Below are 57,671 nucleotides of genomic sequence, written 5' to 3'. Positions count from 1 at the left end.
GAGGAATGGAACCAAGCAGTAAGGTATTACGATTTGAGAAAATTATACCACCAGTGGATATTGCAAGAGATTTGATGATAGAGTCTGGCGAAGAAGTATTTTTTGTAGTGCGCATAAGAAATGCAGATGCGCAACCAATGGCAATCGAAAGAACATATATCCCAGTTAAAATTTATCCGGAGTTGGATGAGAAGCAAATAATGGGCTCGCTTTATGCCTTAATCGAAGCAAAGTTCCATCAAAAAATAGGGAATGCGGTACAACAGATGGAGGCAGCCATCGTATCGAAAGAGGATAGTAAGTTTCTACAAATTAATCAAACAGCACCAGTTTTAATTATCAAACGTACAAGTTATTTATCAGATGGTAAGCCCTTTGAGCTTGTGCGCAGTACGTATCGAGCTGATCGTTATAAATTCATAAGTGAAATTAAAAGGTGATTTTATGCATGCATATTTTTCTGAAATCGAAAAGCTTATCCAGGTTGTGAAGGAAAAGGAGGCATCACATATAAGTGATGTGGCTCAAATCATTGTCCAACGTCTCCAAAAAGGTGGGATAATTCAATTATTTGGTTGTGGTCATTCACAGCTATTGGCACAGGAGGCATTTTATCGAGCAGGTGGTTTAGTACCCGTCCGTCCTATATTTATTGAACCATTAGCTTTACATGCTGGAGCATTAGCTTCTTCAATCAATGAGAAAGATTCAACTATTATTGAACAGCATAAGGAACAGTTTGACTTTCGTGAAAATGATGTTTGCATCGTCATTTCAACCTCAGGGAGAAATGCAGCACCTATTGACGCCGCTTTATTAGCAAAGGATTCAGGGATATTTGTGCTATCCCTCCAATCGCTCCACTATAAGGAACAGACTACACGTCATCACAGTGGGCTGCGGCTAGAAGATGTGGTAGATTTTGTAATTAATACACATATACCGATTGGTGATGGTGTACTAACTATACATGACATACAGTATGCGCCAGCATCTACTGTTATTGGTTCATTACTATTAAATGCTTTGTTCAGTGAAATCATAGAAACACTAGCAAAGTCCTCAATAGAGTTACCGATTTTTGTCAGCAATAATGTTGATTCGGATTGGTCACATAATGAGAAAATGATTGCCAAATATCATCATCGGATTAATTTCACGTGAAAGAGTGGAGGTATGTAAATGAAGAAAATGTATAAAATTACATCTACTGAAGGTATCCATGCCAGACCGGCTGCATTACTCGTAACTGCAGTGACACCATTTCAAAGTGATATTAAATTAACATACGAAGAAAAATCCGTTAATTTAAAGTCTATTATGGGCGTGATGTCATTAGGTGTTAAACCAGGAAGTGTAGTGGAAATTTCAGCGGATGGGCCAGATGTAGCAACATTATTTCAAACTATTACTGAAGTCATGTTGTCTAAAGCAATAGGAGAAGAATGGCAAGAGGGATAAAAGATTCTTGCAGTGGTTATGATTATGCCACTGTAAAAGAATCTTATGACTAATTATCTGAATATTAGGAATTTTAGGGGTGGTTAAATGGACATTCACATCGTCTCGCCTAATGATTATGGGCAGATTCATCGATTGAGAGACTATTGCTTTCCAAATAAGTACTCAGGGGCTCGTCGAGAGGATTTTCATTATTGGATTGAGCAAAGCACGACCTTAGGTGCTTATGATGACAAAAAAATTGTTGGGCAGCTATTAATATTACCGCTAAATATTACAGTGCATGGAGTTTCATTTAAAATGGGAGGCATCGGCTTTGTTGCAACGTATCCTGAGCATCGACAACAGGGTATTATCAAAAGGCTTATGACAGAAGCGCTGCAAAAAATGAGAGACAATGGACAAACGATTTCAGTATTAGCGCCATTTTCTGTGTCCTTCTATCGTTATTTTGGTTGGGAATTATTTTTTGAGAAGCTCCATTATACAATCCCTCAAACTATGTTTCCCTCTTTAGGGAAACAAGTAGACGACATGAAAAGGATGAGCTTTGAGTGGTTAGATCCTGTGCTCTTTCAGATGATTAAGGATTTTCATAATGCACAGGCAATCATTCGAAATGGTGGCATGGTAAGGGATGAAGGATGGTGGAAAAGACTTGAAAGAAGGAGTCCAGATAGTCACTTTGCTGCCTATTTTCAAGGCAGTAACATAGAAGGCTATATTCGTTATACGATTCGAAATGGGGCATTTACTATCCAAGACTTTGTTGTAGCAAATCTCTTAGCTGAACAAGCTATGTGGCGTTATATGACATCTCATGCAGCAAGTGTCAGTAGCATAACTGGAGTTACTAGTAATCATTATCCTTTTGGCTTTTATTTCAAGGAGCCACAATTCAAAAGGGAAGTCATACAGGATGTGATGATTAGAGTAGTAGATGTTTATGCATTTATGCAGCAGTATCCGTGGAAGGATATTCAAGAAACATTAACGATTCGTATTGAAGATCCATTTTGTCTCTGGAATGAGCATATTTATCAAATAAATAAAAATGGTCAGGTCGTAATAATTGAGACAAGTTCAATCTCTGACAAGCATATGTTAACACTACCAATTAATCTTTTTTCTGCGATGATGGCAGGTTATCTTTCTGTCAAAGAAACAGTTGTCTATGCTAATCAACCTACGGTAGAAAAGGTGATCGAACAGTGGGAATGGGCAATCCCTACTGAAAAGCCAGCATTTTATGAGTATTTCTAGGTATTGAATAATAAGAAAATTTAAAAATTTTTTGGCTTTTTTTCTGGACTATACCAGTTGATTATAATCATTAATTTCACGACAAAATTGATATAGCCCAATTTTGTAAATAACTTGATATAAATAAATTTAATGTAAAATTTATATTGTGGTATATACCAATAGGTGCTATTCTCAAAATAAGTAAGCGATTACACAATCGAAGAAAATAAAAGGAGTGTATCGAATGAAAAACATCATGTTAGTGTGTGTAGCAGGTATGAGTACTAGTTTATTAGTGTCGAAGATGCAAAAAGCAGCGCAAGAGCAAAATATTGACGCCGATATTTACGCCATTGCTGAAGGAGAGGTGGAAAAGATTTTAGCGACAAAGAAGGCTGATGTTCTTTTATTAGGCCCACAGGTTCGTTATTTGAAAGGTTCATTTGAAACAAAATATAAGGATAAAGGCTTTCCAATCGATGTGATCAATATGGCGGATTACGGCATGATGAACGGTGAAAATGTCCTGAAACAGGCTCTACAACTAATTGGATAAAAGAAGGGGCAATGGGGAATGGAAGATACAGCATTAATGGCATCCATTATGGGACTGATTGTGCATAGTGGAAATACGAAAAGTGAGTGTATGGAAGCTATTCAGCTAGCAAAAAAGGGGCAAATTGAGGCAGCAAAAGAAAAAATCAAATTAGCGAATGAGTCATTAATTGAAGCGCATCATGCTCAAACGGGGTTACTGTCTCAAGAAGCAAGGGGAGAAAAGGTAGAGGTTTCGATGTTATTAATTCATGCCCAGGATCATTTAATGAATGCTATTACTTTTCGAGATTTAGCACAGGAAATGATTGAGCTATATGAACGAATCCAAGGGGAGTAACATCAAATTTTGATGTTATCAATAAAAAGCAAAGGGAGTGTATGTGAGTGTTCCGTTTTTTAGAAGAAAAGTTTGTACCGGTTGCTGCTAGGGTTGGGAATCAGCGTCATTTAGTTGCCATTCGTGACGGATTTATTACGATTATGCCTTTAACGATTGTGGGATCTTTGGCTGTACTTATTAACAATTTGCCTATTAAATTTTATCAAAATACACTCGATGCCATTTGGAAACATGAGACATGGACTCAATTCGGCGGTAATATTTGGAGTGCTACATTTAATATCATTTCACTGCTACTTGCCTTTACTGTTGCTTATCATCTTGCTAAAAGTTATCAAAAAGATGGTCTGTCTGCTGGAGTAATTAGTTTATCAAGCTACATGACGTTTGGGACTTTCGGGGAAGGCGGATTAACCGGCTTAACAACAGGCACGGGTGGTATATTTATTGCTCTGATTGTAGCACTACTTTCTACAGAATTGTTTTGTAGATTGTCTGGTAATCCTAAACTACTAATTAAAATGCCAACTGGTGTACCACCAGCTGTTTCCAAATCATTTGCTGCGTTACTTCCTGCCATTATTACGATTGGAATATTTGCTTTAGTACGTACAATTATTTCAGCAGGTTTTGATATACCAGATATTGTCGGGTCCTTCTACTCTGCGATTCAAGAGCCATTTATGGGTCTAACAAATACATGGCTTGCTGCTTTAATTTTGGCATTTATACCTACATTTTTATGGACACTTGGCGTACATGGAGCAAATATCATCGAACCATTCATGCAAACGATTAATTTACCAGCTATTAATGAAAATGTTGCAGCAATCTCTGCTGGTAAAGTTGCGCCTTACATTGTCAATAAACCATTCTTTGATGCTTTTATTAATATGGGAGGCTCTGGTACAACAATAGCACTTATTATTGCGATTTTCATATTTGCGAGAAAGAATAAGCAATATAATACAGTTGGGAAATTATCCGCAGCACCTGGGATTTTCAATATCAATGAGCCATTACTTTTTGGGTTACCAATTGTATTAAATCCGGTTTTATTTGTTCCGTTCATTTTGACACCAATGATAAACGTAACAATTGCATTCTTTGCAACGAAATGGGGCTGGGTGCCAGCCGCTACCGTTTCACCGCCTTGGACAACACCGCCGATTATTAATGGCTTTTTAGCAACTCAATCTTGGCGTGGTGCTGTTTTGAGTATGGTCTTAATTATCATTGCTGTTTGTATTTATCTGCCATTTATCTCGATGGCGAACCGTATGGCAAGGCAGAATGAGCAAAAAGCTGCTTTAGCGGCACAGAGTGAGGAATCTGTAGTGGAATCCAGAGGACAAAAAGTGGAAGTATAAGCATCAATTAACGGAGGGTTTGAAGTGAAAAGATTAGGAATCTCGCTATATCCGCAGCATAGTACGCTAGAGGAGATGAAGCGCTATGTTCAGGTGGCTCATGATAATGGCTTTGATCGTATATTCACATGCCTAATGTCCTTAAAACAGGATGAGGAGCGTCAAAAATTACAACAAATCAACGAATTTGCGCAACGCCTCGGCTTTGACATATCCGCTGATATTGCACCAGGTGTTTTTGATGATTTAGGCTTAACTTATAGGGATATTGGCTATTTAAAAGAACATTATTATTTGGCAGCCTTACGTTTAGATATGGGATTTTCAGGTCAAGAAGAAGCGTTGATGTCACTTGATGGAAGTCATCTAAAAATAGAATTAAACATTAGTAATGGTACGAAGTATGTAGATAATATTATCTCTTATCAGCCCAATAAAGAGAACATTATCGGCTGTCATAATTTTTATCCAAAACGATTTACGGGGCTATCTCGTCAGCATTTTTTACAAACGTCACAACACTTTAAAGCGCACAATGTGAGAACAGCAGCAATGATCTCCTCACAACATGGTCAATATGGACCTTGGGAGCAAACAGAGCACGGGTTACCTACATTAGAGGAACACCGTTATCTCCCAATCACTGTACAGGCGAAAGATTTATGGCATACAGGGTTAATTGACGATTGTATTATTGGCAATATGTTTGCTTCTGAGGAAGAACTACGTGCATTAGGACAATTAAATCGTAATAAGCTTGAGTTAAGGGTTGTCCAGTCTGAAGACACAAGCATTTTAGAGGAGACGATTCTTTATAAAGAGCCTCATTTTAATCGGGGTGATGTGTCTGAATACGTGATTCGGAGCACCCAATCCCGTGTGAAATATAAAAATGGAGATTTTCCTGTGCATGATATACGGCCATTAAAAAGAGGAGATGTCACGATTGATAATAATTTAGATGTTCGTTATAAGGGAGAGCTACAGATTGTGCTAAAGGACATTCCGAATACAGGATCGAGTAATGTCGTAGCTAGAATTGTAGAGGAAGAACTATTTTTATTAACATACATTCAACCATGGGCATCATTTGGATTTACAAAGTAAAGAAGAGTGAGAAAGAGATTGAGTCATCAATCTCTTTTTCTTTATGTGGTTGAGCATAATGTTATATAAGATTTACCTGATTAATCAACTAATTTTATTGTACTATTTTACCATATATAGCAGAATTGGATGAAATGTTTTTATGGATTATTATTTCAAAGGATTTAAGTAGATAATTTTGACTTTTTCTTTATATTTTTATCTTGAACAATAACATGATAAAATGTAAGATAGGTTTTGATTTTATCTTAGTATATAACTAGGTTTACTAATAAAATTTCATAAATGGAGAGTGTCAGGATGTTACATCAATTTTCACGTAACGAGCTCGCAATAGGAACAGAGGGTCTCGAGAAATTAAAAAATACAACGGTTGCCATTCTTGGTGTGGGTGGTGTCGGTTCATTCGCGGCTGAGGCATGTGCACGAAGCGGAATCGGCCGTATTATTCTAGTCGATAAGGACAATGTAGATATCACAAATGTCAACAGACAACTTGTTGCATACTTATCAACAGTTGGTCAATCAAAATCAGCTGTCATGAAAGAGCGTATTGCAGATATTAACCCAGCATGTGAAGTGATTGACATGCACATGTTTTATACGGAAGAAACCTATGAAGAATTTTTTGCACAAGGCATTGATTATGTAATTGATGCAAGTGATACAGTGATGTATAAAATTCATATAATGAAGGAATGTTTAAAGCGTAATATTCCTATTATTTCAAGCATGGGTGCAGCAAATAAGATGGACCCTACTCGCTTCCAAATTGCAGATATTTCAAAAACACATACAGACCCATTGGCTAAAATCATTCGTACTAAGCTACGTAAAGAAGGTATTCATAAGGGTGTTACGGTTGTATTTTCAGATGAAAGTCCAATTGTCGTACGTCCAGATGTTGTCGAACATGTAGGTAAGCCGGATGCAGCAATTCGAAAAGCAAAGATGCCACCTTCATCTAACGCTTTTGTACCGTCAGTAGCAGGTTTAATTGCAGCAAGCTGGGTAGTCAATACCATCCTAAAAGATGTGAAAATTACGCGCGTACAAGGTTAATACCAAATACGGTGCTTTGGTAATAGTCAAAAAACAGCATAAATGTTCATTTTCGTAGAAGTAGCTGCCTTAATTGTATTTAGAGGTAGCTACTTTTTCTATGTTACAATTAGACCGTTGTAAAAAAGGAGGCCTATACAAATGGAAAAAATTTATCAAATGGAGTATAGAGGTTTAAATCTTTTCGACGAGATTAGCACAGTAGAGTTAGCTATAGATGAAGAAAACCAAACTATACATATTTTTGATGTTGGACAGGTTGTCAGCCCCATTTTTAATTTTGATGTATCAGCCTACGAATTGTCAGATGGTTTTTATAAAATGGCTGATGTTCTGCGACACAAAAAAATCTTAACGAATCAACAATCAGGTAGTGATTTAACATTAAGTGAATGGTTAATTATGAACAATGCTTATTTTTATATACCTCAAAAGCGCATTAAAAAATATGTGCATGGAAGTATTATTGAAATTATCGATCGAGCAAACGAACCATGCTTATTTGATGATTATGTACAAAGGGTATAATTTTACCAAAATAGTTCCTCTTATGTACATAAAATGCTATTAATTCACGAAATTGTCTTATTTTTTTCATGTCCACACTACTTCATATGGTTTATTGCTATAATTTGAATCATCCATTAGATAATCGATCAGTTTGTTTGGGATGCTTGGTGCTACTCAGTGAATAGACAGAAAGCTAAACAGCAAATGACATATGGGAGAGTGGGAAAATGGAAATTCAAGTAATTCGTGATCATTTAGATATTGTTAAACTTCAAGAGAAAATGAATGCCATTGTATTTGACTATTTGGATACATCCAACAACTATCCGAAAGCCATGAGAGAATTGAATCCTTTATATATACAAGTCACTACCTATTATAAGGAATATGTTAATCAGCGGGCAGGGGAATTACCGAAAGCAAATACGTATTGGCATTTATTTATCGATTGTTGTGCAAAATTATGCTACTTTTTAGCTGCATCGACTTATTATTCTTCGAATGCTTTGCAAAAAACGCCTGAAAAAGTAGAGCATTTATTAAAAATAGCAGCCTATTCCTTACCGAGTATTGAGCAGGAAGAGAATGAGCAATTATTAGAAGATATCATGGCTCTTTTAACTGAAGTGCTAGAGGATGAAGAAAAAGCAACAAACATACGCAACGAAGTACTGTCACAAAAAGGTGAAGTGAAGCAATGTCTTCAACAATTTAAATTATTTGTGGAACAAGAACTTCCTGCATAAACCTTAGACAATAATAGACTATCTATTTTCTGAAAATAGCCTATACGTCAAGAATCTACGTAACTTATTGGGATTTAAATCAGTTTTTTCTACAATGTTCGATGTGGAAAGAGAGTGATTTACTTGCCTCTTTTAGTAGCGTGGGTTCTTTTTTATTATGACGAAAGTAAAAAGGCATATTTTCTTGAAAGGTATTTATGTTTTTTTGTCGAATTATAGTTAGAAAATTGGTAATATATGTGCTCACGCTGTAAGAACTTAGCTGAAAGAACTTATTGGAAGGGGGCTAAGCAATGATTGTAAATGGAATAGAAATAGATTTGGCGAATTTGGAAAAGCCGCTTTTATTAGTTAGTGAGGAAGATGAACTTTTATTTCTACAGCTTATCCAACCGACAATCGAACAGGAGCTTATTCAATGTCAATTAGCGCTCTCAACAAGGAAATCTATTTCATTGGTCAAAGATATTTGGTTGGCTATGTATAGAGATCGAGAAAAGCTGTACATCAATAGCGGTCATGCCATGCTTTATCCAATACGTTTAATTCTTTTTGAACTAGTCACACAAGCAGAATATTTCCAACGCTTAGCAAAAAAATCACGTGGCGATGAATGTCTTTCCCTTATCTATGCAGTTATTCTTTTGCAATTTGTCTTGCAATGGTTAAAAGATCGATTTAGTGGAAATAAAGAGGTATATGGTGCATTAAAACGGTTATACAGAGTGTCGGATGATGAATTAAGTAATGAGCCCTCCTGTGAAACAAGAGAACAAAAAATTGCACAAGCAATTGCTGTAAAAGCAATTCGCTTTGAGGTGAGAGAAAACAATCAAGAGTTCGCCAGCTTGCTGTATCAGTCGTATAATTTGATTGTTTTTTTGCATAGTAAGGAAAAAGAAGGAGATGTGGAAGAGTCCATTTTGCCATCACTTCGACATTTGGCAGAACCATTAAATTTGTTTTACCAAGAACGATATACAACAAATAACCCGAGCTTTACAGGATGATTGCTAGAGTAGCCTATCCTGTTGTTATATAAAAAGCAAAGTCATTTCAATTACTTAAGATAGTGACTTTGCTTTGTTTTATTATTTCTTATCTTGAAATGATTTTAGTTTGTCGTAGATGCCAGCCATGCGCTTTTCCTCACCAGCAATAACAGGTTTGTAGAATTCAGTTCCTACAAGTTCGTCTGGCAAATATTGCTGGTCTACCCAACCACCAAAAGTACCGATCGGTGTGTTATGAGGATATTGATAGCCAACGTGTCCTAAATCTTTTGCACCCTCGTAATGAGCATCTCGCAAATGATGAGGTATATCACCTGTTTTGCCTTCATGAATAGCCTTAATGGCAGCATCAATAGCCATAATGGCTGAGTTGGATTTTGAGGCAAGGCACATTTCAATGACAGCACTGGCAAGTGGTATACGTGCCTCTGGTAATCCTAGTCGTTCGGCTGCTTGAATAGCAGCTAATATATGAGGTCCGACTTCGGGATTAGCTAGACCAATATCCTCATAGGCCATAACAAGTAGGCGTCTGCTGACAGCCACTAAATCGCCTGTTTCCAATAAATGCGCTAGATAATACAGAGCAGCATTGGTATCACTGCCACGCACAGACTTTTGCAGGGCTGATAGTAAATTATAAAAATGTGATCCTTTTTTATCGCCATACACACCAATTCGACTAATGAGATGTTCAATGACATGGTCGGCAGCAACCGTTTGTCCATCCACCTCATCACTGGCATAGTAAATGGATTCTAGCAAAGTTAACGCTTTTCGTGCATCTCCATTTGCTGCGGCGGCAATTTGTTCAATTTGTGATGGTGTTAAGGCAAAATGATATTTACCTAGTCCGCGTCTTTCATCAGCAAGTGCTTTTTCAACTAGTTCGATTAAATTTTCCTTCGTTAAGCGTTTTAGCTGGTAAATTTCGCCACAGCGTGAACGAATCGCTGGATTAACATCATGATAGGGATTTTCTGTCGTGGCACCAATTAATACAATTGATCCATTTTCTACATGTGGTAACAGTGTATCTTGCTGTAATTTATTGAAACGGTGAATTTCATCTAGGAAAAGTATTACTTTCCCTGAAATTCTTGCTTCTTGTACAATATCTTCCACATCTTTTTTGCCAGCTCGTGTGGCATTAAGTGCGAAGAAAGGGAGCTTGGAACTTCCTGCAATGGCATTGGCAATGGATGTTTTACCGATTCCAGGTTCTCCATATAGCAACATGGAAGGGACGTGTTCATTTTGAATCATTTTATAAAGGGCTGTGTTGGGACCAATGAAATCCTGATGACCAACAATCTCATCAAGGGTTAAAGGTCGCATTCGAAAAGCGAGTGGTTCATTGTGCAAAATAACTTCCCCTTTCTGTCGTTGTCATTTTTTGCTTCATACATTTTTTTACGCTAAAATAAAGCACTCATATGGATTTTGAACGATTATGAATCGCTTTAATTAGTATATCATATCCTTCTAGGTGTATTTCCGAGTTCATCAAGAGGAGATTATGATATACTGTTGGTAGTATTTTGACTAGACTAATTGAGGGTGATAAAATGAAAATTTCAACAAAGGGCCGTTATGGGCTTACAATTATGATTGAATTAGCAAAGCATTATGGGGAAGGGCCAATTCCCTTGCGTAAAATTGCGGCGGAAAAGGAACTTTCAGAGGCATATTTAGAGCAATTAGTATCTCCGCTTCGTAATTCAGGCTTAGTAAAAAGTGTACGTGGTGCTTATGGTGGTTATATGCTAGCAAATCCACCTAGCGAAATTTCAGCAGCCCATGTTATTAGTGTGCTAGAAGGGCCGATTCAACCAGTAGAGGGTATTGAAAATGAAGAAGCCCCGCAACGTGAGTTATGGCTACGTATTCGTGATGCAGTAAAAAACGTGTTAGATACAACGACAATTGAAGATTTAGCACAATATACAGAAGAAAATGTAGTGGAAGGCTACATGTTCTATATTTAAAATAGTTTAAGCTAAAGCGCTACTCCTGCATTCACTTCATCTTTTTAGGAGATTGTGAACTATTCACATCTCAATGGCTATTTTTACGATGAGTGATGTGGGTTTTGTGCTTTTATCTCGATTCAGCAAATGTTTTGTACTAAAATGAACCACTAAGTACGGAAGACTCCCCACTTATAGAGGAGCGAAGAACACTTGTATTATTTTGCAAGCATTAACTGAATCAAGCGAAAGCCTCTGGCGGATGTCACAGAGTTTAAAAAGGAGTTTTCAACATGAATTCATATATCTATCTCGATCATGCGGCCACATCTCCAATGAATGGCCAAGTAATAGAAGCGATGACGACTGCTATGCAAGAGGTATTTGGCAATGCATCGAGTATTCATAAAGCAGGTCGAGAAGCAAGGAAATATCTAGATGATGCACGTGAGCTATTGGCGAAATCAATTGGTGCGCAAGCAGGGGAAATTATTTTCACAAGTGGTGGCACAGAAGCTGACAATATGGCAATTTTAGGGACTGTCTATGCCCGTGCAAATGAAGGAAAACACATCATAACAACGCAAGTAGAGCATCATGCAGTATTACATACGTGTGAAAAACTTGAACGTGATGGCTTTGAGGTGACCTATTTACCTGTTGATCAAAAAGGGCGTGTCGCGATTGAGGATGTCCAAAAAGCCCTTCGTGATGATACCATTTTAGTGACAATTATGTATGGAAATAATGAAGTTGGAACGATACAGCCAATTGCTGAGATTGGCGCGCTATTGCGTGAGCATAGTGCCATATTCCATACAGATGCGGTTCAGGCTTATGGCTTAGAGTCCATTGATGTAAATGAATTACAGGTGGATTTATTGAGTGTATCTGCTCATAAAATCAACGGTCCAAAAGGTGTTGGATTCCTTTATCAAAAAGCAGGAACACCGTTAGCAAGTTATGCTCTTGGGGGCGCACAAGAGAAAAAACGTCGTGCAGGTACTGAAAATATACCTGCCATTATTGCTTTTGCGACTGCAGTGCAAGTTGCAAATGAGTTGCGTGAAGAAAAGCGTTCACTATACAATCACTTTAAGCAAATTATGCTTGCTGTTTTTTCACAGGAAAAGCTAGCATTCCATGTAAATGGTGATGAGGTGGATTCGTTGCCTCATGTCTTAAATATTAGCTTTGCAGGCATGGAGGTAGAATCATTTTTAGTGAACCTTGATATGGCAGGTATCTATGTTTCGAGTGGTTCGGCATGTACTGCAGGATCGATTGATCCTTCTCATGTGTTAGTAGCAATGTTTGGACAAAGTGCAGAGGAGCTACGAAATTCAATCCGATTCAGCTTTGGGCAGGGTTTAACGGAAAAGGATATACAAGATGCAGCAGAAAAAACGGCTCAAATTGTGAAAAAACTAGCTAAAAAATAATTTGCAAAATACTTATGTTATGTTTCGTTAAAATATTGAAACATAAACTGTAATTAGATAAAAGAAAAGGTGACCACAATGAAAGAAACACGTGACCCCTCTCAAATTCGAGTTGTTGTCGGCATGTCAGGTGGGGTAGATTCATCGGTGGCGGCATACTTGTTAAAACAACAAGGGTATGAAGTAATCGGGATCTTTATGAAAAACTGGGATGATACAGACGAAAACGGTGTTTGTACAGCAACGGAAGATTATGACGATGTAATAAAAGTATGTAATCAAATTGGTATCCCATACTATGCTGTCAATTTCGAGAAACAATATTGGGATAAGGTTTTCACATACTTTTTAGAAGAATATAAAGCAGGGCGTACACCAAATCCTGATGTTATGTGCAATAAAGAAATTAAATTTAAAGCATTTTTAGAGCATGCCATGAACCTTGGTGCTGATTATTTAGCGACAGGTCACTATGCACGAATTGATCGTAGTGGTGATGGTGAAGTTAGAATGTTACGTGGCGTTGATGATAATAAAGATCAAACATACTTTTTAAATCAATTATCGCAAGAGCAATTGGCGCATGTAATGTTCCCAATTGGTGATATAGAGAAAAAAGAAGTACGAAAAATTGCAGAAGAAGCTGGCCTTGCTACGGCAAAGAAAAAAGATTCAACAGGCATTTGCTTTATCGGTGAACGTAATTTCAAAGAGTTCTTAAGTCAATATTTACCAGCACAACCTGGGAAAATGGAAACAATGGATGGCGTTGTAATGGGCCAACACGATGGTTTAATGTACTATACACTTGGTCAACGACACGGGCTTGGTATTGGTGGGGACGGCGAGCCTTGGTTTGTGCTAGGAAAAGATTTAGCGCGTAATGTTCTACTTGTCGGACAAGGCTTTGACAATGAATATTCGTATTCAACATCATTAACAGCTGTGAAAATGAACTATACTTCGACAAAAAAATTGCCTGGGAAATTTTCTTGCACAGCAAAATTCCGTTATCGTCAAACCGATACACCAGTAGAAGTTGAAATTTTACCAGATGGGCGTGCACACATTACATTTGCAGAACCTGTGCGTGCAATTACACCTGGCCAAGCTGTAGTGCTATACAACGGAGAAGAATGTATGGGTGGCGGAACGATTGATGAAGTCTTTAAAAGTAATGAAAAACTAACATATGTTGGATAAATTGCGTTAAGACTGCTTTTATGGCCTCTTGGCTTCCTAAAAGCAGTCTTTCGCTACATAGAGGTGAAGAACAAATGAATTATAATGAACAGGGCATCCAAGCATTTCAAGAAAAACGTTATGAGGATGCTGCTCAACTATTTACAAAAGCAATAGAGGCAGAGCCTGAAAATGCTATTGGGTATGTAAATTTCGGCAATTTATTAGCCGTATTAGAGGATACTGAACGTGCAGAGCGTTTCTTCCAAAAGGCAATCACTGTAGATGAATCAGCAGCTACAGCCTATTACGGTCTAGCGAATTTATATTACAATGCTGAACGCTATGCCGAGGCCGTGAAGCTATATGAGCAAGCGCTAAAACATCATATTGAAGGTGCCGATGTCTATTATATGATGGGGAAATGCTTTGAACGGTTGGATAACCCAAAATTGGCATTACCATATTTACAACGTGCGGTAGAAATTGCTCCAGAGGATACACAGATTCGTTTAGCCTATGCGATAGTGTTATGTGCATTAGAAATGTTTGAGGAAGGGAAGAAGGAACTAGATCTCTTAATTGAACAGGATTGGAATAATGCAGATGCACATTATAATTTAGGCGTACTATATGCCGTGTCTACCGAACAAACAGAGGATGCAATGTATCATTTGAAACAAGCCTTTACCTTACAACCTGAATATGACCAAGCACGTTATATTTACGATATGATTGCTCAACGATTTAACTGATAGATAATAAGCAGCGAGTGAATGTTGATTAACATTCTTGCTGCTTTTTTATTGATTTTATCTAGTAAAACAGAAAAAATTGTTTATTTTTTCATAAATTGATTCTCTTTCTCTTTTAATTCTAGTTCAAACTTGGTAATGTATGTCATGCAGGAAAGGAAAAGGTGACAGAATGAATAAAGTTTTTATTGCACTATTACTTGTAACAGCACTTGCTGCAATTGAGGGAACTATTGTTAGTACTGCTATTCCGAGTATTACGGCTGATTTATTAGGTGTAGACTTAATAAGCTGGATTTATTCTGCTTATTTACTAGCTTCAGCCATAGCGGCGATTATTTTTGGTAAATTAGCCGATTTATTTGGTCGTAAACGGATGATTATTACTGGTATCATTATTTTTTTAGTAGGTTCTATGTTATGTGGTTTAGCTCAATCCATGGAGCAATTAATTGTTTTTCGAGCAATTCAAGGTATTGGCGCAGGTTCAATTTTACCGATTACATTAACAATGGTTGGTGAATTGTTTAAGACTGAAAAAGAGCGTGCCAAAGGACAAAGCTATTTAAGTATGGTATGGGGCGTTTCTGGTGTAGTAGGTCCGTTATTTGGAGGCTTTATAGTTGACCAAGTATCTTGGCATTTTATTTTCTTCATTAATGTACCGTTTGGTTTAGCCTCTATTTATTTAATTGCTAAACATTATAAAGAACAACTAGAGGCAGTGAAGCGTAAAATTGACTACCTAGGTGCAGTGTTTTTTACAATTGGCATGGTTGCGTTACTGTTTGTTATTATCGAAAACAGTAAAACACAAACCTGGTTATCAGGTCAATCGCTGCTAATGTATGGTGTTGCTCTTGTATTCTTAAGTATTTTTATCTGGGTGGAGTTACGAGCAGAGGAGCCAATTATTCCGTTAACACTGTTTAAAAATGGACGACTAATGGTCATTAATGCATTAACTTTAAGCGGTATGTCTATTGTCATTGGTGTAACCGTTTATATTCCTATATTTGCTCAAAGTGTTTTAGGCAAAAATGCAACGCAGGCTGGTTTATTATTAACACCAATGTCTATTTTTTGGACGGTGAACTCGATTATGGCAGGTTATTTAATCGGTCGTTTAACAAATAAACGCATTATCCAAATGGGTACGATTTTACTTGTTACGGGTACACTATTGTTGGCAAGACTATCTTCAGGTTCTAGTGATTTCAGCGTTTATTTCGCATCATCATTAATTGGGCTAGGGATGGGCTTTATTATGCCGATGTTGATGATTTCCATACAAAAGGTGGCAGATCCAAAGCAACTTGGTATTTCAATTGGTTTGAACTCTTTTACAAATACATTTAGCCAAGCGATTGGTGCAGCGCTATTTGGTATGATTTTCAACCTGGCAACGAGTGAAAAAATGGCTTCATTAGGAAAAGGTGAAATTCAATTAAATGGTGAATTTGCAAAAGGTGGGTTTAATTTAGAAGAAGTAAACTTTTTAAAGGACACTATTGCGAATGGCGTCAGTTATGTATATATAGCTACCTTTATTTTTGCTATTGGTGCTCTTATTTTCTCCTTTTTTGTAGCAACGAAATCTACAAGGAAAGCGCAATCGTGAAAAAAAAGTAAAATCCACCTCACATTCTGTGATCAAGCAGCGTGTGAGGTGGGTTTTTCATTTGACGACTAAACCATAGAATAAATTTACTTTTTGAATAGAGTGTCATCAATTATTTGATTGCCAGGTAGTTCCGTTAAGTATTTCGCTAAATGTGCGATGGGGGTACTGTCTAGCAAAGAAGGCTCGGCTTCATTTTCTTTTAAAATATTGATTTCCTTATTCAGTCGCTCTATTTTTCGATCTAATTCAGCTGCTTGTAGTGCGGCTTCCTTTAATTCATGTCGAATATGCTCAGGTACTTCTTTGTTATACTTATAATAAATTTTGTGTTCTAAGCTTGCCCAGAAATCCATTGCAATTGTACGAATTTGGATCTCTGTATAGACCTTTTCCATATGGTCTGACATAAAGATAGGAATTTTAATAATAAGATGTAAGCTTTGGTAGCCATTTTCTTTTGGATTGGCTATATAATCCTTCACCTCAACAACTTCCATGTCATGCTGTGCTTGTAACATGGCACTTACCTTGTAAATATCCTCCACAAAGGAACAGGTGATGCGAGCACCAGCTATATCGCGGATATTTTCACGCACAGCCTCTATTGATGGAGGAAGCTCTTTTTTCATCATCTTCGTTAAAATACTTTTAGGTGATTTTACACGTGTAGATACATGCTCAATTGGATTATATTCATGAATTAACTTAAATTCTTCTTGTAATATATTAATTTTCGTTTCCACTTCCTGTAGAGCAAATTTGTAAGCTAAAAAGAAGCGTGTTAATTCAGTTTGAAAAGATTTTAAAGTGTTTACTTCTAGTTCAGTTTTCATCGTTTGTAAATCCTTTCTTTTACGGTTTGTTCGATTTTTATTTTTCGTATAGCTGTGATGGCAACGAGATAGCCGATCATTGGTGAAATTCATAGCCCTAGGCATAGGAAAATGATCAACGAACGTGACAAGGATTGTCATTAGAAAATATAGACCTAAAGCTGCTACAACACCTAAAAAAAGCAAAATACTGCCCATATCAGTCATTAAAAAATAATTTGCTCCACATATGGAACTGAGGCTAAATGATCAAGAAAAATCCATGATGCGATGACAAAAAAAGCGAATAAGAGTAGTGAAATGTACTTCCAAATGGAATTTTCTATAGCTCTCCATAAAAGAATGTTTGATGCACAAGCAAACGTAATGATTTGCCCTGCATCTGATTCATTAATAATATACCTTCTATGATGAACTTCAATCCTATCGTCAATGATAAATTTTTATTGATTGAAAGCTTCCATAAATAAACAATTAATATAGGCAAACTAATACGAGCTATATAAAAATTAAACGGACCAAAAGTTATCCACCATGTTCTCTATCCACTATGAAAGCCTACACCATAGGAGATCACGGTGATTATCTCTATAAGAAGAGCGGAAAGCATAAAAATAAGGTAGGAAAAAATATGTAGTTTAGTCATGGAAGCCCCCTGTGGTTTATGCTATACAATATATAACTCACATGACAATGAAAAGGTTTCAGAAATAGGGGCAAGGAAGAAATGCAGAAGAGGGTTTGAGGTTAAACAAAGGGAACCTTTTGTCCCCTTGTTTTAACTAATAATTTCAGCATTTAAGTTATAGCGCTTATTAAACTCATCAACGAAAATTTGTAAATCAATATAGGTTCCAATATAAGGCTCTGTTTCTTGATCGCGTAAGAACCCACATGTTGCCTTTAGTGATTTTGAAAATTCCAATAACATTTGTTCGTTGTCAAGTTGTACATGAATCGCAAGAGAATGATCTTTTTTATTCACTTTAAAATACTTACCATCTATAATTCTCTCTAAATTAGTTTCTTGAAATGGAAAAACATAATCTTTATAAATGAGCTTCACAAGATCCCGCCTTTTTTACAATATTCTACTACATCTGTATAAGGTAAATCGCCACCAAAAATTGAGAGCGCACTTCCAATGGTTACATGAAGTTTTCCGTGGGCTAATTGATTAAATTTTTCTAAGTCTTCGATTGAACGAACGCCACCTGCATAGGTAGTTGGAATAGATGTCCAGGCAGCTAAATCCTGTACCAAGCTTTCCTGCATACCACCCTTTTTCCCTTCAACATCGACAGCATGTATTAACAGCTCATCACAAAAGTCTTCAATATAGGCAATCGACGCAGCATTGACTTCGAAATGACTAAATGTAGTCCATTTATCTGTCATGACAAACCACTTCCCATCACGCATCTTACAACTGAGATCAATGACAAGGTGTTCTTTACCAATTAATTGATTTAAGCGCTTTAAACGCGCTAAATCGAGCTGACCATCATGAAAAATATAGGATGTGACAATGACATGCGAAGCGCCTGCGTCAATATACTTTTGAGCATTGTCAGCCGTAATGCCACCACCTATTTGCAAGCCTTGAGGATAGGCTTTTAAAGCGGATAGGGCAGCTTCTTCATTACCAGAGCCTAGCATAATAACGTGTCCACCTGTTAAACGATCTTGGGCAAACATTTGTGCATAGTGGCTAGCGTCATGTTGAGAAATAAAGTTTTCTACAACTGCTTGATTTGTATATCCCAAAGTGCTACCTACAATTTGCTTTACTTTGCCATCGTGTAAATCGATGCAAGGTCTAAATTCCAATAATTTCACAATCCTTCCGTGCAACTAATTCATATTAATCATAGCATGGAACGGAGGATAAAGGCAGAGAATTGTCATTTGTCAAAATAATGTAAAAATAACGAAGTGGATATATTTTTGTCTGCGATATTTTTATGTGGCTATGGTAAAATAAAAAGATTGAAAACTATAAGAAAGGACGGACCGAACATGACAGATCATTTAGATTTATTTGAACTCAATAAATTTTTTATACTCGGACGTCCGATCGTCTCTATCTTTCATAATGCGCAAAATATGTATTCGATTGTACGTGTGAAAATTCAAGAGACGAATTTGCAATATGAAGATAAAGAGATTATTGTTGTTGGTTATTTTCCCCCACTACAAATGGATGAACAATATCGATTTACTGGTATTTTAAAACAGCATCCTAAATACGGCGCTCAATTTCAAATTGAGACATTTACAAAAGAGGTACCTGCAACTGAGCAAGGAATTATTCATTATTTATCTAGTGACCTCTTCGTAGGGATCGGGAAAAAAACAGCTGAAACGATTGTTGAAAAACTAGGTGCTAATGCACTCCGTGTTATTTTAGAAGATCCTAGTGCCCTCGATGCTGTTCCGCGTCTATCCGCTGAAAAAAAAGAAGTCATTCACCGCACCATTGAGCAAAACTTAGGCTTAGAGCGGGTCATGATTCAATTGAATGAGTGGGGATTTGGTCCACAGCTTGGGATGAAGATTTATCAAACCTATCGAACAGAAGCCATTGAATTACTGACAGAAAATCCATACCGCTTGATTGAAGATGTGGAAGGGGTGGGTTTCTTTCGAGCCGACGAGCTAGGTGCGAAATTAGGTATAACTGGTAAACATCCTGATCGTGTCAAAGCAGCGATTTTACATATTTTAAATACAGCAGCTTTATCGGATGGACATGTTTATCTAGATGCAGAACAGGTTTTACCGCTCGTTAAGGAAATGCTTGAACAAAGCCAACGACAGGAGATACCATTCGAGGATATTTCTCAAGCCTGTATCAGACTCCGTGAAGAAGGCAAAATTTGTGGTGAAGAGACAAGGTTATATTTGCCATCACTCTATTTTTCAGAGGTAGGGATTGCATCGAAAATCTTATCGCTTATCGAGCGGAATAATAAGGCTGAACATTTTAGTAAAGATGAAATTCGAAAAGCCATTGGAGAAACAGAGGAGCTACTCAATGTTACCTATGCAGAAACACAAGCGAATGCCATCGAACAGGCTTTAAATTCAGCTGTTATGATTTTAACGGGTGGTCCTGGTACGGGGAAAACCACTGTTGTACGGGGAGTCGTAGAAGTTTATGCAAAGCTTCATGGGCTATCCTTAAATCCAAAAGAGTATGCTCAAAAAGAGGAGCCTTTTCCGATTATTCTTTGTGCGCCGACTGGACGTGCTGCTAAACGATTAGCCGAATCAACAGAGCTTCCTGCGATGACCATCCATCGACTGCTCGGTTTTACAGGGCAAGAAAAAGAGGAAGAAACAGAGCGGGAAGTAACAGGTAAGCTGATTATCGTGGATGAAATGTCAATGGTTGATACATGGCTTGCCCATCAATTATTAAAAGCTTTACATGAAGATGTTCAAGTTGTCTTTGTTGGAGATCAGGATCAGCTTCCACCAGTAGGTCCAGGACAGGTGTTAAAGGATTTATTAGCATCCAAGCAGCTACCAACTGTCGAGCTAACAGATGTTTATCGACAAGCAGAAGGCTCAACGATTATTGAACTTGCGCATCAAATAAAAAAAGGAACGATTCCACAAGAGTTAACAGCTAAAACCTCTGATCGTTCGTTTATTAAGGCTTCAGCAGACCAAGTTGCCAACGTTGTAACTCAAGTTGTCAAAAGTGCTGTCGCAAAGGGCCAGGAAATCCGTAATATTCAAGTGTTGGCGCCCATGTATAAAGGACCAGCTGGTATAGATAATTTAAATAAAATGATTCAAGAGCTTATTAACCCAAATGATACTGGCACACGAAAAGAGCTAGTCTTTGGGGATGTCACCTATCGAATAAAGGATAAAGTTCTTCAGCTTGTCAATCAACCTGAAAGCAATGTCTTTAATGGAGATATGGGTGAGGTCATTAGTATTATTAAGGCGAAAGAGACGATCGAAAAACAAGATTTACTGATCGTATCCTTTGATGGCATTGAAGTGACCTATCAACGAAGCGACCTCAATCAATTGACACTAGCTTATTGTTGCTCCATCCATAAATCACAGGGCTCTGAGTTTCAAACGGTCATTATGCCAGTGGTTAGAGGGTATTCCAAAATGTTACGGCGTAATCTTTTATACACAGGTATTACACGTGCTAAAAACTTTTTGATTTTATGTGGTGAACCAGATGTGCTTGCGGATGGTTTACAACGTACAGATGACCTTCAGCGTTTCACCTCTTTACGTGCAAGACTTAACCCAATGGAAATTGAGGAAGAACTTGTGGAAGTCGAGGCAGTGCCAGTAGATAATGAAGGGATGCAGGAGCCTGTTTCCGTTGAACAAAAGCTAACAGTTGAAACAGCCCCTTATATTCATCCAATGATTGGTATGAATGATGTCTCTCCATATGATTTTTTGGATGACTAAAATATATATTCCCGATTAGACTGTCTAATCGGGTTTTTCTAATTGATGTATCGTCACCTAATATTTGGACATTTCATATACTAGATGAGTACAAAAACATAGGGAATGTATAGGGGTGACAGCATGCCAATAATGACAGGGCAACAGTATATTGAACGAATTGATGCTTTAAAAACGTATATTTCGATAGATGGGAAAGTCGTGACAGGAAAGGTGTCAGAACATCCTGCCTTTAAAGGAATTATCCAGAGTCAAGCGAAACTTTTTGATTTACAACATCAAGAGGCACTTCTTGAAAAAATGACCTATGAATCGCCAACTAGTAAACAGAAAGTTGGCATGTCATTTCTTCAAGTATTGACGCCAGAAGATCTTGTGAAGAGGCGCCAAGCGGCAAGGGAATGGGCATTATCTTCTCAAGGCTTTATGGGGAGAAGCCCTGATTATATGAATACAACATTAATGGCCCTTGCATCAGCGTCAGATTTTTTAAAAGAGAAGCCAAATTGTTTCCCAGAGCATTTGCTGAAGTTCTATGAGTATGCTCGCGAGAATGATATTACGATGACACATACCTTTATCGAACCACAGGTAAATCGCAAGCGCTTTTACTATGAGGATGAAGAAGTAACCATTGCAGCTAAAATCATTGGGAAAACAAGTGAGGGCTTAGTCATTAAAGGGGCAAGATTACTAGCGACACAGGGTGGCATAACAGATGAGCTTCTTGTTTTATCAACAAATGGCTATGATGAAGGAAAAGGTTTCGGGTTTTCTATTCCAAGTAACACGAAAGGCTTAAAGTTTTTATGTCGGCAATCATTTGTAGGGGGAGATTCTACCTTTGATTATCCGTTAAGTGCACGTTTTGAAGAAATGGATGCAATCGTTGTGTTTGAGGATGTAGTTGTCCCGTGGGAACGAGTATTTTATTACGAAAATGTTGAAGTGGCCAATCAATTTATGAATGTTAGTGGCTTCCAAGCGTATACTTTGCATCATGTGCTGTCACGTCAAATTGCTAAGACGGAATTCATCCTAGGGGTTGTACAAATGATTGTGGATTCCATAAATATTGGGGATTACCAACATGTCCATCAAAAAGTGGTAGATGTCATCGTAGCATTAGAAACGATGAAAGCATTGCAATTAAAATCAGAAATTGAGGCACAAAGGGATTCCTTTGGCTTTATCAGACCAGACCAATCCACATTACAGGTCGCTATTCATATCTTCCCGAAAGTATATCCTACCTTTACAGATATCATCCAGCAACTGGGAGCAAGTGGATTAATGTCCATACCGAGTGCAAAAGCTTTTGCAACGGATGATGGGGATCTTGATCATTATCTGCAATCATTTCAAGACAAAGGGGAAGAGCGAGTAAAGAAATTTCGTTTAGCTTGGGATTTAACAATGAGTAGTTTTGGCACAAGACAGACATTGTATGAACGCTTTTTCTTTGGTGATCCTGTACGTTTATCTAGCTTACTCTATCAATCTTATCAACGAGAGCATTTAGTGCAAAGAGTGGAAGACTTTTTGAAAAATGATTGATAGAAAGTTTGACAGTTGTGAAACTATCCGTTATCATTTACAGGAATAAAAAAATAAGACTCCCTTCGTTAGGTGAGGCTCCTATGCTGGAGATACGCTACTACCCAAAAATGTCGAGAGACGCCAATGGGTCAACAGAAATCATCGAAATAAGGTGTTTTTTAACGTAGCTGGACATATTCCTATGCCGCATAGTGCTAAAACTCAACGTTTGAAGGTAACAAGCATGCAATGTATTTTATTGCTATTTTTTTGATATGTGTATTCAACACGCCTTCATTCGTAGAAGGCGTGTTTTTGTTATGGAAGGAAGGTGATGAGAAATGGATAGTAGTCCTGAACCGAATAAGTATCATTTAGGCAAAGGGAAACACATAAAAAGTCATCGATTTCTGATCACCGATGCAGACAAAGGGTGATTAAGGATGACCTTTTGTTTCCCTCAATAACAAACACGAGGTGAAATGCAATGATTAAAATCCACTATTATAATAGCAGCAGCAAGACAGTCCAACATGATTTCAATATGATTGATTTACAACTCCCTATTCATAACGAAGATTTATTATGGGTAGATTTATATGCCTATAGTTATAATGAATTGAATAATATAGCTGATGTATTTGGCTTTCATCCACTAGCAGTTGAAGATTGCTTACATGAAGGCTCACGTCCAAAAATGGATAGTTATGGTGATTATAAATTTTTTGTGCTCCATGCACCAATTTATAATGAGAAAAGTAACAATGAAATTACAACCGTTGAGTTAAATATTTTTATGGGACCAAACTATATTGTGACTGTGCATAAACAAAAGTTGCAATGGCTAGGAAAAATGGAAAATGTTTGTGTCAATAGCCCAAGATTTTTGGAAAAGGGTACTGATTTTTTATTGCATACAATTATTGACGGTATTACAGACGAATACTTCCCAGTATTAGAACGAATTCGCGCACGTATAGATGAACTAGAAGAAGAAATTTATGATTATCAACCAAAAGTGGTGACAGAGGAATTTCTTGCATTGAAGCGGACAATTATTTTAATTCGTCAGGCCATTATGCCACAAAGAAGAATTTTTTCTACAATCAATGGCCAGTGGAAATTTGATATTCAAGAAGAAAATATTCCATTCTATAAAGATTTGAATGACCATCTAGAGCGTATTGTCGACTCCACAGAGACATATCGCGATTTAGTGAACAGCACGCTTGATACGTATTTTTCAATTATCAGTGGGAAATCCATTGAAAAGCTGAATTTATTAACGGTCATTTCGACAATTATGTTACCACTATCAGTAATTACTAGTTTTTTTGGAATGAATGTGCCTTTACCTTATCAAGATACCCCTTATACAACTATTGCAATTAGCGCTTTCTTAGTTATCTTTACATGGGGTATGTGGATATATTTCAAAAAAATGATTGCTTAGTTAGTGTTAGTCAGACTAGTACTAATTGACAGCGCAATAGATTTTTTTTATAATTTTCGATAGAAAAAGTAAAAACGATGATGGAAAAAGTACGTATTTGTGTGTGCACAAGAAAGGGATTTCTAGGCTGAAAAAATCCTCACAACAGCAAATGCTGAAAGCTACTCCAGAGTGCAGCTAATCCCTGCCGTTCACTGACGTTACAAGTGCTAAAGAGGTAAGTAAGGTTTTTACTTACAACTAGGGTGGTACCGCGAGACTAATGACAAGTCCTCGTCCCTTTTTGGGGATGAGGGCTTTTTTTATTTTCTTCGGTAAATCGCAGGATTCGTATCGTGATTTTACAATATAAAATAGGAGGAATTTATCCAATGAAAGCAGTAGATATTCGCCGTATGTATTTGGAATTTTTTAAAGAAAAGGGGCATCATCATGAGCCATCAGCACCACTTGTGCCAATAAATGATCCATCACTTCTTTGGATCAACTCAGGTGTTGCAACTTTGAAACCATATTTTGATGGCCGTATTATCCCTGATAATCCACGTATTACAAATGCACAAAAATCGATTCGTACCAACGATATTGAAAACGTTGGGAAAACAGCTCGACACCATACATTCTTTGAAATGTTAGGAAACTTCTCTATTGGTGACTACTTTAAAAAAGAAGCAATTCATTATGCTTGGGAGTTTTTAACAGATAAAAAATGGATGGGCTTTGATCCAGCGTTATTATCCATCACGATTCACCCAGAAGACCAGGAAGCATATGATGTTTGGCATCAGGAAATTGGTATTCCAGAAGAACGTTTAATTCGTTTAGAAGGGAACTTCTGGGATATAGGAGAAGGCCCATCTGGTCCGAACTCAGAGATTTTTTATGATCGCGGCGTAGAATACGGCTCAGATGAAAATGACCCTGAAATGTATCCAGGAGGAGAAAATGAGCGTTACCTAGAAATTTGGAACCTTGTGTTCTCTCAATTTAACCATAATCCTGATGGCACTTACACGCCACTACCAAAGCAAAATATTGATACAGGTATGGGCTTAGAGCGTATTGTGTCCGTCGTGCAAAATGTACCAACAAACTTTGATACTGATTTATTTATGCCAATTATTGAAAAAATTGAGGAGTTTGCCAATCGTAAATATAAACGACCTGGCGAAGTAGACTTAAATGAAATCTTTGGCTCAGATGAAGATATTAATACACCATTTAAAGTGATTGCAGACCATATCCGTACAGTAGCATTTGCTATAGGCGATGGTGCCCTGCCTTCAAATGAAGGCCGTGGCTATGTATTACGTCGCTTACTACGTCGTGCCGTTCGCTATGCTAAACAAATTGGTATTGAAAAACCATTTATGTTTGAACTTGTACCAACTGTGGGTAAAATTATGGAAGACTTCTATCCAGAAGTTACAGAGAAATGCGAATTTATTCAACGTGTCATTAAAAATGAAGAAATTCGTTTCCACGAAACATTAGATGGTGGTTTAGCTATCTTTAATGAAGTAGTGGAATCTCAAAAAGCAGCTGGTCATGATTACATCCCAGGAGCAGATGCTTTCCGTTTATATGATACTTATGGTTTCCCAATCGAGCTAACGGAAGAATATGCAGAGGAAGTAGGCATGAAAGTAGATCATGAAGGTTTTGAGGCAGCGATGGAAGAGCAACGTGAACGCGCGCGTGCTGCACGACAAGATGTTGATTCGATGCAAGTACAGAATGAAGTATTAGCAAACTTAACGGTTGCAAGTGAATTTGTTGGCTATGATACGTTAAGTGTTAATACTGAAATCGCTGCAATGATCGTCAATGGTCAAGTTGCGAAAGTCGCTTCGGAAGGTCAGGAAGCATTGGTTATTTTAGCGAAGACACCATTCTACGCTGAAATGGGTGGTCAAATTGCTGATAGTGGTACTATTTCAAATGATAGCTTTACGGCTGTTGTAAAAGATGTTCAAAAAGCACCGAATGGTCAACCGCTTCATACAGTAGTAGTTGAATCTGGGGAAATGCATGTGGAAGATGCAGTGCAAGCAGTGGTCAATCGTGATGACCGTAATTTAATCATTAAAAACCATACGGCAACACATATTATGCAACGTGCATTAAAAGATGTGCTAGGTGATCATGTGAACCAAGCTGGATCATATGTAGGACCTGATCGTTTACGTTTTGATTTCTCTCACTTTGGTCAAGTTACAAAAGAAGAATTACAGCAAATTGAACGTATTGTAAATGAAAAAGTGTGGGATGATATAGAGGTCGTTATTGAAGAAAAAGGTATTGATGAAGCAAAAGCAATGGGTGCTATGGCATTATTCGGTGAAAAATATGGAGATGTTGTACGTGTAGTATCCATCGGAGATTATTCGATTGAGCTATGTGGTGGTATCCATGTTAAACGCTCTTCTGAAATTGGCTTCTTTAAAATTGTTTCAGAGGGTGGTATCGGTGCAGGTACTCGTCGTATTGAAGCTGTTACAGGAAAAGTTGCTTATGAAGCAGTAAAAGAAGAAGAAGCATTATTAAATGATGCAGCAGCATTATTAAAAGCAAATGCTAAAGATATTGTCACAAAAGTACAGGCATTACAAGCAGACTATAAAGAATTACAACGTGAAAACGAAGCATTATCTCAAAAAATCGCCAATGCACAGGCAGGGGCAGTTGTTGATGCCGCTCAAACAATTGGAGATGTGACAGTGCTATCTACAAAAGTGGAAGCGAAGGATAACAATCAACTCCGTCAAATGATGGATGACCTGAAAGCAAAAATGCCAAAAGCAGTCATTGTTCTTGGAGCAGTTGATGGTGAAAAAGTTATGTTATGTGCTGGTGTTTCAAAAGAATTAGTTGGTGGCAATTACCATGCAGGGAATATTGTGAAAATGGTTGCGGAAGCATGTGGTGGTAAAGGTGGCGGTCGTCCAGATATGGCGATGGCAGGTGCAAAAGATGCATCAAAACTTGATGAAGCACTACTTTCTGTGTATGATTATGTTAAATCCATTTAATTAATTCACCAAAACATGTTATAATAAAGAGAAATTGGAGATGAGCTTGTTTGCACATCTCCTTATTTCTGAAAGCGAGGTGCTGGTCATGAGTTCATTTGATCAAACGATGAAATTTAATTTTCCAGAAGAATCAATGGAACAGGAAGTCAAGCAGGTAATGTTGAAAGTTCATTCTTCATTAGAGGAAAAGGGATATAACCCTATCAATCAGATTGTTGGTTACTTACTTTCTGGTGATCCGGCGTATATTCCTCGCCATCAGGATGCTCGTAATTTAATTCGCAAGCTTGAGCGTGACGAAATTCTAGAGGAGCTTGTTAAATTTTATATCAAAAAGAATAACGAGGACTAGAAATGAGAATTATGGGATTAGACGTTGGGTCAAAAACTGTGGGTGTTGCTGTAAGTGATGCACTTGGTTGGACCGCCCAAGGTATTGAAACCGTAAAAATTGATGAAGCTAATGGTGAGTTCGGTATTGACCGTATCGCTGAGCTAGTAAAGGAATATACTATAACAGAATTTGTTGTAGGTTTTCCAAAAAACATGAATAATACGGTTGGACCGCGTGGAGAGGCTTCTGAGAACTATAAAAAGCTATTAGAAGAGCATTTCTCACTACCGGTCAAATTATGGGATGAACGTTTAACGACGATGGCTGCTGAACGTATGCTGATCGAAGCGGACGTGAGTCGCAAAAAGCGCAAGCAGGTCATTGATAAAATGGCAGCTGTGATGATTTTACAAGGCTACTTAGATAGCAAAAATTAATTGATGAGGTGACTATGCATGGCACACGAGCATAACCATGAAGAAGAATTACATGTTCAACACATTACAGTGATTGACGAAAACGGAAACGAGCAGCTTTGTGAAGTGATTCACGTTCATGAATCTCCAGAGTTTGGCAAATCATATGTGTTTTACTCAATGGTAGGCGCAGAGGAAGATGAAGATGGCTCAGTTGAAATCTTTGTATCTTCATTTGTACCATCTGAAAATGGTGAAGATGGTGAATTAACACCAATCGAAACTGAAGCAGAGTGGGATATGGTAGAGGACGTTTTAAACGCTTTAGAGGATGAAAACGAAGACTAATCTTCTAACTCAAAGCTTGGAACAAGGATCGCAGCTTGCAGTCCTTGTTCCTTTTTTATTGAAGCTTTTCTAATGTAGAAGGATTGTTAAATTGAAGAATGAATGCATTGTAAATGTGTGATTTTTATCCACAATTGTTGGGAAACGTTCATAAAGTTTGTGGATTCGCTTAGAAATAGAGTGTAACCGTTCCAAGCACCACTCCAAACATCGAGAACCTGCTCAAAGGTAGAGAAGAAATGCAGGGAAAACTTGCTCAAAAATAGGAGAAGCTATTCTAAAGTGTCTAACCTCAAAAAAACGATTTAATAAATGACATCAAATTGTCATAAAGGAGGAACCAGAATGAATGAAGAAACGCAAGAATTTATGATCATTGGGAAAGATGGTAAGGAACAGCAGTGTCGTGTGGTCTTTACCTTTGATGCGGAGGACAAGTCCTATGTGTTATTTTCCCTTCTAGATGAAACCGGTCAAGAAATTCCAGGAGACCTTTCCGCGATGACTTTTGATTATGATGACAATACAGGTGAGATGACAAATTTACAGCCTGTTGAAACAGATGCCGAATGGGAAATGATTAATGAAGTGGTGTTAACATTACTTGATGAATTTGAAGAAGAACCACAGCTAATTACTGTGACAGACGAAGAAGGAAAAGATCAAGTGTGCGAAGTCATTCATACATTTTCATCTGAGCAATTCGGTAAATCGTATGTATTATATGTGCCAGCAACAGATGAACCGATTGATGAGCGTGATATTTTTGCAGCCCAATATATAGCTGGAAATGAAGGCCAGATTGAAGAGTTATACCCGATTGAGTCAGATGAAGAATGGGAATTTGTAGAAGAAGTATTAAACACTTTATAGGATAAACTATTTCTAGAATCCTCAAAAATCTGCTAACGAAAGTTGTTGGCAGATTTTTTACATATGTAATTTCTACAGAATTGTCGATTTCTGTTTGTCGTGAAAGTTGATTTCTAGTATGATATTGAATAGTGATAGGGGGGAAACCCGTGGATAACGGTTCAAAAAAACAAGAAATGTTTTCAAAAATGCAAGAAAGAAAATCTGAGGTAAAAATGGTGAGAAAAATCGTCGCAATTATTGCCATTGTTTTCGTACTAATAATTGGAGTTGTTGGTTTATTTGGGTACAATTATGTAAAAGGTGCTTTAAAACCATTAGACCCTAATGCAACGAAAACAATTGCAGTAGAAGTACCAATTGGCTCTAGTTTGTCCTCCATTTCAACACTACTAGAGAAAAAAGGTGTCATAAAAGATGCACGTGTTTTTAAATACTATGCAAAATTTAAAAATGAATCACAATTTCAAGCGGGAAATTATGATTTAACACAGGCAATGACATTTGATGAACTCATTGAAAGCTTGAAAACAGGGAAGGTATATCGTAAGCCTGTCTTTACGATGACAGTCCCAGAAGGCTTAACACTTGAACAAATTGGGAAAGTGATTGAAAAGAAAACACCGTACACACAAAAAGAATTTATGGATCTTGTGACGAGTGACACATTTGTTCAGCAAATGATGGCTAATTATCCTGAGCTAGTTACAGAGGCTGTTTTAGCTGACAATATTCGCTATGACTTAGAGGGCTATTTATATCCAGCTACGTATTCTTATTATGAAGAAAAACCATCTTTACAAGCGATTGTAGAAGAGATGATAGCAGCCATGAACAATGTAGTGAAGAACTATAGTGATGTATTAGCTGAAAAACAAATGTCCGTACATCAGCTGTTAACATTTGCGTCATTATTGGAAGAAGAAGCGACTGCTCAAACGGATCGAGAGACTATTGCAAGTGTCTTCTATAATCGAATCAATGAAGGGATGCCACTCCAAACAGACCCAACCGTGCTCTATGCACTGGGTGATCACAAGGATCGTGTTCTATATGAAGATTTAGAAGTGGATAATGCCTATAACACTTACAAAAATAAAGGTCTACCACCTGGTCCAATAGCAGGTGCAGGTAAAACTTCGATTGAGGCATCATTAAATCCAAGTCAAACAGATTATTTCTACTTCCTAGCAGATAAAGAGGGTGTCAACCACTTCTCAAAAACCTATGATGAGCATTTGCAGAAGGTAGAAAAATATTTACGAAAAGAAGAGTAAACATATAGGAAGAACAAAAATCGTATAGCAAACAGATGGATAGAAGGAAAGAAAAATAGCTTTCCTTCTATTTTCATGCTATTATAAAGTGTGATTTTTGATCAATCCGTTCATTTATGCGGGACAAATATGCGTGGTGGCAATTGTTTGAGCATATCGAAGCAATTGCTCATTTTTGTATGGCAAAGTACCAAGACATCACGTTTGGTCTTTTTCTTTTTGTTGATAAATGATGAAGTACAGACAACGGCAAACGCTCGTTGCCTTTTAAATGAGGGTGGAAACAATGGAATTATCAGATGCATATATACAATCATTTATACAGCCACGTAATGAATTGCTTTTAGAAATGGAAGCATTTGCGGAGGAGCATCACGTACCGATCATGCAGCTAGCAGGTATTGATGCATTAAATCAACTGTTGCGTATTCAAAATCCGTCAAAAATTTTAGAGATAGGTACAGCAATTGGTTACTCTGCTATTCGTATGGCAGAGGCATTGCCTTATGTCCAAATTGTTACAATTGAACGTGATCAAGATCGTGTAGCAAGGGCAAAAGCCTATATTAAACGGTCGACTGTATCCGATCGAATTACGGTCATTGAGGGTGACGCTTTAGAAGTGGATGACGAGGCCATTAACACAACATTCGATGCGGTCTTTATTGATGCTGCGAAGGGACAATACCAACGCTTTTTTGAAAAATATGCACCTTTAGTAAAATCAGGTGGGGTATTGTATATCGATAATATGTACATGCATGGTTTGTCTGATTTAGAGTTGAAGGATGTTCCACGTCGTAAGCGAACAATGATTCGCAATTTAAAAAACTTCACGGATTGGATTATGCAGCACCCAGATTATACAAGTGCTTTTTTACCAGTCGGTGATGGTTTATTACTATGTTTGAAGAGGTGACTACTATGAAAAAACCAGAATTGCTTGTGACACCACAATCATTAGAACATATAAAAGCACTTTTAGTCGCTGGAGCAGATGCTTTTGTTATTGGTGAACAACAATTTGGTCTACGTCTAGCAGGAGAGTTCTCCGTTGAAGAAGTAGAAGAAGCGACAAAGCTTATTCATGAAGCGGGTAAAAAGGTATATGTTGCAGTCAATGCACTTTTCCATAATGAGAAGCTAGAGGCACTTGCTGATTATTTAAATGAAATGCAACGTATCGGTGTGGACCGTTTAATCTACGGTGATCCAGCGGTTCTCATTATTCGTAGAGAGCAAGGTGTTACGATTCCGTTACATTGGAATCCAGAAACGACAGCTACAAACTGGTTTACGGCTAATTACTGGGGGAAACGTGGTGCAACGCGTGCCGTGTTAGCGCGTGAGCTTTCTCTTGATGAAGTATTAGAAATTAAAGAAAATACCGAAATGGAAATTGAAGTACAAGTACATGGCATGACATGTATGTTCCAATCAAAACGTCCATTACTCGGCCATTATTTCTTATATCAAGATAAAGTAATGGCTATTGAAAATCGCCAGGAAAATCGTAATATGTTCCTACATGATGATGAACGAAATAACAAATATCCAATATATGAAGATGTAAATGGTACACATATTTTCAGTCCAAATGATATGTGTATTATTGATGAACTAGGCGAATTATTTGAAGGTGGCATCGATGCTCTGAAAATTGAAGGTGTACTTCAAACGCCAGACTATGTAGTCGCGGTAACAGAAGCTTATCGAAAAGCGATCGATACGTATTTTGACGAATCAGAAGAGGCATATGAAGAAATAAAAGACGATTTATTAGCAAAAATTGAAGATATTCAACCAGCTATTAGACCATTAGATACGGGCTTTATCTTCAAGGAAACAGTTTACTAGGAGGGGACAATAACATGGCATTAGCGTTAGAGCAAAATGACAAAATCCGTGAGATTGTCAACGGTAAACGTGTCATTACAAAAAAACCAGAGCTACTTGCACCAGCTGGTAGCTTAGAGAAATTAAAAATAGCTGTCCATTACGGAGCAGATGCTGTATTTATCGGTGGGCGAGAGTTTGGTCTACGATCGAATGCGGATAACTTTTCAATTGAAGAGATGCGTGAAGGTGTAGAATTTGCCAATCAATATGGTGCGAAAATATATGTAACAACAAATATTTTTGCCCACAATGAAAATATGGATGGCTTAGAGCGTTATTTAAAGGATATTGAATCAGTGGGCGTAACTGGTATTATTGTAGCAGACCCGCTCATTATTGAAACATGTCGTACAGCAGCACCTAAGCTTGAAATTCACCTTTCTACTCAGCAATCATTGTCCAACTGGAAGGCCGTGCAGTACTGGAAAGAAGAAGGTTTACATCGTGTTGTATTAGCACGTGAAGTGGGCGGAGAAGAAATGAAGCTGATGAAGGAAAAGGTCGACATTGAAATTGAGGCCTTTGTTCATGGAGCAATGTGTATTGCCTACTCTGGTCGTTGCGTTCTTTCTAATCATATGACGGCTCGTGACTCAAACCGAGGGGGATGCTGCCAATCATGCCGTTGGGACTACGATCTATATGAATTAGAAGATGGTGAAGAAAAAGCACTTTTCGATGAGAGTCATGCACCATTTGCGATGAGTCCAAAAGATTTAAAATTAATTGAAGCGATTCCTCATATGATTGAGCTAGGTATCGACTCGTTAAAAGTTGAAGGTCGTATGAAATCCATTCACTATGTAGCGACAGTTGTTTCTGTGTACCGTAAAGTGATTGATGCTTATTGTGCAGATCCTGATAATTTTAAAATTAAACGTGAATGGCTAGAGGAATTAGACAAATGTGCTAACCGTGATACGGCTGAAGCATTCTTCCATGATGCACCTGGCTTTGAGGAGCAGATGTTTGGTGTGCATGGTCGTAAAACAACCTATGAATTTGCTGGACTTATTTTAGAGCATGATCCAGAGACAAAAATAGTGACAATGCAACAGCGTAATTATTTTAAACCTGGTGACGAAGTAGAATTCTTTGGTCCTGAAATTGAGAATTTCCGTTTAACAATGGGTGAAATTTGGGACGAGGATGGCAATAGCCTAGATGCAGCTCGTCATCCATTACAAATTGTGAAATTTAAATGTGATACACCATTGAAGCCGCATAACATGATGCGAAAGGAGAATAACTAATGGCAGTGAAGCGCCCTGTTGTCATCGGAATCGCAGGTGGCTCATGCTCGGGAAAAACGAGTGTGACGCGCGCCATTTATGATGTTTTCCGTGAGCATTCTGTTGTGGTAATTGAACAAGATTTTTATTATAAGGATCAAAGTCATTTAACATTTGAAGAACGTTTAGGAACTAACTATGATCATCCGTTAGCTTTCGATAATGATTTATTAATTGAGCACATAAAAAAGTTGCTAGTGCGTCAACCAATTGAAAAACCTGTGTATGATTACGTCCAGCATACAAGGGCAGAAGAAGTTATACATGTTGAACCAGTAGATGTTATTATACTAGAAGGTATTCTAGTCCTTGAGGATGCTGATTTACGTGATTTAATGGATATTAAATTATTTGTGGATACAGATTCAGATTTACGTATTATTCGCCGTATTATGCGTGATATTAAAGAGCGTGGACGTACAACGGATTCGGTGATTGAGCAGTATTTATCAGCGGTTCGACCGATGCATAATTTATTTATTGAACCAACAAAACGTTATGCTGATATCATTATTCCTGAAGGTGGGGATAATGAGGTGGCGATTGATTTAATGGTAACGAAAATTAAAACTATTCTTGAAACCGACAACGTATTGTAATAAGATAGAGTGGTATTGACAATATTTACATGCATATTTTGAAAAAGCATGCATACTATTAGGTCAAAGCGTAATTTGAAAACGTTTAAAAATAATAAAATTCGATTAAATGCATCTTCCGTGCATTTAGTCGAGTTTTATGTTTTTATATTGAAGAAACAAGGAGTGAAGGACTTTGGCAAATGAAAAACAGTACCCTATGACAGCTGAGGGAAAACGTAAATTAGAAGAAGAATTAGTAAAATTAGAAACTGAAACACGAAAAGAAATCGTTGAACGCATTAAAATAGCACGTGATTTTGGAGATCTTTCTGAAAACGCTGAGTACGATTCTGCTAAAGAAGAACAAGCCTTTTTAGAAGGTCGTATTTCAACATTAAAATCAATGATTCGCAATGCAGTGATTATTTCTGAAGACGAGACAGATAACAGTGTAGTATCACTAGGGAAAACGGTTACATTCGTAGAAATCATCAATGGTAAGCCATCAACAGATGAAGAATCTTATACAATTGTTGGTTCTGCTGAGGCAGATCCTATGGAATTCCGTATTTCCAATGAATCACCGATTGCAAAAGGTCTACTTGGTCGTGCTGAAGGTGAAGAGGTTGTCGTTCAAACACCTGGCGGCGAAATGAAAGTGAAAATTGTCTCAATTAAATAATATGACTATGTACAAGCAGTTAGCCTTTGGCTGACTGCTTGTACCATTTTTAGCGTGATAACTATGTAGTAAAATAGTGAGTAGAATTATTTTGCAAGTGCTGTCGAACTTGATAGAATATTGCCTAGAGAGGGGGAGACATTATGAGTGAACGACAAACTCGAAGTGGTCGTCATTTGCAGCCATCTCGTAATAAAAAGCTAGATAAACTATTGAATGTTCTAATTGGTGTTGTGGTTGTACTCATTATTATCACAGCAACCTATGTGTTTAAATGGCAAGATGATGCAGATCAAGCAGTGAAAGAGGAACCCGTTCAAGAAGAACAGAGCGGTGATGATGAAAAAGAAGTAGAAAAAGAACCAACGGATGAAGAAAAAGAAGATCTTGCTGTAGAAGAAGATAAACCTTCAGAAGAAGAATCAGAACCTGAGACATCCCAGGAAGAACAAGGCACAGCAGAAGAATCAGCATCAGATAATCCTATTGTTGAGAAGGTCATCACGAATAAAAATTGGCAACCAACACCTACAACTCAAACAGGTCAGCATGTGTCTTCATATGACGACACGTCTGTAGACTGGGCTGAGAAAGTAGCAACAGTATCTACTGTGACAGGTATTGACCAAAGCAATATGATCATCTGGCGTATGCAAAATAATGGTGGTCCTAATTCATCCATTGCAACTGTTTCGACCAATGATAAATCTCAAATGTATCGTGTAAGCATGGAATGGGTTGATAATGAAGGGTGGAAGCCTGTGAAGCTAGAGCAACTAAATACATTAGAAGGCGCCTATTGACGAAAATCACTCTTTTGATTATTTTTAATAGAGTTGATAAAAGAAGGGAAGTAACAGTACATGAAAATTGCAGTAATTGGCGCAATGGAAGAGGAAGTGGAGCTTCTAAGAGCAGCATTAGACGATGCACACAGCACAACGATTGCAGGTAGTGAGTATACAACAGGAACTTTTGAAGGCAAGGAAGTCGTATTATTAAAAAGCGGTATTGGTAAAGTAAATGCTGCTATGTCTACGACAATTCTTTTACATGAGTTTAAACCAGATGTTGTCATTAATACAGGCTCTGCAGGTGGATATGATGAAGCTCTTGAGGTAGGCGCTGTCGTTATTTCTGATGAAGTTCGTCACCACGATGTGGATGTCACAATCTTTGGCTATGAAATTGGACAAATGGCTGGTATGCCAGCAGCATATAAATCAGATGAGAAATTGATGAAGGTAGCTGAGGAGGCTGTAAAGGCAGTTGGAGAGCACCAGTATGGCGTTGGTTTAATTTGCTCTGGGGATGCTTTTATGAATGATCCTGAACGTGTAGAGGCTGTTCGTCGCCATTTCCCTCAAATGAAAGCTGTAGAGATGGAAGCGGCTGCAGTTGCACAAGTTTGTTATCAATTTGCTACACCTTTTGTAGTCATTCGTGCATTATCAGATATTGCAGGTAAAGAATCGAATATTAGCTTTGATGAATTTTTACCAGTTGCTGCAAAACATTCGACACAAGTCGTATTAAAAGCAATTTCCTCACTATAAACTACACAGAATGGTCAAAATGTGTGGTTTATTCTGTGAGAAAAATCACAGTTGATACAAAAAACAAATGCTACACTGACATTAATAAATCTCTTCATAATAGAATGGGAGGCATTCATGATGTTATTTTTAACAGCAGGTGTAGTCATTATTACAACTTTAATAGGTACGTTGATTTCAGCAGAACTCTCTGAATCAGCACACTAGTATGACGGGAAAGCTCCTTTGCGACATAGTCATGTCGCAAAGGAGTTTTTTATATGCCATGAAATAGGCATCTTCCGCCATTGAAGGATTGAATTTTTTTCATAACCATTTTACAATATATTATTCAATAGTTTTTTGGTCTCGTTTATATAGTTGATAGAGTTTAATAAGTGCCCGTTTTTCAATGCGAGATACATAGCTACGTGAAATATTTAAGCGTGCTGCAATTTCCTTTTGCGTAAGTGCATCCTGTTGATTTAAGCCATAACGGAGTGTCACAATTTCGAGCTCACGTTCATCGAGCATATGCAAATAGTGGTATAGTTGTGCTACATGCTCTTTATGCTCTAGCTTCTCTGTGGCACTTTCTTCATCACACTGAAGTAAATCGCGAATTTGCAGTGCGTTCCCATCTTTATCAGTTCCAATCGGCTCAAATAGCGAAACGTCTTTTTGCACTTTCTTTTGGGTGCGTAGATGCATTAAAATCTCATTTTCAATGCAACGAGCTGCATATGTGGCAAGTCTAGTTTTTTTATCAGGGGTATAGCTCTCAACGGCTTTCATTAGTCCAATTGTTCCAATAGAAATATAATCATCGAGTTGCTCATGTTTTGGATGGAATTTTTTAACGACATGTGCGACAAGCCTCATATTACGTTCTATTAGATCAAGACGCGCTTGCTCATCGCCACCTAAAAATCGTTCAATACAAGCAGCTTCCTCTTCTTTTGAAAAGGGTTTATGGAATGTTTGCCCCTTTAAATAGCCAAGCAACGCAGGGATTTCAAGCCATAACTGCAACATCGATGTAAAAATTCCGCTCATTGAATGATTTCATCCTTTCCCCATTTTTCGACAGTATATGTTTAAAAGCCGTGGGAAATGAAAAAAGTGCAACAGCAAATGTGCTGTTACACTTTTTTTAACGTAAATGTACTAATCATGAGTAAAGCTAAAATGGGGAAAAGGAAAAGATAAAATGCCGGATGGAACGTATAAGCTGCGAAATACGTTAAAGTTAAGAACGTACCTGCGGCTGTAATTGGTAAACCTGTGAAATAACCGTTCGCTTCGCTAATATTGAAGCGAGCTAAACGCATCGCGCCACAGACGATAAATAATACGGCCATCATCATGCCGACAAAACCAAAATCAACTAGAACAACTTCATACATTAATAATGCAGGCGCCACACCAAATGATATAATATCACTCATAGAATCTAATTGTTTACCTAATTCTGACACTTGTCCGAGCGCTCTCGCTACCTTACCATCGTAGCGATCAAGAAGAGCTGCTATAAAGATAAACAAGACACTATAGCTATAGTATTCATGTAGAGTGGCCATAATAGCCGCGCCTCCAAAGGACATATTACTAATTGTTATGAAGTTAGCTGCGTGCGATTTCATTTTCTTAACCGTGGTATCCACCAACTTGTGATAAAAAAACAAGGGGGATCACTCCTTTGCACTTAAGATATTGTACCATTATACTTCGAATGCGAAAAAATTGACAGTCTAAATTAATGGATAGGGGTTTTACTGTATGAAAGAAAAACTATATCAACGCTTGATAGAACTAACGAATGGTAAGCAATCTTCCCATCTTTTGCAGACAATAGCAAAAGCGAAGTGGAGTAAACGTATAATACCAAGCTACATGAAGTTATACGATATTAACCTTGAAGAAGTTTCAAAAAAACAACAACAATTTTCATGTTTACATGATTTTTTTACAAGAGAACTTATTGAAGAAGCTCGACCTATTGAAAAAAATCCAACTGTCTATGCCAGCCCAGTGGACGCAAAAGTGGAATCCTTTGGACGTATTGAATGGGATATGACATTTCTTGTGAAGGGTAAGCCTTATGCATTACAAGATTTACTCGGCAATACAGAACGAGCTGCACAATATGCAGACGGACATTTTATTGTTTTTTATTTAAGTCCTGCTGATTACCATCGTATCCATAGCCCGATAGATGGAGAAGTCTTACGACAATATACACTTGGTCAGAAATCTTATCCTGTGAATCAGTTAGGTCTTACATACGGTAAAAAACCAATTTCTCATAATTATCGTTTAGTGACTGAGCTGAAAGCAGCAAATAATCAGCATGTTGCATTTATCAAAGTAGGTGCAACCTTTGTGAATTCCATTGTACTTACCAATACAACAACGAAATGGCAGAAAGGGCAGGAAGTTGGTTATTTCTCATTTGGTTCCACTGTTGTGATGCTGTTTGAAAAGGATACAATTAAATTTACGGATAATGTTGTAAAAGGAAGCCCAATTCGAATGGGTGAAGCCTTTGCAAATATGCTATAATGGTCGAATAATACGTTAAGATTAGGGGTCGCTATTTTGTATAATTTTTTATTACCGAACGAATTTGTGACGAATATTTTTGAAATTACGCCGGAAAAGTTACAAGAATTAGGGATTAGAGGAATCATTACGGATTTAGATAATACGCTTGTTGAATGGGATCGTCCAGATGCAACAGAAGAGCTAATCATTTGGTTACGCATTATGAAAGAATCAGGTATTCGTGTTATTATTGCGTCAAATAACAAGGAAGCTCGTGTAAAGCATTTTGCTGAGCCGTTAGGTATCCCTTATATTCACAAGGCGAAAAAGCCACTTCGTAATGCTTTTTATAATGCACTGATTCAACTAGGCTTACGTCCAAATGAAGTAGTAATGGTAGGAGATCAACTCCTTACGGATGTAATGGGCGCAAATCGCTTAGGCTTACACACAGTGCTCGTGAAGCCTGTTGCACAATCAGATGGGCTTGTAACAAAATTGAATCGTTTCATTGAACGTCGCGTATTTAATGATTTGAAACGAAAAGGAATTATAACTTGGGAGGAACAAGAATGATTGAAATGCCAAATTGTATTGGCTGTGGTACAACAATTCAAACAGAAGATAAAACAGCAGTTGGGTATGCACCCCCATCATCATTAGAAAAGGATGTGGTCATTTGCCAGCGTTGCTTCCGTTTGAAAAATTACAATGAAATTCAACCAGTATCGTTAACAGATGACGATTTTTTACGTATTTTAAATGGTCTTGGCACACAGCAAGGCTTAATCGTAAAAATTGTTGATATATTTGATTTTAATGGAAGTTGGCTACCAGGGCTTCATCGTTTTGTAGGGAAGAATCCTGTCCTATTGATTGCCAACAAAGCTGATTTATTACCAAAGTCTGTGAAGCCAAAAAAAGTTATCAACTGGCTGAAACGTGAAGCAAAGGCTCTTGGACTACAGCCTGTCGATGTCCTATTAGTCAGTGCCCATAAAGGCAAAGGGATGGCAGAAGCAATGGAAGCCATCGATGAATATCGTAAAGGACAAAATGTATATGTTGTTGGCTGTACAAATGTTGGGAAATCTACGTTCATTAACCGAATTATTAAGCAGGCAACAGGTGAGGGTGAAGTGATTACAACCTCACATTTCCCAGGTACTACTTTAGACATGATTGATATTCCATTGGATGATGGTAGTGCATTATATGATACGCCAGGTATTATTAATCATCATCAAATGGCTCATCATATTGATGCCAGTGAATTAAAATATATTATGCCGAAAAAAGAAATTAAGCCGAAAGTCTATCAACAAAATGCTGGGCAAACTCTATTTATTGGGGCATTAGCAAGATTTGATTTTATTCAGGGTGATCGTTCTGCCTTTACCATCCATGTGGCAAATGATTTACCAATTCATCGTACAAAGCTTGAGAAGGCAGATGCGTTATATGAAGAGCATAAAGGAGAATTATTGGCACCCCCAACTGCGGACTTTATCGACCAGTTACCGCCATTGGTTCGTCACGAATTTTCCATCAAAGAAGCGAAAACAGATGTAGTATTTTCTGGGCTTGGCTGGATTACCGTTCAACATGCGAATGTAGTAGTAGCAGCTTACGCACCAAAAGGTGTACAAGTTTCAATTCGTCCTTCGCTGATCTAAATGGAGGACATAGTAGAGAGAGGGACTAGGAAATGAAGAAATGGTTTGCAGTTATGGGTGATCCAATTGAACATTCAAAATCACCTGCCATGCACAATGCTTGGTTTGAGGACATGTCAATTGATGCGACATATATTCCTTTACATGTAACGCCTGATCAATTAGAATCTGCTGTTGCTGGTTTGAAGACATTAGGGGCAAGTGGCTGGAACGTGACCATTCCTCATAAAACAGCAATCATTCCGTATCTAGACGAGCTAGATGAGCTGGCACAAAAAATGGGCGCAGTGAATACAGTCGTACGAACAACAGAAGGAAAGCTGAAAGGCTATAATACAGATGGTATTGGATTTGTTCGATCACTGGAAGAAGCCGTTGGGGTTTCTCATAAAGACAAGCCTGTATTACTTGTTGGTGCTGGAGGTGCTGCTCGAGGCATTGCCTTTGCTATGCAGCAACAAGGCTATCGTCATGTAACCATCGCCAATCGTACGGTGACGAATGCACAAATGATTATTGATGAAATGGGTATGGGACGTGCCATTTCATTACAACAAGCGGAAGAAACGCTAGCTGATTTCAGCATTATTGTGCAAATGACATCAGCTGGCCTTTCCACGGGCAATTTTTCAATGCCATTTTCATTAGATCGGCTGATGAAAGAAGCAATTGTTGCGGATATTGTGTATAATCCATTAATGACGCCTTTTTTACAAGCGGCTGAAGAAAAAGGAGCAACGATTGTCACTGGCTTAGGAATGTTTGTCCATCAAGGAGCCATCGCTTTTGAACACTGGTTAGGAAACTATCCAAATACAAATTCAATGATTGCGCAACTGAAGGCGCAATTAGGAGGAAACTAATTTTTATGTTAACAGGTAAACAGAAACGTTTTTTACGTGCAGAAGCACACCATTTAACACCTATTTTCCAAGTGGGAAAAGGTGGCGTTAATGATGAAATGACAAAGCAAATTCGCGAGGCATTAGAAGTACGTGAATTGATTAAAGTACGTATTTTAGATAACTGTGAAGAGGATAAACATGAAGTCGCAGAAGCATTAGCCACAGGCGCTCATGCGGAGCTTGTCCAATTAATCGGTCTGACAGTTGTTTTATATAAAGAGTCACGCAATCATAAAAAGATTGTATTACCAAAAGTAACGAAATAAGGTGAGACGATGAAAAGGGTCGGTTTACTTGGAGGTACATTTAACCCACCACATATGGGTCATCTTTTAATGGCAAATGAAGTATTTCATGCGCTAGAACTTGATGAAATCCGCTTTATGCCTAATGCCATCCCACCACATAAGCATGCACGTTTTGATGCTAGTAATGTTGAACGACTTGAAATGGTAAAACGTGCGATTCGTCCATTTCCTTATTTTTCAGTAGAGTCGTATGAGCTTGAGAAGGGTGGCGTATCCTATTCCTATGAGACACTTTCTACATTGTGTAGAAGAGAGCCCAATGTGAAATTTTACTTTATCATCGGTGGCGATATGATTGATTCGCTACATACATGGCATTGTATAGATGATTTAGTGAAACTTGTTCAGTTTGTCGGAGTAAAGCGTCCAGGGACAGCCGCGGCAACAGAGTACCCTATACGTATGGTGGAAATACCTCAAATCGATTTATCGTCCACACTGATTCGTGAACGCCTGGCTACAGGAGGAACGGTGACATTTCTACTACCAGAAGCTGTAGAGACGTTCATACGAGAGGAAGGTCTTTATGGAACGCGAACAGTATTTAGCGGCGATTAAGCCAAGAATGCCTGAAAAACGTTATATTCATACAGTCGGAGTGATGGAAACGGCCATCAACCTAGCTCATAAATATGGCGAGGACGTAAAAAAAGCTGAAACAGCAGCTATCCTCCATGATATTGCTAAATATGCTGATATTGAGTGGATGGAAAATATCGTTCGTGATGAAAAATTAGATGAAAGACTAATTGGATGGGGTAGTGAATTACTACATGGTCCAGTAGGTGCATGTATAGCACAAAGTGAGTTTGGTATCACAGACGATGAGCTATTGAATGCTATTCGTTTCCATACAACTGGGCGGGCTAATATGAGCCGTTTAGAAAAAATTATTTTTGTCGCAGATATGATTGAACCGAACCGTCGATTTGATGGAGTTGATCGTCTGCGCAAAAAAGCACAAAAAAATTTGGATAAGGCGATGAGTGCATGTGTACGCCATACTTTGGCATTTTTAATTGACACAAAGCAGCCGATTTATCCTTTATCTATAGAATGTTATAACGATATGATGAACAGAGAGGATAGTGAAGGATGACTTCAACTTTATTACAAGCAGCGTACAAAGCAATTGACGACAAACATGGTGAGGATATTGTCGTTTTAAATATGCAAGGAATTTCCCTTTTAGCAGATTATTTTATCATTGCTCATGGTAACTCAGATCGCCAAGTGCAAGCCATTGCACGCGAATTACAGGATGTAGCTGAACAACAAGGCTATGAAATTCGCCGTGTCGAAGGATTTGATGGAGCTCGTTGGGTACTAGTTGACCTAGGCGATGTTGTGGCACATGTATTCCATAAGGATGAGCGTGCTTATTATAATTTAGAGCGTCTTTGGGGCGATGCACCGCAACTAGACATGCCGGAGGCCTAAGTGAGTTACGAACGCTTTGCTCATGTCTATGATGAGCTGCAAACGGATATTCCTTACAATCTTTATGTAGATTGGGTTGTACAGCATGCACCAAGCAGCCAGTACCCAAAACTGTTGGATATTGGTTGTGGTACTGGTGTACTTAGCTTGTTATTTGCAAAGTCTGGTTATCAAGTCAGTGGAATCGATTTATCAGAAGAGATGCTGTCCATTGCCGCAGAACGCTTTGCTGGTGCAGGCTACCATGCACCATTATACTGTATGTCTATGGTCGAACTAGATGGCTTTGAGGAAATCGATGTTGTCACAATCACAATTGATTCCTTGAATTATGTGGTAGAGGAGCACTCTGTTTATACGACATTAGAACGTATCTATGCGGCGTTGCGTGATGGAGGTCAGCTGTTTTTTGATGTTCACTCGTTATTTAAAATGAATGAGATTTTTTTAGATGGTCCGTTCACATATGATGATGGTGACATTAGTTATATATGGCATACGGAGCCTGCCGACTTTGAACATTCGGTTATTCATCAAATGACCTTTTATGTACGAGATGACGCAAGTGAATTATATGAACGCTTTGATGAGGAGCACGTGCAACGTACTTACACTATCGAGCAGTATATGGCTTGGTTGCATGCCATCGGTTTTAGTCATGTGGAAATTACAGCAGACTTTACAGATGAGGCACCTGATGAGGAAAGTGAACGCATTTTTATTCGTGCGCTAAAATAAAGAAAAGGGAGCTACACTGTGTAATACGCAGTGTGGCTTTTTTTGATGGATAGAAAAGCTAAAGTAGTGGATAGAAAGATTAAAGTAGCGGATAGAACACTTGAACAGGCGGATAAAGAGGCTAAATTGTCGGATAAAACTGGATATAACTAAGAGGATAGCTCTCTTCAACAGGTAAATTGAAACTTCTGACGTTTTTTTATCATTTTCAACCACCCATCCATAGTGTAAGATATATATAACTCCATATGATGACCTTTCGCAAGGAAAGGATGGTACTGTGCTACAATCTTTATGGCAAAAGTACAAAAAAAGTATGTTATTCCCCAGCATACTAGTCGTCAGTGGACTTTGTTACTTCTATTTTTCGAGTTCTGACTCTTCACCTCCCCAAGAAGAGCTCATCGAAACAATCCAACCTATTGAAGAAAAAAATTTGAGTGAATCTGCTGAGGAAGCGGTTATGCAGCAGGTATTTGTGGAAATAAAGGGTGCTGTAATGTATCCAGGCGTTTATGAACTTGAGCAAGACCAACGTATAAAAGATGTTGTACAGCTTGCTGGTGGCTATACAGAGAATGCTGACACACAATTTATCAATCATGCCCAAAAGGTACAGGATGAAATGGTAATCTATATTCCTCTCAAAGGCGAACAGCTAGAGGAAGGAGCCTCTTCTCTGTTAACGCTACCTACTGAGACTAATAAGGAGCAAAAGATTAATATCAATAAAGCTGATGTAGCAACGTTAGCAACATTGCCAGGAATCGGTCCTTCTAAAGCACAAAGTATCCTTACGTATCGAGAGGAAAATGGGCAGTTTCAAACCATAGATGACTTAAAAAATGTTAGTGGTATTGGTGATAAAACATTTGAAAAGCTAAAGGATGCGATTACTGTAAAGTAATGCTTTTACAGGATGGTATATTGACGCCCCTTTTCTAAAAGGGCTACACTATAGTAGAAAAGCAAGAGAAAGTTAATTAGTTAGACAATTTTTGGAGGTAGTCATATGGAGCGAATTACTTGGGATCAATTTTTTATGGCACAAAGCCATTTACTCGCATTACGTAGTACATGTACAAGACTAGCTGTAGGAGCAACTGTTGTACGGGACAAACGCATCATTGCAGGTGGTTATAACGGTTCCATTACAGGGGACGAGCATTGTATCGAAAAAGGGTGCTATGTGGTTGATAATCATTGCGTCCGTACCGTGCATGCTGAAATGAATGCCTTACTGCAATGTGCTAAATATGGAACACCGACAAAAGGTGCTGATTTGTATGTAACACATTTTCCATGTTTACCATGTACAAAATCTATCATTCAAGCTGGCATAGAACGTGTGTATTACGCAACAGATTATAAAAATAATCCATATGCACAGGAGTTATTTGCAAAAGCTGGAGTGGAAGTAGTTCATGTACCCTTTGATGAACGTAAAATTGATTTTTTACGAGATGACAAACTAGCTTTGTATACAGAAATGCTGCACGAGCTTCGCGAGAGTGGGGTATCTGCTGAAAAATTGCTCCCATATGAACAGAAGGTGAGTGCATTATTTGGCATCAAGCTTTAAAGCATAGATGGATTATGGTAGCTCTTGCTGTATTGATAGCTGCTATTGCAGTATACAAATCAGCATGGCTACTCATTTTTTTACTGCTACTAGTCCTGTGGCTCACCATAAAAGGTGAGTCACGTTTTCTTGCAATTTTTGTGCTAACTAGTGGTCTACTAACTTATTTTTTCCTTTCTATCAATCATCTGACGGAACCTTCCCCTTTACCGTCAACCTTCCCTATAACTTGGTCAAGTGACTATAAAATAAACGGGCAAAAACTCCGTGGGTTTGCTACAACAACAAATGGCCAAAAACTTTACGTAGTTTATACCTTTTCCTCGGAACAAGAGAAAAATTTTTATGAAAATACCTCATTAACTGGAATGACGTATTCTGCAAAAGGTGAACTCGTGACTCCCTCTCCATCTGCACATGCTTATGCCTTTTCCATGTCAAACTATTTAACGAGCAAAGGAGCAACAGGCGTTGTTGAAATCACGAATTGGCATTATGTAGGAAAACCAACCTCCATCTTCACTATTCTTGCCGAAGTAAGACACAATATGAAAAAGCATATAGAGAGGACTTTTCCCAAATCACTTGTAGCAGAGGCTCAAGCACTTTTAATAGGGGTGCAAGATCAGATGGAGGATGAACTGCAGCGTGCCTATCAAAAGCTTGGTATTACCCATTTATTTGCGATTTCTGGGCTACATGTCGCGCTGATGTCTTGGCTCTTTTTTGAAGGATTACTTAGAATAAGAGTTCGCAAGGAAATGGCTACTGTCGTGCTATTGATCCTCTTACCGGTTTATGGAGTTATTGCAGGGGGAGCACCTTCTGTATGGCGTGCTGTTTCTGTAGTAGAATTGATGATGTTACTGCGCTTTTTTAAGTGGGTTCTTTCGATCGATGATGCATTAGCTATTAGCTTTATAGGCTTTGTTTTGCTTGAGCCAGGTGTTATTTTCCAAATTGGTTTCCAGCTATCCTATTTAGCAACCGCTAGTCTTCTTTATTCTGGTATTATTTTTAAGCAGACAAGAACTTGGCTAGGTCGTTCTTTTTTTATCACATTCGTGTGCCAACTGCTCGTTTACCCACTATTACTCCATCATTTTTATGAATTATCTTTATCCTCGTTTTTTGTCAATATTGTTTTTGTTCCACTGTTTTCCTTTATTATATTACCCTTTAACATGATTGCCTTTGTGCTATCTTATCTTTCTTTACCACTTGCTAATGTCCTATTTGCTGGCTATGAACCGCTGCGTAATTGGTTGACCGAAGTAATCTTTTATATGCAAGAGCTTCCTTGGCAATTATGGTCACCAGGCAAACCATCTATTTGGCTGAGCTGCGTGGCGATGTTAAGTGTTTTAGTGAGCTTCTATTATTTGGAAATAAAAAGATTCAGGAAAGCTATTTTGATCCTTGTCATCCCTGTTATTTGGATTCATTTGGCACCCATGTTGTATAACGAAACAAAGATTACCTTCTTAAATGTAGGGCAAGGAGATAGTATTGTCATTGAATTGCCTTTTAGACGAGCTGTCTATGTTATAGATACAGGTGGAGTATTGCGCTTTGAGCAGGAATCATGGAAGAAAGCAGATAGTCCATATGAGGTAGGGAAGCAAGTTGTCGTCCCATTTTTAAAAGGCAAGGGAATACGAACTATCGATATTTTTATTGCTTCGCATGCAGACGCAGATCATATTGAAGGAGCAGAGGAAGTCTTACAAGAGATTAACATGAAGGAAATACACGTTACACCTGGTTCATTGAATGAGCCTTTAATGGATGATTTATTGCGAGAAGCAAATAAGCGACATATTCCTATTAAAGAAAAAATGAAGGGGACTTCGTGGCATGTAGGGGATACAGATTTTTATTACTTATGGCCTGATGACGCCTTGTATGAGGGAAATGATGATTCTCTTGTCCTGTACATGCAGCAAAAGGCGTTTACAGCGTTATTTACAGGGGATTTGGAGCAATATGGCGAACAACAGCTGATCAAGCGTTATGGACCTTTATTGGCCAATCTCACATTGCTGAAGGCAGGGCATCATGGGAGTAAGACATCAAGCACAGAAGAATTTGTCGAGCTGCTACAGCCCCAATTAACCGTTTTTAGTGCAGGTCTCCATAATCGTTATGGTCATCCACATGAAGAAGTAGTACAACGTTTTGTCAGTAGAGATTTAGTGACATGGACAACAGGGGTGAATGGATCAATCGAAATACGTATTCGTGATAATCGCTGGTCCGTTAGCGTAAATGAAAAGGGCCTTGTCCAATGACCAAGGCCCTTCTCCTGCATAAGTCCAATTACTGTGATACAAATTCTACTATAGTTGCAATAATAAACATAAGCGTGAAAACGCCAAATGATACACCGAAGCCAACACCAGAATCGATGGCATCGTTACGTCGACATTGTATGTTTTTTCCTTCAAATGGATTCATTGTTATCCCTCCAATTCTGTTATTTATTATAAGACAACATGGTCATAAAAGCTATATCGAAAAGGTGATTTCCCCGTCTGGCAAGGAATCGACACAATTCGGTCAAAGACACAAAGGACTATGAAATCATGTATACTAATAGTATTGCTAGATGGAGGGGAAATTATGATTTCAACGGTTTGGAATACAATAAAAAAAGGTGAGCTTGCACCAGTATATTTGCTTGTTGGTGAAGAAAGCTATTTTATAGATGAAACTATTAAACGTTTAAAAGAGGCAATGGGTCCAGAAGAAGATCTGGAGATGTCCACATTTGATTTAGAAGAAGTACCAGTAGATGCAGTCATGGATGAAGCAGATACCATTCCTTTTTTCTCAGAACGTAAGCTTATTATTGCTAAAAATGCTTCGTTTTTAAAGGCAACCGAGAAAGGGAAGGAAAAAATCGATCATGATGTGAAACGATTGGAAACATGGTTGTCGAATCCTTCTGATTTTTCCGTAACGGTTTTTATTGCTCCTTTTGAAAAATTGGATGAGCGCAAAAAAGTGACTAAAATGATGAAAGAGCATGCATTATTTGTACAAGCAGAAACACCAAAAGAGCAGGATTTAGCCGTATGGATTCAAGGCATTGTCAAAACACAAGGTAATAGCATTACACAAGATGCTATTGAATTGCTTGTTACGATGGTCGGAGCCAACATGCTACAATTACAGATGGAAATTGACAAGCTAACCCTTTATTTAGGTGATGGTGGCGAAATTACAACTTCTTTAGTGGAGGATTTGGTGGCAAAAACATTAGAGCAAGATGCCTTTAAAATGCTTAACGCATATTTGGCAAATGACTCTGTCGGAGCCTTGTCTATCTATCATGATTTATTGCGACAAAAACAAGAACCTATTATGTTAGTGGGCTTGCTAGCATCCAATGTTCGTACCATGTCAAATGTTTTTTATTTATTGAAAAAAGGTTATCACCCTCAACAAATCGCTAAAAATTTAAAAATTCATCCGTATCGCGTCAAACTTATGATTGAGCAACGGCATCGGCCTTCAGAAGAAAATTTGCTACGGGCATTATATCAATTAGCAGAGGTTGATTTACAGCTAAAATCGTCTGGTGGAAATCGAGAGCGCTATCTAGAGCTATTTTTATTGCGCCAACTATAGGCAAAGAAAGCTGTCCAATAAGGGCAGCTTTTTTTGTTCTCTATAAAATTAAAAAGATCAGCTACTCCTAATAGAGTATCTGATCCTTTAAACAATTACGCTTTTTTAGCAAGGCGAGACTTTTTACGAGCCGCCGCGTTTTTGTGGATAAGTCCTTTTGAAGCTGCTTTATCTAAAGATTTGAAAGCTGCTTGTAAAAGTTCTTGTTTGTTTTCAGCGTTAGCAGCAACAGCGTTTTCAGCTTTTTTCACTGTAGTACGCATTGCAGATTTAGCTTGAGAATTAGCAATGTTAGCTTTTTCGTTAACTTTTACGCGTTTAATCGCAGATTTAATGTTTGGCATATATTTCACCTCCTAAATTAGGTACGAGATGATATCTTCTCATTGATTTCTTGTGTCAATACAACAAAAATCATTTTAACAAACGCTTGGCCAAATTGCAATAGATAAATGCAAAGAATATTTACTTGACAGTTTGAACAAACTACAGCTTGAGGTGAACTGTATGCAAAATTTTAATTGGCAACGAACAGATTTAATCGATGAATCAGAAGAGGTAGTTGTCCATCAGACCAAAGAGCAAAAAGAAAAGCTTGAACAATCAAGTGGCATTCAAATTGAAGATCGGAATGCTGGTAGAGTAAAAATCACAGATGTTCTTGTAGATGCTGAAGGGGAAAAGCAAATTGGTAAAAAAGAAGGGCAGTATATTACCCTTTCTGTCCCGACACTAACATTAGAAGATCAAGAAGGCTTTGCACAACTTGAACAAGAATTGCTTGTAAATTTCAAAAAAATGCATGACGCACTTTCTTGGCAAGAAGACGATAAAATTTTAATAGTCGGTTTAGGAAATCGCACTATTACCCCCGATGCAATAGGTCCCTATTTAATTGACCATTTGCATAGTTTAGATGTCATTGATGAAAAATTTGTCATGTATGCTCCTGGTGTAACAGGACAAACAGGCTACGAAACAGGTGAGTTTGTGGCTGCTATTGCTGAACGTCTGCAACCAAAATTAATCATTGTAGTAGATGCACTTGCTACAAGAGCGAGTAATCGACTCTGTAAAACGATTCAATTAACAGATACAGGCATACATCCAGGTTCAGGAGTAGGCAATCAACGGCAAGAGATTTCCTATGAGATGCTTGGCATTCCCGTAACAGCAATAGGGATCCCTACTGTAGTAGATGCACCTGTATTAATTGCGGATGCGGTAGAAACTATGCTACGTTCGATAGCTGCTCGTGTGGCTGAACGCAGTAAACCGTCATCAAAGCTTTCATTATCCTCATGGCAACCAGATATCAACAAGGAACTGGATATGACATTAGTACAACCTATATTTGGAGAATGGGCGACATGGACGAAGGAGGAGCGCCAGCAGCTGTTTGAGGAAACCTTCGCTGGCTCCCACACACAACTGATGGTTACACCAAAAGAAGCAGACTATTGGATTGATCGCTATGCAAAATTAGTGGCTTCTATGCTAATGAATTGGGCAAGTGATTTATAAAATAATGAAGAAACAACGCTTAGAGTAGTCCTTCTAAAACACGCTTATTTATGCGTAAAACAAGAAATTTATTTTCGTTCTAATTAACATCCCCCCTCCATACGATATGGGGAGGAGGGTGTGACTTTGCTAAAAAAACTACAATGGTCATTTGGTATATTATTGTTCTTTTTCGTATTACCTGTCATTGCTGGGCAACTTCCGTTCAACAAGCAAGCATCGACTCCGATCAAACAATCAGAAGATAAGCAAGTCGTGTTTGCTGCTACCAATTTAGCTGAACAAAGTGTACTGGAACAAACGAAAGAACCTGAACCAGATCAAGCCCTAGACCCGGACCCATTTAAAGTGTTAGTGTTATTTACCCATACGCATGAAGCATATGAACCTATGGTGAAAGCAGTGAGTGGTAAGGTAGCGACTTCTCATGAAACGGTCAATATTATGAGCCTGAAGGATAAGATTGTGAATCATTTTAATGTAAATGGTTTAAAGACGGATGTTCTTGATGTAGATATTATGAAGAAATTACAAGAAGAAGGTAAAGGCTATCATGAATCTTATAATGTGATGAGGCCATATTTAAGTAAGCATTTAGAAACAAATAATTATGATTTAATAGTTGATTTACATCGTGACTCATTAAAACATGATCTTACAACGATCTCATATAATGGGGAAAATTATGCGAAAATCGCTATTGTTGTTGGGGCAGAACATGCTAATTACCGCTGGAATACAGCCTATGCTGAAAGTTTATCATCCACACTAAATGCCATCGTTCCAAAAATTTCTAAAGGGGTTATTTCTAAAAGTGGTGATGGGGTTGATGGGCGATACAATCAGGATTTAGCAAAGCAAATGATGATTATTGAGATTGGTGGAATTGGTAATACTGAGGAAGAGGTTAATCGTACGATTGCTGTAATTGGTAAGGCAATATCAAAAGCGTTTGTCAATGATTCAACAAAATAGACCAGTCATATTAAAAAGTGGGACTCTTGTGGGCTCACTTTTTTTATTTGTATGATAATAAAATTTCCAGAAATAATTCTCATTAATTGTCTTTCCATTGCTCCATTCTTGTCTTATAATTTTCAAGTTGGCTCGCGAATTTCATGATAAAACGTTAAATGAAGGCATATGCAAATAAAGCAAACTTACTTTTGGAGTATATACCATTTTTGGGAATGCCTCTATAGCAAATATACATATGAATTTTTAGAAGACTAAAAATGATAACGTTTCATTTTTCTCTCAAACTTTTATCGTATTTCAATCGTCAAACATATAAGTGAATAAGCAAAAATAATAGAGAGGGGATGGTTATCAATCCAAAAGGTTCTATTACGTGACAACAGGTTTTATCTTGATGCAGAAGGGAATACCTTCAAAAAGCGATACTCCTTGTAGCGTTTGGATGTAACTAACATCATTTAACCAAAGCCGTGTGCGGTTATTACAGATTGTGACAGCGCTTTTAGATTGACTTCTACTTTGTACAGCTAGAAAAAACCAACACATTATACCGAAACGAAATTGAGAGATTATTGAAGGAAGGAATAGTATGTCAGGCAAGTCATTAAATCATCGTTATATTCCTGGATTAGACGGGATTCGAGCATTGGCTGTATTAGCAGTTATTGCTTATCATTTTAACTTCAGTTGGGCTAGAGGTGGCTTTTTAGGAGTAGATATCTTCTTTGTATTATCGGGCTATTTAATCACCTCTACCATCTTACCTTTAAAGGGCAATCAATTAACAGTCAGCCTAAAGAAATTTTGGGTGGGACGATTTAGAAGGCTACTACCAGCTGCCTACGTTATGATTATTACATCATTTGTTTGGGCAATGCTCTTTCATAAAGAGCTTCTCCATACTTTGCGCGGGGATGCATTGTCCTCCATTTTTTATTCAAGTAATTGGTGGTTCATTTTTCATAAACTCTCTTATTTTGATAGTTTCGGTTCTCCATCACCTTTAAAAAACCTATGGTCATTAGCTATTGAAGAACAATTTTACTTGATATGGCCATTGCTCTTAATGATTGGACTTTTTGTTGTTAAAAAACAAAATAAACTAGCAAATATCATCTTTTGTGGTGCCCTTTGTTCAGCATTCGTAATGGCGTTACTCTATCAGCCAGGCGCTGATCCTAGTCGTGTTTATTATGGAACGGACACACGTTGTTTTGAATTATTAATAGGCTGTTGGCTAGCACTTGTTTGGCCAATGAAAAGACTATCTTCTCAAAAATTATCAGCGAACCATGTGAAGAAACTAAATATTATGAGTTTCATTGCACTTACTATTTTTTTAGTAAGCATAGTGTATGTGGATGAATATCAATCCTTTCTTTATAGAGGAGGCATGTTTTTATTTTGCTTGAATGCTGCCGTTTTGATTGCATGTATTTCTCATCCAGTCAGCATACTAGGAAAAATATTAGCATGGAAGCCATTATGTTGGATAGGCTCTCGTTCCTACGGCATTTATCTATGGCATTATCCTGTCATGGTTTTAGGGACACCCATTCATGAAATTGGTAATCCTTCCTATTGGCGAATATTCCTGCAGCTTTTACTAATCCTGATGATTGCAGAGCTATCCTATCGCTTCATTGAGATGCCCATCCGGAAAGAAGGGTTCCGAGTCTATTGTCAAAAATATCTGATTTGTAATAAAAACAAGTGGGGAAGCCTTACTTTTCCACGAAAAATATCAACGGTTATGGTTCCTCTTTTTCTGCTTGTATTTTTCACAGGCATGACAGGTGTAGTGGGTGAAAGTCAGCAAAACCCATCTAAAACGCTGCCAACAACGATAAAAATTAATGGCGAAGAGCCTACAGCCAATCTGAACAAGCAGGACAAACAAGCTGAAGCCTCTACCGACAAGCCTTCTCAAAGTAAGGATAAGGGAGGAGAGGATGTTCAGAAGATAGAAACACCTAAGCAAGAAGAAAATAACACCATTATAGAGCCTGAAAAAGATGAGTTTTATCGTGGCATACTAGCCATTGGTGACTCCCTAATGATTGATATTGCACCGAGCTTACATAATATGTATCCGACTATTACAATCGATGGAAAAATAGGCCGTCAAGTTTCGCAAGCTGTAAAACTTGCACCAAATTATGCAAGTTTTAATCAACCTAATCATGCAGTCATTCTACAATTGGGGACAAATGGTTATTTTACGACTGACCAAATGGATGCACTCCTTGAAGCTTTTTCTAATGCCGATATTTATTTAGTGAATACACGTGTGCCGCGATCTTGGGAAGCAAAGGTGAATGAAGCTTTACTGCAAAAAGCACAGGAACATGAGCGAATAACACTAATTGACTGGCATGCAGCAGCAATCAATCACCCTGAATACTTTGCCCCTGACGGTGTACATTTAGAGAAAAAAGGGATAGAAGTTTTAACAAAGCTCATTCAACAATCCTTAAACAAATAAAATAAAAAAGGTCAGTATACACAGTTTTATCTGCGTAGCTGACTTTTTCTATATCTTAGAAAGGGAGCTATTTGCTCTACCTCTATTAGTTGTTCCTGTATGGTAAGCTTGATATTTGATCTGTTCCATTATGTGGAAGATGGTGCGATATCCATTCTTTCTTTTACTAACCATAGTTTAGGTTTATAAAAATGGGATTGTGTTCACGCTTTTTAGCAATATGGACGATGATATTTTTTGGAGATAGCGTGCTTTTCTTGATTGATCAGGCGAAGATTCATCCATCGAATCTCTCCTCATGTCGAGTAGACGCATTTTCATTTCAACTGCTACACATCGAGTACTACTATAGCTGATTTGCCTGCATTTATATACTTAATACTGTAAAATTTAAAAACGTCATGAAACACTGAAAGTATTGATATTATAGGCTTTCAAGTCTAGTTGCTGTTGTACTTTGCGTTATGTTCATAGTATAATTCATTATAGTTTAATTAGGAGTGGAAAAGATGAACCGAGAAGCACGTTTAAAACGACAAGAGAATATACGAAATTTCTCTATTATTGCACATATTGACCATGGGAAATCAACGCTTGCTGACCGTATTTTAGAGCAAACAAAATCTTTAACTTCCCGTGAGATGAAGGCACAGCTCCTCGACTCAATGGATTTAGAGCGTGAGCGAGGCATTACAATTAAGTTAAATGCAGTTCAATTAAAGTACGAAGCAAAAGACGGCGAAGTGTATACATTTCATTTAATCGACACACCAGGACACGTCGATTTCACATATGAAGTATCACGTAGTTTAGCTGCTTGTGAGGGTGCCATATTAGTTGTGGACGCAGCACAAGGTATTGAAGCACAAACACTAGCAAATGTTTACTTAGCACTTGACAATGATTTAGAAATTTTACCTGTAATCAATAAAATTGATTTACCTGCAGCTGACCCAGAACGTGTACGTCAAGAAGTAGAAGACGTTATTGGATTAGATGCCTCTGAAGCAGTATTAGCGTCTGCGAAAGCAGGTATTGGTATCGAGGATATTCTAGAGCAAATCGTAGAGAAGGTACCAGCGCCAACTGGTGATCCAGATGCACCACTACAAGCTTTAATTTTTGACTCTGTTTATGATGCCTATAAAGGTGTTATCATTTCGATTCGTGTCATCAATGGTACTGTTAAGCCTGGCGATAAAATTCGCATGATGGCAACAGGTGCGGAATTCGAAGTTATTGAAGTTGGGGTACATACACCAAAAGTTGTGCCACAGGCTGAGTTAACAGTGGGTGATGTAGGTTATTTAACCGCATCTATCAAAAATGTAGGGGACACACGTGTAGGGGATACTGTAACCTATGCAAATCGTCCTGCAGCTGAGCCATTAGCTGGTTATCGCCGTTTGAACCCAATGGTCTACTGTGGTTTGTATCCAATTGATACAGCCAAATACAACGATTTACGTGAAGCGTTAGAAAAGCTAGAGTTAAATGATTCTGCGCTACAATATGAGCCAGAGACATCGCAAGCACTTGGTTTTGGTTTCCGCTGTGGATTCTTAGGATTACTACATATGGAAATTATTCAGGAGCGTATTGAGCGTGAATTTAATATCGACTTAATTACAACAGCACCTTCCGTAATTTACAATGTTCATATGACAGATGGTACTGAGCTGAAAGTCGATAACCCTTCCTTTATGCCAGACCCGCAAAAAATCGATCGTGTCGAGGAACCATATGTGAAAGCAACAATCATGGTACCAAATGATTATGTGGGAGCGGTTATGGAACTTTGTCAAATGAAGCGTGGTAATTTCATGACGATGGATTATATTGATACATCGCGTGTAAGTATTATTTATGAAATGCCATTATCAGAAATTGTCTATGATTTCTTTGACTATTTAAAATCAAATACAAAGGGCTATGCATCATTCGACTATGAACTTATTGGTTACCAGCCATCGAAATTAGTGAAAATGGATATTTTATTAAATGGTGAGCAAGTCGATGCCCTAAGCTTTATCGTACACCGTGACTTTGCCTACGATCGAGGCAAAATCATCGTAGAAAAATTAAAAGAATTAATCCCACGCCAACAATTTGAAGTACCAATTCAAGCAGCAGTTGGACAAAAAATCGTGGCGCGTTCAACAATTAAAGCCATCCGTAAAAACGTATTAGCGAAATGTTATGGTGGAGATATTTCCCGTAAACGAAAACTTCTTGATAAACAAAAAGAAGGTAAAAAACGTATGAAACAAGTAGGCTCAGTCGAAGTCCCTCAAGAGGCATTCATGGCTGTGCTGAAGATGGATGATTCGAAGTAATATTGATATAACAGGGTTTATAGGGGTTTAAGCAAATAGTTTTGTATCAGTTGGGTGGAGAATGCCACCGATTTGCCACTGCATTGAAATTGTGCAAGCAATTTAAAAATCTTTAGCGATGGAATCAAAAATATCGGTAGCATCTCTTGCCATCTTCTGTGTTAAATGGACATAGCAGTCTTCAGTAATTGCTGATCTGCTATGTCCTAATCTTTTTGAACTGTTTTTATTGGTTGTCCATTTTCAATTAGCATCGTTAATAATAATGCCGAGATACTCGTATTTATTGAGTATCTGGGTATTTGGCTACTATCAGCTACTTTTTTTCAGGTAGTTGGCTAATTTACAGTGAATCTTTTCACAGAGTCTCGAATCTCCTACTTTTAATTAAGTTATCTTCTCCTTACTCTTTTTCTTTTCTCTTCAATTTTTCTGAATAATAAATAAACTATTGTAATTATAAGATAAAGTATGACAAAATTTGGTATCACATTATTATCACTTTTACTGGCTATATATACATATCCCCCTACTACCACCGCTAAAATTAATGGCTTATATATTGAATTCATAATCAATCCACCTTTT

58 protein-coding genes, 1 riboswitch and 1 other annotated feature (1 of these 60 running past the window's edge) are annotated in these 57,671 nt (G+C 37.9%); of the genes, 50 read left to right on the top strand and 8 right to left on the bottom strand.

The features are described 5' to 3' along the window. From C7B89_RS16740 to C7B89_RS16685, 12 genes are all read left to right on the top strand, one after another. Nucleotides 1-440, top strand: partial view of a GntR family transcriptional regulator gene (locus C7B89_RS16740; protein WP_004226770.1) — the 3' portion only. It extends 283 nt beyond the left edge of the window; only the last 440 of its 723 coding nucleotides appear in the window; the start codon falls outside the window, past its left edge; the stop codon is at nucleotides 438-440. A gap of 4 nt (nucleotides 441-444) precedes the next feature. After that, nucleotides 445-1,164, top strand: a complete 720-nt coding sequence (locus C7B89_RS16735; protein WP_048392122.1) for a sugar isomerase domain-containing protein — start codon at nucleotides 445-447, stop codon at nucleotides 1,162-1,164. 18 nt (nucleotides 1,165-1,182) lie between these two features. Further along, nucleotides 1,183-1,461, top strand: coding sequence for an HPr family phosphocarrier protein (locus tag C7B89_RS16730; protein WP_016991626.1), 279 nt, complete (start codon nucleotides 1,183-1,185; stop codon nucleotides 1,459-1,461). 87 nt (nucleotides 1,462-1,548) lie between these two features. Then, complete coding sequence (locus C7B89_RS16725) at nucleotides 1,549-2,724, top strand: GNAT family N-acetyltransferase (protein WP_115674139.1); 1,176 nt, start codon at nucleotides 1,549-1,551, stop codon at nucleotides 2,722-2,724. A 226-nt stretch (nucleotides 2,725-2,950) separates the two neighbouring features. Next, nucleotides 2,951-3,262: a PTS sugar transporter subunit IIB gene (locus C7B89_RS16720; protein WP_004226780.1), complete on the top strand. Its 312-nt coding sequence runs from the start codon at nucleotides 2,951-2,953 to the stop codon at nucleotides 3,260-3,262. An 18-nt stretch (nucleotides 3,263-3,280) separates the two neighbouring features. Then, a complete protein-coding gene (locus C7B89_RS16715) occupies nucleotides 3,281-3,601 on the top strand; it encodes a PTS lactose/cellobiose transporter subunit IIA (RefSeq protein ID WP_004226783.1) in 321 nt (106 codons plus the stop codon). 47 nt (nucleotides 3,602-3,648) lie between these two features. Then, nucleotides 3,649-4,974: a PTS sugar transporter subunit IIC gene (locus C7B89_RS16710; RefSeq protein ID WP_048392124.1), complete on the top strand. Its 1,326-nt coding sequence runs from the start codon at nucleotides 3,649-3,651 to the stop codon at nucleotides 4,972-4,974. Nucleotides 4,975-4,998: 24 nt separating this feature from the next. Further along, a complete protein-coding gene (locus tag C7B89_RS16705; RefSeq protein WP_066036488.1) occupies nucleotides 4,999-6,081 on the top strand; it encodes a DUF871 domain-containing protein in 1,083 nt (360 codons plus the stop codon). Between the two features lie 300 nt (nucleotides 6,082-6,381). Then, entirely contained in the window at nucleotides 6,382-7,143 is a 762-nt protein-coding gene (locus tag C7B89_RS16700) for a tRNA threonylcarbamoyladenosine dehydratase (RefSeq protein ID WP_048392126.1), read from the top strand. A gap of 141 nt (nucleotides 7,144-7,284) precedes the next feature. After that, the gene (locus C7B89_RS16695) at nucleotides 7,285-7,671 is read left to right on the top strand and encodes a hypothetical protein (RefSeq protein WP_112118171.1); all 387 of its coding nucleotides are present in this window, start codon (nucleotides 7,285-7,287) and stop codon (nucleotides 7,669-7,671) included. A 209-nt stretch (nucleotides 7,672-7,880) separates the two neighbouring features. Next, nucleotides 7,881-8,399 carry a hypothetical protein gene (locus C7B89_RS16690; protein WP_048392128.1) on the top strand — a complete coding sequence of 173 codons (519 nt, stop codon included), beginning with the start codon at nucleotides 7,881-7,883 and terminating at the stop codon, nucleotides 8,397-8,399. 293 nt (nucleotides 8,400-8,692) lie between these two features. Continuing rightward, a complete protein-coding gene (locus C7B89_RS16685; protein WP_048392129.1) occupies nucleotides 8,693-9,409 on the top strand; it encodes a hypothetical protein in 717 nt (238 codons plus the stop codon). An 81-nt stretch (nucleotides 9,410-9,490) separates the two neighbouring features. Here the strand turns inward: C7B89_RS16685 and C7B89_RS16680 are convergent, their stop codons facing one another. After that, on the bottom strand, nucleotides 9,491-10,777 hold the full coding sequence (locus tag C7B89_RS16680) for a replication-associated recombination protein A (protein ID WP_112118174.1): 1,287 nt from the start codon (nucleotides 10,775-10,777) through the stop codon (nucleotides 9,491-9,493). Nucleotides 10,778-10,980: 203 nt separating this feature from the next. On the opposite strand from C7B89_RS16680, the gene cymR reads away from it, so the two are divergent. From cymR to C7B89_RS16655, 5 genes are all read left to right on the top strand, one after another. Further along, nucleotides 10,981-11,400: a cysteine metabolism transcriptional regulator CymR gene (gene cymR, locus C7B89_RS16675; protein WP_004226809.1), complete on the top strand. Its 420-nt coding sequence runs from the start codon at nucleotides 10,981-10,983 to the stop codon at nucleotides 11,398-11,400. A 275-nt stretch (nucleotides 11,401-11,675) separates the two neighbouring features. Next, nucleotides 11,676-12,824, top strand: coding sequence for a cysteine desulfurase family protein (locus tag C7B89_RS16670; protein WP_054550056.1), 1,149 nt, complete (start codon nucleotides 11,676-11,678; stop codon nucleotides 12,822-12,824). A gap of 78 nt (nucleotides 12,825-12,902) precedes the next feature. Continuing rightward, complete coding sequence (gene mnmA, locus C7B89_RS16665; protein WP_048392132.1) at nucleotides 12,903-14,027, top strand: tRNA 2-thiouridine(34) synthase MnmA; 1,125 nt, start codon at nucleotides 12,903-12,905, stop codon at nucleotides 14,025-14,027. 74 nt (nucleotides 14,028-14,101) lie between these two features. After that, nucleotides 14,102-14,761 (top strand): tetratricopeptide repeat protein, encoded by a 660-nt coding sequence (locus tag C7B89_RS16660; RefSeq protein WP_054550057.1) that lies wholly within the window; start codon nucleotides 14,102-14,104, stop codon nucleotides 14,759-14,761. A gap of 172 nt (nucleotides 14,762-14,933) precedes the next feature. Further along, nucleotides 14,934-16,382 (top strand): MDR family MFS transporter, encoded by a 1,449-nt coding sequence (locus tag C7B89_RS16655; RefSeq protein WP_115674138.1) that lies wholly within the window; start codon nucleotides 14,934-14,936, stop codon nucleotides 16,380-16,382. A gap of 86 nt (nucleotides 16,383-16,468) precedes the next feature. Here C7B89_RS16655 and C7B89_RS16650 read toward each other — a convergent pair whose 3' ends face one another. The 3 genes from C7B89_RS16650 to hisA form a co-directional block, all read right to left on the bottom strand. After that, nucleotides 16,469-17,218 (bottom strand): GTP pyrophosphokinase, encoded by a 750-nt coding sequence (locus C7B89_RS16650; protein ID WP_115674177.1) that lies wholly within the window; start codon nucleotides 17,216-17,218, stop codon nucleotides 16,469-16,471. Between the two features lie 778 nt (nucleotides 17,219-17,996). Further along, nucleotides 17,997-18,284 (bottom strand): hypothetical protein, encoded by a 288-nt coding sequence (locus C7B89_RS16645; RefSeq protein WP_048392136.1) that lies wholly within the window; start codon nucleotides 18,282-18,284, stop codon nucleotides 17,997-17,999. Then, a complete protein-coding gene (gene hisA / locus C7B89_RS16640) occupies nucleotides 18,281-19,048 on the bottom strand; it encodes a phosphoribosylformimino-5-aminoimidazole carboxamide ribotide isomerase (RefSeq protein ID WP_115674137.1) in 768 nt (255 codons plus the stop codon). Before hisA ends, C7B89_RS16645 begins: the two co-directional genes overlap by 4 nt. A 189-nt stretch (nucleotides 19,049-19,237) precedes the next feature. Between hisA and recD2 the strand changes: the two genes are divergently transcribed. The 16 genes from recD2 to mtnN all read left to right on the top strand — a co-directional run bounded on the left by recD2 (nucleotide 19,238) and on the right by mtnN (nucleotide 36,955). Further along, nucleotides 19,238-21,670 (top strand): SF1B family DNA helicase RecD2, encoded by a 2,433-nt coding sequence (gene recD2 / locus C7B89_RS16635; RefSeq protein WP_115674136.1) that lies wholly within the window; start codon nucleotides 19,238-19,240, stop codon nucleotides 21,668-21,670. A 123-nt stretch (nucleotides 21,671-21,793) separates the two neighbouring features. Beyond that, nucleotides 21,794-23,227, top strand: a complete 1,434-nt coding sequence (hpaB, locus tag C7B89_RS16630) for a 4-hydroxyphenylacetate 3-monooxygenase, oxygenase component (RefSeq protein WP_115674135.1) — start codon at nucleotides 21,794-21,796, stop codon at nucleotides 23,225-23,227. A 57-nt stretch (nucleotides 23,228-23,284) separates the two neighbouring features. Continuing rightward, nucleotides 23,285-23,450, top strand: a riboswitch (M-box (ykoK) riboswitch). A 246-nt stretch (nucleotides 23,451-23,696) separates the two neighbouring features. Continuing rightward, nucleotides 23,697-24,662, top strand: coding sequence for a magnesium/cobalt transporter CorA (gene corA / locus C7B89_RS16625; RefSeq protein ID WP_066036480.1), 966 nt, complete (start codon nucleotides 23,697-23,699; stop codon nucleotides 24,660-24,662). A 68-nt stretch (nucleotides 24,663-24,730) separates the two neighbouring features. After that, nucleotides 24,731-24,946 (top strand) — a binding site (T-box leader). Nucleotides 24,947-25,033: 87 nt separating this feature from the next. Continuing rightward, complete coding sequence (alaS, locus tag C7B89_RS16620; RefSeq protein ID WP_115674134.1) at nucleotides 25,034-27,694, top strand: alanine--tRNA ligase; 2,661 nt, start codon at nucleotides 25,034-25,036, stop codon at nucleotides 27,692-27,694. A gap of 88 nt (nucleotides 27,695-27,782) precedes the next feature. Next, nucleotides 27,783-28,049, top strand: a complete 267-nt coding sequence (locus C7B89_RS16615; RefSeq protein WP_004226839.1) for an IreB family regulatory phosphoprotein — start codon at nucleotides 27,783-27,785, stop codon at nucleotides 28,047-28,049. A gap of 2 nt (nucleotides 28,050-28,051) precedes the next feature. After that, nucleotides 28,052-28,468: a Holliday junction resolvase RuvX gene (gene ruvX, locus C7B89_RS16610; RefSeq protein ID WP_004226840.1), complete on the top strand. Its 417-nt coding sequence runs from the start codon at nucleotides 28,052-28,054 to the stop codon at nucleotides 28,466-28,468. An 18-nt stretch (nucleotides 28,469-28,486) separates the two neighbouring features. After that, a complete protein-coding gene (locus C7B89_RS16605; protein WP_004226842.1) occupies nucleotides 28,487-28,795 on the top strand; it encodes a DUF1292 domain-containing protein in 309 nt (102 codons plus the stop codon). 345 nt (nucleotides 28,796-29,140) lie between these two features. Then, nucleotides 29,141-29,668 carry a DUF1292 domain-containing protein gene (locus C7B89_RS16600; protein WP_048392142.1) on the top strand — a complete coding sequence of 176 codons (528 nt, stop codon included), beginning with the start codon at nucleotides 29,141-29,143 and terminating at the stop codon, nucleotides 29,666-29,668. A 149-nt stretch (nucleotides 29,669-29,817) separates the two neighbouring features. Further along, nucleotides 29,818-30,945 (top strand): endolytic transglycosylase MltG, encoded by a 1,128-nt coding sequence (gene mltG, locus C7B89_RS16595; protein ID WP_048392143.1) that lies wholly within the window; start codon nucleotides 29,818-29,820, stop codon nucleotides 30,943-30,945. 286 nt (nucleotides 30,946-31,231) lie between these two features. Continuing rightward, nucleotides 31,232-31,864 (top strand): O-methyltransferase, encoded by a 633-nt coding sequence (locus C7B89_RS16590; RefSeq protein WP_054550064.1) that lies wholly within the window; start codon nucleotides 31,232-31,234, stop codon nucleotides 31,862-31,864. Nucleotides 31,865-31,869: 5 nt separating this feature from the next. Then, complete coding sequence (locus C7B89_RS16585; protein ID WP_115674133.1) at nucleotides 31,870-32,802, top strand: peptidase U32 family protein; 933 nt, start codon at nucleotides 31,870-31,872, stop codon at nucleotides 32,800-32,802. A gap of 14 nt (nucleotides 32,803-32,816) precedes the next feature. Then, a complete protein-coding gene (locus tag C7B89_RS16580) occupies nucleotides 32,817-34,097 on the top strand; it encodes a peptidase U32 family protein (protein ID WP_054550066.1) in 1,281 nt (426 codons plus the stop codon). After that, the gene (gene udk, locus C7B89_RS16575; RefSeq protein WP_004226858.1) at nucleotides 34,097-34,735 is read left to right on the top strand and encodes a uridine kinase; all 639 of its coding nucleotides are present in this window, start codon (nucleotides 34,097-34,099) and stop codon (nucleotides 34,733-34,735) included. The genes C7B89_RS16580 and udk overlap by 1 nt, the downstream gene beginning before the upstream one ends. A gap of 175 nt (nucleotides 34,736-34,910) precedes the next feature. Beyond that, nucleotides 34,911-35,399: a transcription elongation factor GreA gene (greA, locus tag C7B89_RS16570; protein ID WP_016994160.1), complete on the top strand. Its 489-nt coding sequence runs from the start codon at nucleotides 34,911-34,913 to the stop codon at nucleotides 35,397-35,399. Between the two features lie 143 nt (nucleotides 35,400-35,542). Further along, nucleotides 35,543-36,202: a YrrS family protein gene (locus C7B89_RS16565; RefSeq protein WP_048392147.1), complete on the top strand. Its 660-nt coding sequence runs from the start codon at nucleotides 35,543-35,545 to the stop codon at nucleotides 36,200-36,202. A gap of 60 nt (nucleotides 36,203-36,262) precedes the next feature. Next, nucleotides 36,263-36,955 carry a 5'-methylthioadenosine/S-adenosylhomocysteine nucleosidase gene (gene mtnN / locus C7B89_RS16560; RefSeq protein WP_016994157.1) on the top strand — a complete coding sequence of 231 codons (693 nt, stop codon included), beginning with the start codon at nucleotides 36,263-36,265 and terminating at the stop codon, nucleotides 36,953-36,955. 327 nt (nucleotides 36,956-37,282) lie between these two features. On the opposite strand, the gene sigK is transcribed toward mtnN, so the two are convergent. Continuing rightward, nucleotides 37,283-37,990, bottom strand: a complete 708-nt coding sequence (sigK, locus tag C7B89_RS16550; RefSeq protein ID WP_004226867.1) for an RNA polymerase sporulation sigma factor SigK — start codon at nucleotides 37,988-37,990, stop codon at nucleotides 37,283-37,285. 86 nt (nucleotides 37,991-38,076) lie between these two features. Beyond that, a complete protein-coding gene (pssA, locus tag C7B89_RS16545; protein ID WP_048392670.1) occupies nucleotides 38,077-38,577 on the bottom strand; it encodes a CDP-diacylglycerol--serine O-phosphatidyltransferase in 501 nt (166 codons plus the stop codon). Nucleotides 38,578-38,713: 136 nt separating this feature from the next. On the opposite strand from pssA, the gene C7B89_RS16540 reads away from it, so the two are divergent. The 12 genes from C7B89_RS16540 (at nucleotide 38,714) to C7B89_RS16485 (ending at nucleotide 48,418) form a co-directional block, all read left to right on the top strand. Further along, nucleotides 38,714-39,496: a phosphatidylserine decarboxylase gene (locus tag C7B89_RS16540; protein WP_048392148.1), complete on the top strand. Its 783-nt coding sequence runs from the start codon at nucleotides 38,714-38,716 to the stop codon at nucleotides 39,494-39,496. Between the two features lie 36 nt (nucleotides 39,497-39,532). Continuing rightward, the gene (locus C7B89_RS16535) at nucleotides 39,533-40,054 is read left to right on the top strand and encodes a YqeG family HAD IIIA-type phosphatase (protein WP_016994153.1); all 522 of its coding nucleotides are present in this window, start codon (nucleotides 39,533-39,535) and stop codon (nucleotides 40,052-40,054) included. Beyond that, a complete protein-coding gene (gene yqeH, locus C7B89_RS16530; protein WP_054550069.1) occupies nucleotides 40,051-41,154 on the top strand; it encodes a ribosome biogenesis GTPase YqeH in 1,104 nt (367 codons plus the stop codon). The genes C7B89_RS16535 and yqeH overlap by 4 nt, the downstream gene beginning before the upstream one ends. Nucleotides 41,155-41,186: 32 nt before the next feature. Beyond that, nucleotides 41,187-42,017 carry a shikimate dehydrogenase gene (gene aroE, locus C7B89_RS16525; protein WP_054550070.1) on the top strand — a complete coding sequence of 277 codons (831 nt, stop codon included), beginning with the start codon at nucleotides 41,187-41,189 and terminating at the stop codon, nucleotides 42,015-42,017. A gap of 5 nt (nucleotides 42,018-42,022) precedes the next feature. Next, on the top strand, nucleotides 42,023-42,325 hold the full coding sequence (gene yhbY / locus C7B89_RS16520) for a ribosome assembly RNA-binding protein YhbY (RefSeq protein ID WP_048392151.1): 303 nt from the start codon (nucleotides 42,023-42,025) through the stop codon (nucleotides 42,323-42,325). Between the two features lie 9 nt (nucleotides 42,326-42,334). Then, nucleotides 42,335-42,925 (top strand): nicotinate-nucleotide adenylyltransferase, encoded by a 591-nt coding sequence (locus C7B89_RS16515; RefSeq protein WP_115674132.1) that lies wholly within the window; start codon nucleotides 42,335-42,337, stop codon nucleotides 42,923-42,925. Further along, nucleotides 42,894-43,466 (top strand): bis(5'-nucleosyl)-tetraphosphatase (symmetrical) YqeK, encoded by a 573-nt coding sequence (yqeK, locus tag C7B89_RS16510; protein ID WP_115674131.1) that lies wholly within the window; start codon nucleotides 42,894-42,896, stop codon nucleotides 43,464-43,466. The genes C7B89_RS16515 and yqeK overlap by 32 nt, the downstream gene beginning before the upstream one ends. Then, the gene (rsfS, locus tag C7B89_RS16505) at nucleotides 43,463-43,807 is read left to right on the top strand and encodes a ribosome silencing factor (RefSeq protein ID WP_004226890.1); all 345 of its coding nucleotides are present in this window, start codon (nucleotides 43,463-43,465) and stop codon (nucleotides 43,805-43,807) included. Before yqeK ends, rsfS begins: the two co-directional genes overlap by 4 nt. Continuing rightward, nucleotides 43,808-44,545, top strand: coding sequence for a class I SAM-dependent DNA methyltransferase (locus C7B89_RS16500; RefSeq protein WP_115674130.1), 738 nt, complete (start codon nucleotides 43,808-43,810; stop codon nucleotides 44,543-44,545). It abuts the gene before it with no gap. Nucleotides 44,546-44,825: 280 nt separating this feature from the next. Continuing rightward, a complete protein-coding gene (locus tag C7B89_RS16495) occupies nucleotides 44,826-45,452 on the top strand; it encodes a helix-hairpin-helix domain-containing protein (RefSeq protein ID WP_103118466.1) in 627 nt (208 codons plus the stop codon). 105 nt (nucleotides 45,453-45,557) lie between these two features. Then, entirely contained in the window at nucleotides 45,558-46,127 is a 570-nt protein-coding gene (locus tag C7B89_RS16490) for a ComE operon protein 2 (protein WP_004226897.1), read from the top strand. Nucleotides 46,128-46,141: 14 nt separating this feature from the next. Continuing rightward, entirely contained in the window at nucleotides 46,142-48,418 is a 2,277-nt protein-coding gene (locus C7B89_RS16485) for a DNA internalization-related competence protein ComEC/Rec2 (RefSeq protein ID WP_115674129.1), read from the top strand. A 28-nt stretch (nucleotides 48,419-48,446) separates the two neighbouring features. On the opposite strand, the gene C7B89_RS16480 is transcribed toward C7B89_RS16485, so the two are convergent. Beyond that, complete coding sequence (locus tag C7B89_RS16480; protein ID WP_004226902.1) at nucleotides 48,447-48,584, bottom strand: YqzM family protein; 138 nt, start codon at nucleotides 48,582-48,584, stop codon at nucleotides 48,447-48,449. A 165-nt stretch (nucleotides 48,585-48,749) separates the two neighbouring features. Here C7B89_RS16480 and holA point away from each other — a divergent pair, with 165 nt between their 5' ends. Then, a complete protein-coding gene (gene holA, locus C7B89_RS16475; RefSeq protein WP_115674127.1) occupies nucleotides 48,750-49,760 on the top strand; it encodes a DNA polymerase III subunit delta in 1,011 nt (336 codons plus the stop codon). Between the two features lie 95 nt (nucleotides 49,761-49,855). On the opposite strand, the gene rpsT is transcribed toward holA, so the two are convergent. Further along, complete coding sequence (gene rpsT / locus C7B89_RS16470) at nucleotides 49,856-50,104, bottom strand: 30S ribosomal protein S20 (protein WP_004226906.1); 249 nt, start codon at nucleotides 50,102-50,104, stop codon at nucleotides 49,856-49,858. Nucleotides 50,105-50,267: 163 nt separating this feature from the next. Between rpsT and gpr the strand changes: the two genes are divergently transcribed. The 4 genes from gpr to lepA all read left to right on the top strand — a co-directional run bounded on the left by gpr (nucleotide 50,268) and on the right by lepA (nucleotide 57,083). Continuing rightward, entirely contained in the window at nucleotides 50,268-51,284 is a 1,017-nt protein-coding gene (gpr, locus tag C7B89_RS16465) for a GPR endopeptidase (protein WP_066036467.1), read from the top strand. A 120-nt stretch (nucleotides 51,285-51,404) separates the two neighbouring features. Next, nucleotides 51,405-52,259 (top strand): stage II sporulation protein P, encoded by an 855-nt coding sequence (spoIIP, locus tag C7B89_RS16460; protein WP_225340378.1) that lies wholly within the window; start codon nucleotides 51,405-51,407, stop codon nucleotides 52,257-52,259. A gap of 592 nt (nucleotides 52,260-52,851) precedes the next feature. Next, nucleotides 52,852-54,747: an acyltransferase family protein gene (locus C7B89_RS16455; RefSeq protein ID WP_115674126.1), complete on the top strand. Its 1,896-nt coding sequence runs from the start codon at nucleotides 52,852-52,854 to the stop codon at nucleotides 54,745-54,747. Nucleotides 54,748-55,256: 509 nt separating this feature from the next. Next, nucleotides 55,257-57,083 carry a translation elongation factor 4 gene (gene lepA / locus C7B89_RS16450; protein WP_004226914.1) on the top strand — a complete coding sequence of 609 codons (1,827 nt, stop codon included), beginning with the start codon at nucleotides 55,257-55,259 and terminating at the stop codon, nucleotides 57,081-57,083. Nucleotides 57,084-57,671: the final 588 nt, after the last annotated feature.

Origin of the sequence: Lysinibacillus capsici (genome assembly GCF_003367505.1) — a bacterium.
In the GTDB taxonomy this organism is placed as follows: domain Bacteria; phylum Bacillota; class Bacilli; order Bacillales_A; family Planococcaceae; genus Lysinibacillus; species Lysinibacillus capsici.
This window is presented reverse-complemented; position numbering and strand designations above follow the sequence as displayed.

What these genes read in the sequence shown, in the direction of transcription:
- C7B89_RS16735 (WP_048392122.1), top strand. Translation starts at nt 445, where the DNA reads ATGCATGCATATTTTTCTGAAATCGAAAAGCTTATCCAGGTTGTGAAG.
- C7B89_RS16730 (WP_016991626.1), top strand. Translation starts at nt 1,183, where the DNA reads ATGAAGAAAATGTATAAAATTACATCTACTGAAGGTATCCATGCCAGA.
- C7B89_RS16725 (WP_115674139.1), top strand. Translation starts at nt 1,549, where the DNA reads ATGGACATTCACATCGTCTCGCCTAATGATTATGGGCAGATTCATCGA.
- C7B89_RS16720 (WP_004226780.1), top strand. Translation starts at nt 2,951, where the DNA reads ATGAAAAACATCATGTTAGTGTGTGTAGCAGGTATGAGTACTAGTTTA.
- C7B89_RS16715 (WP_004226783.1), top strand. Translation starts at nt 3,281, where the DNA reads ATGGAAGATACAGCATTAATGGCATCCATTATGGGACTGATTGTGCAT.
- C7B89_RS16700 (WP_048392126.1), top strand. Translation starts at nt 6,382, where the DNA reads ATGTTACATCAATTTTCACGTAACGAGCTCGCAATAGGAACAGAGGGT.
- C7B89_RS16695 (WP_112118171.1), top strand. Translation starts at nt 7,285, where the DNA reads ATGGAAAAAATTTATCAAATGGAGTATAGAGGTTTAAATCTTTTCGAC.
- C7B89_RS16690 (WP_048392128.1), top strand. Translation starts at nt 7,881, where the DNA reads ATGGAAATTCAAGTAATTCGTGATCATTTAGATATTGTTAAACTTCAA.
- C7B89_RS16685 (WP_048392129.1), top strand. Translation starts at nt 8,693, where the DNA reads ATGATTGTAAATGGAATAGAAATAGATTTGGCGAATTTGGAAAAGCCG.
- cymR (WP_004226809.1), top strand. Translation starts at nt 10,981, where the DNA reads ATGAAAATTTCAACAAAGGGCCGTTATGGGCTTACAATTATGATTGAA.
- C7B89_RS16670 (WP_054550056.1), top strand. Translation starts at nt 11,676, where the DNA reads ATGAATTCATATATCTATCTCGATCATGCGGCCACATCTCCAATGAAT.
- mnmA (WP_048392132.1), top strand. Translation starts at nt 12,903, where the DNA reads ATGAAAGAAACACGTGACCCCTCTCAAATTCGAGTTGTTGTCGGCATG.
- C7B89_RS16660 (WP_054550057.1), top strand. Translation starts at nt 14,102, where the DNA reads ATGAATTATAATGAACAGGGCATCCAAGCATTTCAAGAAAAACGTTAT.
- C7B89_RS16655 (WP_115674138.1), top strand. Translation starts at nt 14,934, where the DNA reads ATGAATAAAGTTTTTATTGCACTATTACTTGTAACAGCACTTGCTGCA.
- C7B89_RS16650 (WP_115674177.1), bottom strand. Translation starts at nt 17,218, where the DNA reads ATGAAAACTGAACTAGAAGTAAACACTTTAAAATCTTTTCAAACTGAA.
- recD2 (WP_115674136.1), top strand. Translation starts at nt 19,238, where the DNA reads ATGACAGATCATTTAGATTTATTTGAACTCAATAAATTTTTTATACTC.
- hpaB (WP_115674135.1), top strand. Translation starts at nt 21,794, where the DNA reads ATGCCAATAATGACAGGGCAACAGTATATTGAACGAATTGATGCTTTA.
- corA (WP_066036480.1), top strand. Translation starts at nt 23,697, where the DNA reads ATGATTAAAATCCACTATTATAATAGCAGCAGCAAGACAGTCCAACAT.
- alaS (WP_115674134.1), top strand. Translation starts at nt 25,034, where the DNA reads ATGAAAGCAGTAGATATTCGCCGTATGTATTTGGAATTTTTTAAAGAA.
- C7B89_RS16615 (WP_004226839.1), top strand. Translation starts at nt 27,783, where the DNA reads ATGAGTTCATTTGATCAAACGATGAAATTTAATTTTCCAGAAGAATCA.
- ruvX (WP_004226840.1), top strand. Translation starts at nt 28,052, where the DNA reads ATGAGAATTATGGGATTAGACGTTGGGTCAAAAACTGTGGGTGTTGCT.
- C7B89_RS16605 (WP_004226842.1), top strand. Translation starts at nt 28,487, where the DNA reads ATGGCACACGAGCATAACCATGAAGAAGAATTACATGTTCAACACATT.
- C7B89_RS16600 (WP_048392142.1), top strand. Translation starts at nt 29,141, where the DNA reads ATGAATGAAGAAACGCAAGAATTTATGATCATTGGGAAAGATGGTAAG.
- C7B89_RS16590 (WP_054550064.1), top strand. Translation starts at nt 31,232, where the DNA reads ATGGAATTATCAGATGCATATATACAATCATTTATACAGCCACGTAAT.
- C7B89_RS16585 (WP_115674133.1), top strand. Translation starts at nt 31,870, where the DNA reads ATGAAAAAACCAGAATTGCTTGTGACACCACAATCATTAGAACATATA.
- C7B89_RS16580 (WP_054550066.1), top strand. Translation starts at nt 32,817, where the DNA reads ATGGCATTAGCGTTAGAGCAAAATGACAAAATCCGTGAGATTGTCAAC.
- udk (WP_004226858.1), top strand. Translation starts at nt 34,097, where the DNA reads ATGGCAGTGAAGCGCCCTGTTGTCATCGGAATCGCAGGTGGCTCATGC.
- C7B89_RS16565 (WP_048392147.1), top strand. Translation starts at nt 35,543, where the DNA reads ATGAGTGAACGACAAACTCGAAGTGGTCGTCATTTGCAGCCATCTCGT.
- mtnN (WP_016994157.1), top strand. Translation starts at nt 36,263, where the DNA reads ATGAAAATTGCAGTAATTGGCGCAATGGAAGAGGAAGTGGAGCTTCTA.
- sigK (WP_004226867.1), bottom strand. Translation starts at nt 37,990, where the DNA reads ATGAGCGGAATTTTTACATCGATGTTGCAGTTATGGCTTGAAATCCCT.
- pssA (WP_048392670.1), bottom strand. Translation starts at nt 38,577, where the DNA reads ATGAAATCGCACGCAGCTAACTTCATAACAATTAGTAATATGTCCTTT.
- C7B89_RS16540 (WP_048392148.1), top strand. Translation starts at nt 38,714, where the DNA reads ATGAAAGAAAAACTATATCAACGCTTGATAGAACTAACGAATGGTAAG.
- yqeH (WP_054550069.1), top strand. Translation starts at nt 40,051, where the DNA reads ATGATTGAAATGCCAAATTGTATTGGCTGTGGTACAACAATTCAAACA.
- aroE (WP_054550070.1), top strand. Translation starts at nt 41,187, where the DNA reads ATGAAGAAATGGTTTGCAGTTATGGGTGATCCAATTGAACATTCAAAA.
- yhbY (WP_048392151.1), top strand. Translation starts at nt 42,023, where the DNA reads ATGTTAACAGGTAAACAGAAACGTTTTTTACGTGCAGAAGCACACCAT.
- C7B89_RS16515 (WP_115674132.1), top strand. Translation starts at nt 42,335, where the DNA reads ATGAAAAGGGTCGGTTTACTTGGAGGTACATTTAACCCACCACATATG.
- yqeK (WP_115674131.1), top strand. Translation starts at nt 42,894, where the DNA reads ATGGAACGCGAACAGTATTTAGCGGCGATTAAGCCAAGAATGCCTGAA.
- rsfS (WP_004226890.1), top strand. Translation starts at nt 43,463, where the DNA reads ATGACTTCAACTTTATTACAAGCAGCGTACAAAGCAATTGACGACAAA.
- C7B89_RS16490 (WP_004226897.1), top strand. Translation starts at nt 45,558, where the DNA reads ATGGAGCGAATTACTTGGGATCAATTTTTTATGGCACAAAGCCATTTA.
- C7B89_RS16485 (WP_115674129.1), top strand. Translation starts at nt 46,142, where the DNA reads ATGGTAGCTCTTGCTGTATTGATAGCTGCTATTGCAGTATACAAATCA.
- C7B89_RS16480 (WP_004226902.1), bottom strand. Translation starts at nt 48,584, where the DNA reads ATGAATCCATTTGAAGGAAAAAACATACAATGTCGACGTAACGATGCC.
- holA (WP_115674127.1), top strand. Translation starts at nt 48,750, where the DNA reads ATGATTTCAACGGTTTGGAATACAATAAAAAAAGGTGAGCTTGCACCA.
- rpsT (WP_004226906.1), bottom strand. Translation starts at nt 50,104, where the DNA reads ATGCCAAACATTAAATCTGCGATTAAACGCGTAAAAGTTAACGAAAAA.
- gpr (WP_066036467.1), top strand. Translation starts at nt 50,268, where the DNA reads ATGCAAAATTTTAATTGGCAACGAACAGATTTAATCGATGAATCAGAA.
- C7B89_RS16455 (WP_115674126.1), top strand. Translation starts at nt 52,852, where the DNA reads ATGTCAGGCAAGTCATTAAATCATCGTTATATTCCTGGATTAGACGGG.
- lepA (WP_004226914.1), top strand. Translation starts at nt 55,257, where the DNA reads ATGAACCGAGAAGCACGTTTAAAACGACAAGAGAATATACGAAATTTC.